The sequence below is a fragment of the Nocardia sp. JCM 34519.1 genome, from assembly GCF_020361265.1.
GTDB lineage: Bacteria > Actinomycetota > Actinomycetes > Mycobacteriales > Mycobacteriaceae > Nocardia > Nocardia arthritidis_A.
This window is the reverse complement of record NZ_JAIRBR010000011.1, coordinates 229422-284726: the sequence shown is the minus strand read 5'-3', so window position 1 is coordinate 284726 and position 55305 is coordinate 229422. Positions and strand designations below refer to the sequence as shown.

Genomic DNA, 55305 nt, shown 5'->3' with positions numbered 1-55305 from the left:
TCGAAGCGCGGATCCGAGAAGGACAACGACATGGAACCGGAGAAGTCCTCGATCGGCGAAAGCTCCTCGAGCACCTCTTCGAGTCCACCGACCAGGCCGACGTCACCACGAGCGGCCCGCCACTCCGGTGCGCCGATCAACCACGCGAACGATTCCGTCTGCACCGCAAGCAGATTCGGAATGGCCATGGGCTCGGCGATTTTCGCGAAGGAGACCCGCCTCGGGGCTCCGGGTACCCCGTCCCTGAATTCGGTTCGAGAGCTAGTTGCCACCATGCGTCCTTCCACCCCGTGCACCGGCATATGCCCGGCGCCCACCGACTATGCGTAGATCAAATCCGTGCCGCCCGCGGAACTCGATGACGACGACCCGATTCCGGGTCGAATTCAATGGGGTCGTGAATCGAGGTTCGGGCAGGCGGCGGCCAACGCTCAGCCGAAATTACACCCATATTCGGTGGATGTCGAGAGGTGGTGGGAAATAAAATTCCGGAATCCGAACCGGTTGCTATTGCAATAATGACATTCGAGTCCTCCTGTCGTCAAGTTTCCGGCTTCGAAGTTTCGGATATATCTCATTTCCGTGGGTCGGCGAGAAAAACTCTATTTTTCGGCGAGTCGGTGTGTTATGGTTATTTATGAGGGGGAATTCACGTGCAGTCCGAAACCTGAGCGGCCAGCGGGCTCCAGCCCTGCCTTCAAGTGCAGCGATGGGATCTCGTAGTCGCCGAAGTTCTGGCGGCGGAACGCGATCGGCTCGGTCGAGTCCAGGGTGAGCAGGCGCTGTTCCCAGGCTTTGGCGATCTCGGGAAATTCGTCATCGGTGGTTCGGTCCGTGCCGTACAGCACGAACGGCGGCAGCGCCTCGATGCCCGGGTAGAAGAGGATCCCGTGGTGGATCGGGAACAGCAGGTCGTCGATCGGGCCGTTGATTCCGCGCTCGGCATAGTGCGGTCGCGGGCCGCCGACCGTCACCGACAGCAGCGCCCGCCTGCCCGCGAGCGTCCCCTCACCGTAACGCTCCCCGTACTTCACATCGCTGTGCTCGCCGACGCCGTACGCGAAATGAGAGGTGAAAACCCGGTCGACCCAACCCTTGAGGATCGCGGGCATCGTGTACCACCACAGCGGGAACTGGAAGATGATCGTGTCCGCCCACAGCAGCTTCTCCTGTTCGGCGCGGATATCGGGGGTGAGGGTTCCGGTGTCGAAGGCCCGCCCCGAATCCGCGACAACCTTCAACGGGCTCGAAGCGGACGAGCCGAAATCCTCGGCGTCCGCGATCGCCTTCCAGCGCATCTCGTACAGATCGCTGACGCGCACCTCGTGCCCGGCCCGCTGCAACGTGGCCACCGCCAGATCCTTCAGCGAACCGTTGAGCGAGCGCGGCTCCGGATGTGCGTAGACGATCAGCGTTTTCATATGAACTCCTTCGAATCGGATGCCTTCGATCCTGCGCATCCGGGCGGACCTTGTTCAGGGACGCCGCTTCCGTCGGATTCGACTTCCTGGTAACGGCAGGGCCACCCTCGTCGCCGCGGCCCGCGCGATACTTGGTCGATGGATGATCTCGCGGGCTTCCTACGCACCCGCCGCGACCGGGTGGACCCGGCAGCGGCGGGCATTCCGGTCGACAGCCGCCGCCGGGTCGAAGGGCTGCGCCGCGAAGAGGTCGCGCACCTGTCCGGGGTGAGCGTCGACTATTACGTCCGCCTCGAACAAGGCCGTGCCACACAGCCTTCGGAGCAGGTACTCGACGCGCTCGCACGGGTCCTCGGGCTCGACGATACCGAGCGCGGGCACCTGTACCGGCTGGCCCGGCAGCGGCGCCGGAAGGCGAAATCACCCAGCGGGCGGCTGCGCCCGGAACTGGCTCGGGTCCTGGATCTGATCACCGACGCACCCGCGTTCATCGTCAACCACCGTCTCGACGTCCTCGCGGGCAACCGCCTCGGCGAACTGCTGTACGGCCGGCCGTTGCAGGGCTTCAACACGGCTCGGCACATCTTCCTGGAGGAAACCGAACGCGGCCTGTACGCCGACTGGGACCAGTGCACCCGCGACGGGGTCGGACATCTGCGGCTGGCGGCGGGCAAATATCCCGATGATCCGCGGCTGGCCTCCTTGATAGGGGAGCTGGCGATGGGCAGCGAACGCTTCCGTCGCCTGTGGGCACGCGCGGATGTCTGCGCGCGGACCTACGGCCGCAAGGCCTACCGGCACCCACTGGTCGGGAAACTCGAACTGCACCAAGAGAATTTCGCGCTGCCGGATGAATCGGGGATGGAGTTGCTTGTGCAGTCAGCGGCCCCCGGCAGCCCGTCCGCCGACGGCCTGCGACTCCTGGCCGGGCTGGACGCCGACGCGCGTCCCATGGCTGGGCGTGTGTCAGGGCAGATAGCCGGCTCTGCGCAGTAGTTCGTACATCGCGGGCGTCAGTTGTGCGCCGGATCGCAGTGCTCGAAGTGCCCAGGCGAGTTGGTATTGCAGTGTCGACAGTTGATTCAACTGGGTGATGTCGTAGGTGGCGGCCAGGAGTCGTTCGGCCTCTGCGAGATCGCCGATCAGTGAACCCCAGGTCAGACCGGCGGGTACCGCGGCGGGCAGCGCCGGGGCGGCGGCGGTGGCCGCGATGACGGGTGTTTCCTCGGCGAGGAAGTACCAGGCCGCGCCGGCGCCGATCACGATGACCAGAATGACGCCGATGCCGATCGGTATCCAGAGGTTCCGATGCGAATTCGACTGGGCGGCAGGCGGTGTCGCGGGTTGTCCGAGGTCCGGCGGAGGCGGTGGTTGCTGGGCACGCGGGGGAATCGCCTCGGATTGCCGCGGTGCCGTGGCGGATCGGGTAGGCGATGTGGCGGTGGTCAGCAGGCGGCAATCGAAGGTGTCGGTGCGGTTGTATGGCGTCCATTCCTGTTGCGGCAGACCGGCCGATGCGGCGGCGGCGCAGACGGCGCGCGGGGTGGTGAGCGGTCCGTAATGCCGGTCGGAGGAGTAGGTGACGGTTCCGCCGAATCCGTCGGCTTCACGGAAAACCCCTGTGGCATCGGGTGATTCGATGTAGAGGATGAACTGGTTGTCGGTCACCGGGCCGGACAGGGTGCCGTGGCCGGTGATGTGGATCAGATACTGCGGCCGGTCGAAGGGGCGATCGAAATCGGTTTGTGCCGACGCGACCGGTAGCAGGACCGCGATGAGCGGGAAAACCACTGCCGCCAGCGAAATCACCGCGAGGCGCGCCAACGCCGTCGGACCGAAATACATATCGGCACCTGATTCCTGAATCGTGGCGCGCGAGGATTTCGGGCGGCACAGCGGCAATTGTGTACCCGGCGCAGCCGTACCGGCAATGGATCCGGGCGTCCAACTTCGGATCCGGGTAGCGGACTGGTCGGTTGGCGGGACTGTGCTGAAATCTATTCGGCCACAGCATATTTCGAATCATCGGCCGACCGAGGTGTCGGCGCCGACCCGCCGGGTATTCGTGGCACGACCGTGGGTCGGTGCGGATGTGCGCCCCGCGGTGTCGACATGCCAGCGCAAACGGAGGAATCGGATATGACCGGCACGGTCGGGGACCGGGCGGTGCAGTCGCCGCCCGTATCGGAATTGGTCAGCACGGCGAGCGAGCAGTTGAGCAGGCTGATCCGCGAGGAGGTCGCGCTCGCCGCGCTGGAGACGCGGGGCAAGGCGCGGCAGGCCGGATTCGGCGCCGGATTGACCGGCGCCGCAGCGGTTTCGGCGCTCGGTGGAATCGGCGCACTGATCGCCGCGGCGATACTGGCGCTGGCATTGGCGCTGCCCGCATGGGCGGCGGCGCTGATCATCGCGGGCGCACTGCTATTCGTCGCCGCGCTGCTCGGGCTGGCCGGGTGGGCGGCTGTGCGCAAGGCGGCGCCACCGCTGCCGCAACAGGCGGTCGCCGATATCAGAACGGACGTCGCCGTCATCAAGGACAGGAGTCAGCGATGAGCATTCCGAACGATCCCGAGGAACTGCGCCGCGATCGCGACCGGACCCGGGAGGAACTGGGCCGCACCGTCGCGGCGCTCACCGAGAAATTCGACGTCACCGGCCGGGCGCGGGCCTCGCTGCGCCACGGTGTCGAATCCGCGCAGGACACCGCGGCGCTCGCGGTGGACCGCGTCACCGGTACCGCGGCCCGCCTCGGCCAGACGGTGCAGCAGCGCGGCGCCGAAGCGGCGGAGCAGACCCGGCAGGTGATGGACAAGGCGCCGATCCCGGAGGCCGTCGCCAGCCGGGGTCGCCGGATTTCGGCGGTGGTGCGCGGCCAGCCGCTGCCGATCGCGATCGCCCTGCTGGTGCTCGCGGCGCTGCTGTGGTTCATCGTGCGCAGACGAACTTCGTGAATTCGCGGATTGCGTTGCGGCGCGTGGTCTTTCCCGTCCGGTGCGGATGCTGATACCGTGCCTGCGATCGCCATTGCCGGGAGATCCTCGACGCGCGGTGGCCGAGCAGGGGAGGTGTGCGGGTGCACGAGGTGCCGAGGCAGATTCCACCGCGGAACCGCAATCACGTGAATCGGGAGCCGCAGCTCCAGTTGGTGGAGCGGTTGGTCCGCGACGCCAGCGGTAATAAGGTGATCGTGCTGTCCGGCGCTCATGGCGTCGGGAAGACGGCACTCGCCATCGAGTCCGTACATTACGTGAAACAGGTTATGCCCGACCGGTTTTCGGATGGTCAACTGTTTCTGCCGCTGTCGATCGACGGCGTGTCCGCGAGCGCGGCGGATCTGCTCGGCGTCGCGTTGACCGCACTCGGCGATCCGTACAACGAGCTCCCCGATCGACTCGATGCGCGCTACAACCGATATGTCACGAAAACGCAGGGCCGGCAGCTGTGCGTGGTGTTGGACGGCGCTCTCACCGCGGGACAGTTGAAGTGGCTCGAGCCGGGGGACGGCAATTCGGTGGTGCTGGTGACCGCGCGCACCGCCGCGACCGATCTGAGCCGGGGCGCGACGGCGATCGATGTCGAGGAGTTGCCCGCCGCGGCGGCCCGAGAACTGTTGGGCCGCATCGCCGGAGCCCACCGGATCGAGCGCGAGCCGGAGGCGGCGGACCGGCTGCTGACGCTGTGCGGCAATGTGCCCTCCGCGATCCTGGTGGTCGGTGGAACGCTCGCGGAGAATCCCGGCTGGTCGATTTCTCGCTTGGCCGACCTGATGTCGGACGACGGGCGTAGGGCGGAGGTGTTGGAGTTGTCCGAGATATACGATGCAGCGTATCGATCGCTGCCCGACACCGCCCAGCGGTGTTACCGTGCGCTGGGTGCGCGTTCGTACGCGGGGTGGATCAGGACACCGGTGCTCGCGGCGGCGCTCGAGCTGCCGGTCGACGAAATCGATTGGACCATGCTGAAATTGGTGCGCATGGACCTGGTCCGCGAATTCCATGGCGGTTACCGGGTCGGCGAGCTGGTGCGGGTGCATGCCCGCGGTGTCGACCGTGACCCGAATCGCGATGAATACCTGGCCATCGGGAATCGACTGGTCGAATACTACGACAGGGCAATCCGTTTCGCCGACGTACTGCTGGCGCCCGGCCGACCGTGGCGCGCTCTGCTGCTTCGAGCCGTTCAGTTCCCCGGTCCCGGCGTAGGCGAATTCGACGATGCCGCGTCGGCGCGGGAATGGTTGCGCCAGGAGATCTACAACATCGCCGCCGCGGCCGAATTCGCGAGCCGCGCGGGTAAGAGCCAGTTGGTCGCGCGGTGGTGCGTGCTGCTGTGGTCGTTCCACGAGAAGGACAAATACCTCGACACCATGCGGGCCATGCACCTGCTCGCACTCGAAGCGCCGCAGCGGAGCCAGGATCCCGCCGTGGAAAGCCTGCTGCACAGTCAGCTCGGATTCCTGTACTACTGGCGGCGCGAACTCCCGGAGGCCGTTTCGGCATTCGGGAGCGCCGTCGAGTTGGCGCGAGCACTGCCCAGGTCGATGGCGAGCAGGCAACTGGAGGCCTCCGGGTTGGAAGGCCGGGGCCTCGTATTGCTCGCGTGGGATCGGCTGGACGACGCGCTCGCGGACCTTCGACTTAATTACCGGCAGGCGGAGGAAATCGGCGACGTGCGCCGAATCGCCATCGCCGCAATGCATTTGGCGAAGATCGAGGAGCCGGCTCGGGCACTGGAACTGCTCTCGCAGGCCGAGCGGGTGTTCGCCGCATCGGCGGATGACGAGACCGAGAACCGCGCGAAGACCGAAGGGTGGCGCGGCCGTGCGTTGCTGCGATTGGGGCGGATCGCCGAGGCCGAGACCGCGCTGCGCTCCGCGCTCACGGTGCTGCGTGCGCGGCGGCGGCGCTTCGACGAGGCGGAATTCGTTGTCGCCCTTGGCGCCTGCCTGTTCGCCTCCGGGGATGTGGACGGTGCGCTGGAGCAGCATCGAATTGGCCTCGGCATATACGAGGAGCTGTGCTTCACCATCCCGGCGCAGGCGGTAGCGGAGCGAATCAGCGCGATGATGGACGGTCGAGTTCCGCCGCCACTTCGACCGTGACCGGGTAAGTCGTTGCGGCGCAGTGTATGCGCCATTCACCGAGCAGATCGTCGAATCTCGCGCCGTCCGCGCGGAGTTCACGGCTCAGCGAGGCGAACAGGCGGCAGCCGAGGTCGGCTCCGCGCACCGACAGCAGTCCGGTCGCATCGCCGACCAGCCACCGGCCGTGCTCGGCGGGAGCGCAGGCTATTGCGCAATTGCGCAGGCGGGCAAGGGTTTCCGTGATCCACGCGGCGGCTTCCCCGCCGTGGCCGCCGATCAGGACGTCGGCGGCTTCCAGCCAGCGGATCTGTGGTTCATCGATACCGACGGCGAGGTGGCTGCGGCGACCGTTGGTGTGCGCCGTCGACAGTCGCTCGGCCGGGTAGCGGGTGACTGTCGCCGTGCGGTCCGAATTCATGTGAACCACAACCATATGCGCATTCGGTGCGGGCAGTGGTTTCGCCGGGACCGGCAGTGTGGTGAGCGCGGGCGGGCGCGCGGGTTCCGGTAGCTCCATCGCGCGGTACATCGCGGTGCGCAGCAGGGCGGCGGCGGAACCGGGGACGGAGGTGGCGAGCGCGCCGATCGCCGCGTAACGGCCGGTGTCGTGTTCGCCGATCGCACGCCGCACCTGCGCGGCGATATCGCCGGAATCATCCAGTCGCGGTGCGGAATTCAGCAGTCGTGCGATCGGCGACGCCGGATCGACCGTATGTGCGGGGGCAGTAGCGAGCAGGATCGGGTTACCGAGCGCCGTCGAATAGAAGCCGACCGAGCCGTGATCGCTCACGGCGAGATCGGCGGCGATGATCGCGACCCGCCAATCGTCGACCGAATCCGGGACATGCACCCCGGCCCGTGCGGCGTCGGCGAGATATTCCGCGACCTGCCAGCGAGAATGATAGGCGGGGATATTCGGGTGCATGGCCAGCGTTATCCGGAATTCGTCGGACGGCAGCGCCGTCGCGAGCGCGAGCGGCAGGTCCGGATTGGTGGCGAGCAGCGAATCGGGACCCCAGGTGGAGGAGACGACGATCAGTTTCTGATCGGTGCCGAGGCCGAGCGCGCGGCGGTATGTCGGGCGCAATGCGGTACTTGCGCGAATGCGGTCGAAACAGATGTCACCGGCGACCAGGGCGCGGTCGACCGCAGGTGGGTAGGCTCGGGCGAGGCGTTCGCGCTGTTCGTGGTGGGAGAGAACGATTATCGATGGAATGAGTTGTTCGTTATGTAGCAACCATTCCGGAGATAGTCCGAAGACCGAAGTTCTTTGTTCTTTGTTCTTTGTTCTTTGTTCTTTGTTCTTTGTTCTTTGTTCTTTGGTGAGGTATTTATTGTATCCCATACCGTGTGGCACAACAATTAACGGTGCATCCACCGAATATAAATCCCCGCCATAACTGGCCGAAACGGCCAGATCGTATTCACCCTCGATCGCCCGCGTCCACGGAATCTCCAGCACGCCCCGCGCCGCGAGAAATTCCGCTGTATCGGTATCGAAGACCGACGACCCGGTTCGAGTGAATACGATCCGAACCCTCGGATCCGCCGCAAGCAATCCGACGACATCGAACAACCGGGTCGCCGCCGTCGTATTGTGCACGACGGCGAGTACGGTTCGCTCGTTCGAATAAGTCGACCAGCGCCCCGTACCGAACGCTGACTGCTGATCGACCGATGACATGATCACTCGATCGTAGTGCCGCCCCGGATACTCCGGTAATCGGTTATGGCCGACCGGGTTCGAGCAGGGCGTGGATATGCGGCCGCAGCAGCTCGATGATCCGGTCGGGCGGCGCCTGGCGTAATCCGTTGAGCCGCAACATATGCCGGGCGATGACGGTGCCGAGGGTGATGGCTCCGACGAGACCGGCCCTGATGGCGGCGTCATCGCCGCCGATCGTCACCGCCAGCTGTTGCTCCTGATGGGCGATGGCGGTGTTGGCGTGCTCCGCGGCTTCGGGGTGGGTGAGCAGGGAACGCAGGGAGGCGAGCGTCGCCGTCGGCTCGGTGGTCAGCTTGGCCGACAGTGCGGCCAGGATCGCCTCGGCGACCTCGTCGGGTGTGCCGCGGACGATGTCATCGACCGGCATGTCCGCAACCTGCTCGAACAGTTGTCGTTTGGTGCCGTAATAGCGCATGACGAGGCCGGGGTCGGTGCCCGCCGCCGCGGCGATGGCCCGGATGGTCGCGCGATCGTAGCCGACCTCGGCGAACAGCTGTCGAGCCGCGGCCAGGATTCGGCGCTGCGTGTCCTGTCGCTGTTTGGCTCGGATTCCGTCGCCGTGCTTGGCCGTCATGGGTTCAGTCTACAGTCGTTGACCGAATGGTGCGGTCACGTGTACCGTCAGTTCAGTCTACGATTGTTGACTGAATGGTATTTGACTATGGATACCTTCGGGCCGAAGTCCACACTCGAGGTCTTCGAAGAGGCGAAAAGACGTGCGCTGGCAAAGGATTTGGCGGGATTCGCCGATCTGTTCGCCGCCGACGGCGTGCACGAGCTGCCGTTCGCGCCGCCCGGAATTCCACGTCGCCTCCAGGGGCGCGCGAAGTTGCGCGAGTATTTCACCTCGATCAGCGAAACCCCGTTGCGGCACGACGAATTCCGCAATATGGCCGTCTATCGGACGACGGATCCGGAGGTGATCGTCGTCGAATACGATGCGCACGGGTACGTCACCGGAAGCGCGCGCGAATACGAATTGCGGTATCTGCACGTGGTTCGGGTGTGCGACGGGGAGATAGCGCTGTGGCGCGATTATTGGAATCCGTTGGCGAGCGCGGAATTACTGGGCCGTGTTCCGCAGTTGCTAGCGCACTACACCGGAGCGGATCGTGGGTGAGCCCGGGACGATTCTGGTCATCGGAGCTACCGGGACGACCGGGCGGCGGCTGGCCGTCCGGCTGCGTGAACACGGTGCCGATGTGCTGGTGGGGAGCAGGCAGCCGGGGCGCGTCGACCCGGCACTCGGCGATCCGGTGCTGTTCGACTGGGCCGATCCGAAGACGTTCGCGGCGGCGGTATCCGGTGTGGAGCGGCTTTATCTGTTGCGGCCCAGCGGATTCGGCACGGAGGGGATCGAGACTTTCCTCGACGTCGCCCACCGGTCCGGGGTGCGACGCGTGGTGCTGCTGCATTCCGCTGTCGCCGGATCGGCTGGGATGCCTGCGATTCCGGCGGCGGTCGAACGGATCATGCCCGAGTGGACGATCCTGTGCCCGTCGTGGTTCATGCAGAACTTCCTCGGCGACCACCCCACCGCGCGAACCATCCGGGACCGCGGCGAGATCGCCACGGCCACCGGTGAAGGGTGCGTCGGGTTCGTCGACGCCGACGATATCGCCGATGTCGCGGCGTGCGCCCTGCTCGCCGCCGAGCCGCTCAATCGCGGTTGCGTACTCACCGGCCCGGAGGCGCTGAGCTATCCGCGGATCGTGGAAATCATCGGTGCGGTGAGCGGCCGCCGGATTCGCTATATGGAGTTGACCGCCGAACAGCTCACCGAGAACTGGATGGCCGCCGGGCTACCCGAGCCAGCGGCACGTATCGGAACCGAACTCGATCTGGCCATCCGAGCGGGCGAATACGACTACACCACAACGACTGTCGAGGAGATCACCGGTCACCGGCCCCGGTCGTTCGACGAATTCGCCCGGGTCAACCGCGCCGCGTGGCAGGGCTGACGAATACCTTCATCGCGGCCCGGCCGACCGGTTCCGCAGCCAGCGGCGTCGGATCGGGCCCATGCCGACCAGGATGAGGAAAAGCAGGGCGGTGAAGGTGGCTATCGCGGCACCGGTGGCGGTGCAGATGGCCGAGCAGGCCGGGGCGGGTGGGTCCGTGGGGGCGCCGTCGGGGGTGAGCCAGATTTGCGTGTGAGCGCCGCGGGCGGCGAAGTTGCCGACGGGCGCCGTCGCGATATGCGGTTTGCCGTCCCGGACCCAGCGGACCTGCGCCTCGTAGCGGCGGGCCGCCTGATTGTAGTGTGGATCGTCGGTGATCGTCGCTGTGACAACGGTTTTCGCACCGTCCATCGCGCCGATCCGGTCGGCGGCGTCGCGGTAGGCGACCGCGCCGACGACGCTGGCGATCAGGACGCCCACCAGGCACAGCGCGGTGACGACGGGTACCGTGCGCGGCATCCGGAGTGATCCTTCGGCGGTGGGAATCCCGCCCGCTATCCCGCTACCATCCGCCGCCGGCATAGCGCCGCCTTCCGAAATCGGTTCCGGTGTAGAGCTCCGCCCAGGTGGCGGAGCTGGACAGGTCGGCGACGAGTGCGCTGCCGCGCGGCGTCAGGCGCACGACGGTGTCGACTGGACCGTCCCAACTGCCGCCGCTCGCACTGATCAGTCCGTGCGCGGCGATCGTGCGCAGCGCGCTCGCCAGCGGGCGGCGGCGGCACCCCACGATCTTCGCCAACTCTCTTGTGGTGCACGGGCATTCCGACAGCGCGTCGAGTACCTCGACCACGTGTCGGTTGCTCACCAAATCCCGCAGGTCTCGACTCACCTGGTTCACGCCTCGCGTCGTCGTAAGGAATCCGGTAATCGAACCTACGAGCGACGACCCGATGCCACCGGCACATTGACGTCTCGTTACCGGTGCGCGCCGTTTCCTTGACGGAACCCATACGGGCCGCGAATCCGCTTCGTTCAGGACCCATCTCAGTGGCCCACACCATAGAGAAACGATATCCATCCGCAGCGCTTTGCCGAAATCGTTAATGCTGGACCGTTTTCCGTCGATCCAGGGGTGGATGCGGTATGTCCGTTACTCGCCGGTACCTCGCTGTCCGTTCATCTGCCGGACGAACGAATCGAATTGGAGGCCCCTTGTTCATGTGTACCGTGAACCGCGGGAGCCGCACCGTCGTGTTCCGGAGACAATGCTCTGTTCGCGGTGGGCGACCCCGGTACGCGCGCGCCCGGGAGCGCGACCGGTACCGCCGCGGTGACCGACACAGATGTCGAGCGGCGGCACTAGGCCCAGGCGTTCCCTTGTGCCGCACTGTGATTCAGAAGTTGGACAACTGCACATGGGTAGACGAGAACGACCCATCGACACCTGTACCGGGCCGCTTGCCGCCTTCGCGGGCGAGCTCCGCGGGCTCCGCGCGGCAGCGGGCAATCCGTCCTACCGGCGGATGGCCGGTGTCGCCCTGTATTCACCGTCGGTGCTCTCCGAGGCCGCGAGCGGTCACCGGCTGCCGACGCTGCAGGTGACCCTGGCATTCGTCAAGGCGTGCGGCGGCAGCGCCGCCGAGTGGGAGTCGCGGTGGCGGGCGGTATGCGGCGCCGACGTGCCCGGCGATCAATCAGCCGACGATCGCCAGGCCGTCGCGGATCCCGGCCGTCCGCGCCCGGCCCAGCTACCGATCGGACCGCATGAATTCGTCGGGCGCACAGCGGAGTTCGACCGTGCGCGAGCCACGGCCGCACAGCCGGATTCCCGGGTGCCGCTGATCGTGCGCGGACCGGTCGGTATCGGTAAGACCACCTTCGCGCTGCGGTTCGCCCATCAGCTGGTCCGCGACTTCCCGGACGGGCAACTATATGCCGATATGGGTGCGACCAGACCGGACCGGGCCGTGCCGATGGAGGTGATGGCGGGATTCCTGCACGCGCTCGGCGTGCCACCGGATCAGGTGCCCGGCGACGAGATGCACCGCACCGGCCTCTATCGCTCCATGCTCGCCGAACGCCGGGTGATGGTGTTGCTGGACAACGTATTCGACGAGCGGCAGGTCCGGCCGCTGCTGGCCCGCTCACAGCACAGCCAGACCCTGGTGACCAGCCGCTCACGGCTGCTCGGGCTGGAAGGGGTGCGGCGCATCTCCCTCGGCCCGCTGTCTCGGGCCGAATCGATCGGGTTGCTGCGGGTGCTCGTCGGCGGCGACCGGGTCAACGCGGAATATGGTGCGGCACAGCAGATCACCGAGTTCTCCGGCCAGCTACCGCTGGCGCTCACCATTGCCGGGCGCAAGATCGCGGCCCAGCCGGGACGCCGGCTGATCGAGGTGGCCGATCGGCTCGCCGCCGGTGTGCACGTGGCGAATTGGCTGCGGATCGGCGATGTCGGGCTGTCCGACGCGGTATTGCCCGCATTCCTCGCGCTGCCACCGCTGGCCAAGCACGTTGTGCATATGCTCGGCGGGCGAGCGGATGAGCTGACCGTCGGCGGGCTGGCCGAAATGCTGCACATCTCCATCGACTCCGCCGAATACGCGATGGACCGGTTGATCGATGGCGGTCTGCTGCACCGTGTTTCGTCCCATGATCGATATTTCGTGCCACCGTTGATCGGACAGTTGATCGCGCAGGAGACCGATCGTTTCGCCATCCGGGCCGATCCGGACACCGAGCCGCTGCGTGCGGTCCTGCGGGTCGCGGGCGTCCCTTTCGCCGATTGACACCTCGTGCCCGATTGATCGCCGGCTTCCGGACAATTCCAGCCCCGTCGCGCGTCGCCGTCGAATTGTTGTTCTTTTGTTCGTGATTCGCGTTCGGCGGCGGAATACATCGATGTCGCGTAGGTAGCGTCTTGTCGCAAATCCGTTCCCCGGGTTGATATCCCAGACGTGCTTCGCTCCCGACGAGGACCCTCGATGACTGCTGTTCGTACCCGAGTTCGCGGCGGTGTGTTCACTGCGATCCGCGAAACTCCACCGCCGGTCCGCTATCTCCTCTTCGGCGTGCTGGTGAATCAAATGGGCGCGTTCGCCCAGACATTTCTGGTGCTGTACCTGACGCATCGCGAATTCACCGTCGGTCAGGCCGGTATCGCGCTCACCGCCTACAGCGCGGGCGCCGTATTCGGCACCGTGCTCGGCGGGGAGCTGACCCATCGGCTGGGTGCGCGCGGCACGATAGTCGCCGCGATGACGGGGTCGGCGGCCGTGCTCGCGGCGATCCCGCTGCTCGCCCGGCCCGGACTGTTCTTCGTACTGATCGGCGCGGTCGCGGCGGCAGGGCTGGTGACCCAGGCCTATCGACCCGCCGCCGCGGTGCTATTGAGCGACCTTATGCCGCAACAACATCGGGTGATGGCGTTTTCCATGATGCGGATCGCGCTGAACGTGGGCGCGGCGGTGAGCCCGTTGATCGCTGCCGCGGTGATCCTGGTCGACTGGAATCTGCTGCTGTGGATCGATGCGGCGACGGCGGCGGTCTACGCCGTTCTGGCATGCACGCTGCTGCCCAGCCCCGCGGTCAGTGGTTCGATAGATACTGCGGCGCAACAGTATTCGAAGCTTACGGTAATTCTGCGCGACCGGCGCTACCACCTGTTCCTGGCCTCGGTGCTGCTCGGCTCGGTGATCTACACGCAGTACATCGTCGCGCTGCCGTTGAACATCACCGCCGATGGTTATCCGACAACGCTTTACAGCGCGGTGCTGGTGACGGCGTCCGCGGTGCTGATCGGGTGCGAGTTGAAGATCACCTCGTACGTGCGGCATTGGCCGGGCGCGGCGGCCGGTGCGGTCGGCACCATGGTGATGGGGTTCGGCGCCGCGGGCTTCGTCTTCGCCGGATACTCGGCCGCGGCGATCGTGGCGTGCACCGCGGTCTTCGTTCTAGGCGTAATGATCAGTGGTCCAACGATGTTCGCGTATCCGAGCGGCTTCCCCGCCGAGGTCAAGGCCCGCTACGTCGCCGCCCATCAGGCGACCTTCGGGCTCGGATCCGCGCTCGGGCCGACGCTCGGCGTGCTGGCGTGGGAGCGGCTCGGGTCCGGTGTCTGGCCACTGTGCGGCGCACTGGGTCTCGTCGCGGCGTGGTGCGCGTACGCCGGGATGCGCCGGGCGGCCTGAGCCCGCATCGATCGCCGCCGGAGGAAATATGTCCATCGATATCGCCAAGGCGCGCAACGGCGTTCGGGCGCATGGGCGGGAACTGACGGCGCCGGTCGCCGTCGCGGTCGCCGCACCTGCCGCGTTCGGGGTCGCGATCTGGGCCTCGACCCGGATACATGCCGGGCCGCTGCTGTATCACGCCGCGCTGTTCACCCATCTGTCCTCGCTCGTGCTCGGATTCGGTGCGGTCCTGGTCGCCGATTACCTCGCCGTGCTGTGGCTGGCGGGGCGCTGCACCCTCGCCGAGGCGGTGGCGGGCGCGCAACGGCTGCACCTGCCGATCTGGCTCGGCCTGTCCGGCCTCGTGACCAGCGGCATGTTCCTGCGGCCCGAACTCGATGCGACGGCGACGCGAATCAAGCTGGCGCTGGTGCTCATCCTGATCGTCAACGGCGCGCAGGCGCTGGCGCTCGGCAGGCGGATGACGGCCGCCGACCCGATCGGCACCCGGCTGCTGGTTCGCGGCGTCGCGACAACCGTTGTCTCCCAGCTGTGTTGGTGGGGATCGCTGTGGATCGGCTTCTGGACCGCGCAGTCGTGACCTACCCAGGGCTTTCGCTGTGTTCGGAGTTGATGTCCGGAGCCGGCGAACGCTGTCGATCAATGTGCGCCCCGCATTCACTGATTCCAGCGAATCGAACCCATCGAGAATCAGGCGGAAGATGTGACCGAATACGACCTCGACGTCCTGGCGGTCGGCGCCGGGCCCGCGAACCTGGCCCTCGCCGTCGCCTTGGAGGAATCCGGGCACCGGCGCCTCGCCGAGAACACCCTGCTGCTCGAACAGCACCCCGACGTGAAATGGCAGCGCAACCTGCTGCTGCCATGGGCGCGCAGTCAGGTCTCATTCCTGAAAGACCTCGTGACGCTGCGCAATCCGCGCAGCAAATTCTCCTTCCTCAACTACCAGTACGAGCGCGGGCGGCTCGACGAATTCGTCAACCTGGCGACGTTCAACCCCTATCGCTGGGAGCTGTCGGATTATCAACAGTGGGTGGCGCATTCGCTGGACCACGTCCGGGTGCGCTACAACGCGCGGGCCGAACGCATCGAGCCCCGCGGCGCCGGTGACGGCCGGATCACCGGGTGGATCGTGTATTTGGCCGACGGTGACCGGATCAGCTGCCGCGATCTGGTTTTCGGCGCCGGACGTGATCCGCACATCCCCGAGGTCTTCGCGAATCTACCGGCGGACAAGGTGATTCACAGCAGCCAGTACTGCACCAGGATCGCGCAGGTCGCCGCGGCGGCGGAATCGGTTCGCCCGGTGGTGGTCGGCGGCGCGCAGAGCGCCGCCGAGATGTTCATGGCGGTGCACGCCGACCTGCCGCGCAGTGAACCGACCATGGTGCTGCGCTCGATCGGGTTGCAGAACTATCAGACAAGCAAATTCGTCAACGAGCTTTTCTATCCGTCGTTCGTCGACGAGTTCTACGGCTGTGCCGGCGAGGTACGTGGCCGGATTCTCGACGAGGTGCATCTGACCAACTACGCGGGTCTGGCGCCACCGTTCCTCGATGAGCTGTATTCGATGCTGTACCGGCAGAAGATGTTGGGGGAGCGGCGATCCAGTATCCGCTCGATGACCGAGGTGGTCGCGGCCCGGATGGACGGCGCCGAGATCGTGCTCGACCTGCGCGACCGCAAGTGCGGCAAGGTGGAACCGCTGCGCTGCGACATCGTATTGCTCGGCACCGGCTACGACCAGCGAATGCCCGCGATGGTGCGGGAACTGGTGGCCCGGATCGGGCTTGCCGAGCCGACGGTGAGCCGGCGATACCGGGTCGAGCTCGGCGGGTCGAATTGGGGCGCACTGTATTTGCAGGGCGTCAATGAGCGGACGCACGGTATCTCCGACAGCTTGATCAGCGTGCTGGCGCATCGCTCGCAGGACATCGTCGACGATCTGCTCGATCGCCGCGCGGTCTCCGGCATGGCGCAGGTGCGGTCGGCATGATCGAGATCCGCGGTCTCGACCGCACCGAACTGGTCCGGGCATACGGCGTCGAATCCGCGCGCATGCTGCCGTGGCCCGCGCTCAACGCGCCGTTCGAGGGCGCGTGGTGTGTGCTGCGCCCTGGCGGGGTGTCCGCCGCGCACGCGCATCACGAATACGAGTTGTTCATCGGCATTGCGGGCCGGGCCATCGTCGAGGTGGACGGCGAGCGGCACGCGTTCGCCGCGGGCGATCTGGTGCACCTGACGCCGGGGGCGACCCATCACGTCCGCAACGACGGCGACACCGACTTCGAGTGGTACGCGATCTGGTGGGACACCGCCATGACGGCGAAATTCGCGGCGCGGCACGGGGAGTCGACGCGATGAATGGGCCCACTATCGTGATCTCCCCGGCGCCGACGGCCAACGGCGATCTGCACCTCGGCCATATCGCCGGACCGTTCCTCGCCGCCGATGTCTACACCCGGTACGCGCGCGCGGTCGGCCGGGAGGTGTTGTTCGGCAGCGGCGTTCAGGACACCTCCACCTTCGTGACGACGACCGCGCATCGGCTCGGCACCACCCCGGAGGCGCTGATCCGGCGTTCGGCGAAGGAGGTCGAGGCGACGCTCGGCGCGCTCGGTATCGCCGTCGACGGATTCACCGGTTGGGAGCCGCGTTTCACGACGTTCGTCGCCCGTTTCGTGCGTGAGCTGTACGACCTGCGCCGACTGGAGCCGCGACCGATGACCTTCCCGTATTTGCCGCACACCGGAGAGTTCCTGGTGGACGGTCATGTGGCCGGAGCCTGCCCGGTGTGCCTGGAGCAGTCGTGCGCGGGATTGTGTGAGGGCTGCGGACATCCCGTGGCCGCCGCCGAACTGCTCGACCCGCGTTCGACCCGGTATCCGGACGAGCCGCTCGAATTCCGCACGGCGGTGGTGCTTGTGCTGCCGCTGGAGCGCTATCGGGTTCAGCTGCGCGCGCATTTCGCCGGGTCGGCCGCGACGCTGCGGCCGCACGCGGCCCGTCTGCTCGCCGAGCTGCTCGGTAGCCGATTGCCGGATTTCCCTGTGACATACCCGATTTCGTGGGGCATACCGGTGCAGGGCGGTGAGTTCGGTGGTCAGGTGATCAATCCGAACGCCGAAACCGCCGCCTGGACGATGTACTGCGCGACGGTCGCGGCGGAGCGGCGCGGCGGCAACCCCGACGCCGAGGATGCGCTGTGCCGCAGGCGATCCGGGGCGCGAATCGCATATTTTCTCGGTGCCGACAATATCTACCCGTTCGCCGTCGTCGCGCCGGCGCTGCTGCTCGCGCACGGCGACCGCTACGCACTGCCGAAGATGTTCCTCACCAACGAGTTCTACGAGCTGGATCACGAGAAGTTCTCGACCAGCCGGGGACATGTGGTGTGGGGCCGCGAGCTCGCGGCGCGGGTGCCGCGGGATCTGATCCGGTTCCATCTGGCCGATGACAGCCCGGAGTTCCAGCGCACCAGCTTCAACGAGCGCGCGCTGGCCGAACGCACCGGCGCTCGGCTGGTGGACCCGTGGAATCGGGTGGCGGACAAGGTCGATGCCTGGGCCGGGCGCGGCCCGCTCGCGGTGTCGGCCCGGGCTCGGGAACTGTCCGCCCGGATCGTCGAGCGCTTCACCGCCGCATACGAATTGCCCGGATTCAGCCTGAATCGCGTTGCGCGGACGGTGACCCGGCAACTGATCCGGCTGGCCGCCACCACCGAGGAAGGCGGTGATTTCTGTCAGCAGGTCGATGTGGTATTGCGCTGTGCCGCACCGATTCTCATCGACCTGGCAAATGTGCTGCCGGATACCGCGATCACCGGCGCGGCCGACCGGACCCATATCGAACCGCTGCGTCTTCCGCGCCTGAGCCGGGTGGGCGGCTGAATGGGCACCGTCGTCATCGTGGGGGCCGGAATCACCGGTCTGCTCACCGCCGTTCAGTGCGCGGGGCAGGGGCATCGGGTGATCGTCATCGATCGCGGCCCCATCCCGAACCCCTCGTCCAGCTCCTTCGATCAACACCGGGTGCTGCGGGCGCCGACCGACGCCGATGCGGGCCTGCACCGCCGATGGCTGGGGCTGCAACTGCTGCTCGGCGGCCACTTCTACCGGCGGGTCGGCGTTGTCACCGGCTGGCCGAGCGAACGTGTGGACGGCGCGGTGGCCGCGGCGCGCAGGGCGGGCATCCCGATCAGCTTCGTCACGCCGAACAGGCTGCCGCACATCGTATTTCCCGCCGGATACCTCGGCATCCGGGAGGCCGACGCGGGGGTGCTGCTCGCCGCGCGGGTATTGCACGCGGCCGTCCGGTGGCTGCGTGCGCGGCAGGCGGTGACGCTGCGGCCGTGGACCGAGGTGGTGGCCGTCGACGCCGCCGCGGGCCGCGTCGAGCTGGCCGACGGCACCGCGCTGACCGGGGATCTCGTGCTGATCGCTGCGGGCGTGCGGACGCGCGAACTGGTGTCCGTCCGGGTCGTCGTGCACCGCCAGACCGTCGTATACGTGCGGCCGCCGGAGGAATTGCTGCCGTGGTGGGAGCGGGCGCCGAGCGCGGGCGGTGTCGGCGTGGACGGTACGGGCTGGCTGCTGCCGCCCGGCGACGGCGCGCTGCTGAAGCTCAGCTCGACCGGAATGTGCCGTGCGGTATCGACATTCACCGAGCCCGCCGACACGGATGTGGCGGCCGCCCTGCGCTGTCGGGAACTGCTGTTGCCGCAGGCGGATCGGTACGGGGTGGTCGCGATCAAACACTGCCACTACACCGTCGACGCCGAATCCGGTCGCGCGGCACTGGAACAGGTCGGTCCCGCGGTGTGGGCCAGGGCGGCCGTCGGCGGCGACGGATTCCGCACCGCGCCACTGGTCGCCGAGCGCATCGCCGAACTGGCCGCGGCCGGTCTGGCCGCCTGACGAAAACACAAGGGAGACAAGAAGCATGAACACCTCCGACGACGCGCTGCTGGTGATCGGCAGCGGGCTGCGGGTATATCGCGAATACCTGGTCCGGTCCGCGCACGCTCGGGCCAGGACATACGGGCTGGAATTCATCCTGCTCAACAACCTCGAACCCACCTGGCAGCGAGACTATTTCGACGAGATCGTGGTCGCCAACCTCTTCGATCACGACATCCTCGCGGCGAGAGGCCGCGAAATCGCCCGCAGGCGAAACATTGTCGGCCTGCTGTGCTGGGACGAACCGCTGGTGCAGCCCGCCGCGGACCTGGCCGATGAACTGGGCGTACCCGGACTGAGCCCCGCCGGTGTGCGCGGCTGCCGGGACAAGAACCGGACCAGGACGGTGCTCACCGCGGCCGGACTTGTGCAGCCGCGTTTCGCGCTCACCGACACCGTGGAGCAGGCGCGGGCCGCCGCCGCGCGCATCGGCTACCCCGTGGTGGTGAAGCCGCAGGCGCTCGGCGCGAGCATGGGTGTCGTACTCGCCCGCGACGAGCGCGAATTGACGGTGGCATTCGGTGTCGCGGCCGGCGCGAGCACTATCGGCGACGCGCCATTCCGTGACACCGCGCTGGTCGAGGAGTTCGCGGTGGGTCCGGAGATCAGCGTCGACGCCGCGGTCTACAAGGGTGAGTACCTGCCGATGTTCCTGGCGCGCAAGCGAACCGGAATGGAGCCGTATTTCGAGGAGGTCGGGCATATCGTCGACGCCGACGATCCGCTGCTGCGCGACGAGGCGCTGCTGCGCACACTGTCCGACGCACACCGGGAACTCGGTGTCGAGAACGGCATCACGCACAGCGAGGTGCGGTTCACCGCGCGCGGTCCGCTGATCATCGAGATCAACGGGCGGCTCGGTGGCGATCTGATTCCGTTCCTCGGCAAGATCGCCACCGGGATCGATCCGGGCGAGGTGCTCGTCGATATCGCGACCGGGCGGCGGCCGACCCTGGCCCGGACGCGAAATGCCGTGGCGGGTATCCGTTTCGGCTATCCGGAGCAGGACTGCGTCGTCCGCTCGGTGCGAGTGCCCGAATGGGGGCCCGGCCTGGTGACGGCTGCGGCAATGGTCGAGCCCGGCGCCGAATTGCGGCTGCCGCCGGGCGGATACATCGCGCGACACTCGTTCGTGGTGTGCGCGGCGGCGGATCCGGTCCGATGCGCCGAATTCCTGGACGCCGCGGCAGATTCCGTGCAGTTGGACGGCGAGCCGCTGGAACCGCTCACCGCCGGTGCGGCTTTCACGCTGCCCGCCGGACTGCTGGACGCCGACAAATGATCAATTACGACGGCCGCCGCTTCCGCAACCCCGCCGATGACGACGGTGTCATCGCGCGCTACCACCAGCGCGGCGACCTGGTGTGGGCGTATTTCGCCGGCGGTCCGGTGCGCCGCGGCACCGCGACCGGGGTCTGCGAGCGGGACGGTGTGCTGCGACTGGCCTACACGATGGTGCTCGCCGACGGCGCGGTCATCGCCGGACACACCCGAACGACCCCGGAACACACCGAGCACGGCGTGCTGCGCCTGCGCGAGGAATGGGAGCGCTACGGAAGCGATTCGGCCGCCGGCGTCTCATACCTGGAGGAGGTGCGATGAACGGGCTCGCCGAGCTGTGCGCCGGGCGGGTTCGCTATCCGGGCGAACCCGGATTCGCCGCCGCGACAGCGCCTTTCAACAAGCGCTACGCCGATGTGCGGCCCGCCGCCGCGCTATCGGTGCGCGGCGCGGCCGATGTCGCGCGCGCGATCGACTGGGCCCGCACCGAGGGGGTGCGGGTGGCGGTGCGCGGCGGCGGGCACAGTTATGCCGGTTACTCGGCGGGCGCGGAGCTGGTGCTCGATCTGCGCGCGCTCGACGATATCCGGGTCGACGCGGGATCAGGACTGGTCACGGTCGGCGGCGGAACACGGTGCGGCACACTGCATTCGGTGTTGCAACGGCACGATCTGGCGTTCCCGCTCGGCAATTCGGACGATGTCGGCATCGGCGGGCTGGTGCTCGGCGGCGGTGTCGCCGCCGTATCCCGCGCCTTCGGGCTGACCGCCGACGCGCTGGTGCGGACCGAGATCGTGTTGGCCGACGGCACCATTCGCACCTGCGACGCCACCGAGCATGCCGACCTGTTCTGGGCCTGCCGCGGTGGCGGTGGCGGAAACTTCGGTGTGAACACGTCTTTCACCTTCCAGGCGCGGGCGCCGCGGCCCAGTGCCACCTGCCTCGTGCTCTGGGAATGGGCGCATGCCCGTGAGGTGCTGGCGATATTGCAGAAGATCATGGCGGCCGCGCCCGACGAATTCGCGGCCAGGATCGGAGTGAGCCGTTCGGGCCGGGCGGCCGGGACGGTGTCCATCGTCGGCCAACATCTCGGCACCGCGGCCGAATTGCGTGAACTCCTCGCACCCGCGCTGGCGGCGCACCAGCCGCGACATTGCGATATTGGAGATCGATCATATTGGGCGGCAAAGGATTTCCTGCGCCACGAGACCTCGGGCGATCCATTCGCCGCGCGTACCCGCTGCATCCCGGAACCGCTCCCGGAGGCGGGTGTCGAGACGATCGTCGCCGCCCTCGATCGCTGGCCGGGCAGCGGCAATCCGGACGGCGCCGGTGTCGCGCTGTTCACCTGGGGCGGGGCCATAAGCCGGATCCCGGTGGCGGACACCGCGTTCCCGCATCGCGACACCCTCTTCCTGATCTCGATGGACACCTCGTGGAGCCGACTGGATCGGGCACGGACGGTTTGGTGCAACCTCGAATGGCTCGACGGCCTGTACGCGGAGATGGGCGCGTACGCGGGCGATGGCGCCTACGTCAACTTCACCGATCCGAGCCTGCCGCGATGGCGTTCGTCCTATTACGGTCCGAACCGGCTTCGGCTGGCCGAGATCAAGCGGCGCTACGACCCGGATCGCTTCTTCGACTTTCCGCAGGCGTTATGAACATGGGCACAGCGGATCTCGGCGGACAGCTGATGGAGCCGCCGGGCCCGGTACCGGAATTCGATGCGCCGGACGCCTCGATATCGGTGCGGCCCAGCGGAATTACCGCCGATGCCCTGCGTGACACCATGCGCGACTTCGCGACCGGGGTCGCCATCGTGGCGACATATGTCGAGCACGCCGGTATCCGGGTGCACGACGCCGTCACTGTCAACTCGCTGACCTCGCTGTCGCTGTCGCCGCCGCTGGTGTCCATCAGCCTGCGCCGCGACTCCCGGTTCCGCGCGGATCTGGAGACGTCGGGGGTCTGGTCGATATCCATACTCGATGGCGAATCACAGTGGCTGGCAGCTTATTTCGCACGCGAGAGGATCGAGCGCGTCGCCGCGCTCGGTTCGATGCGCACCCAGCCCGGCCCGCATACCGGCGCACTGCTGTTCGATGCGGCGGGCTGGCTGGAATGCGTGCTCGAGCGCGGTTACGAGGTCGGTGACCACACGCTGTTCGTCGGCGCGGTCGTCGGGTCCGGCACTCACCGCAAGAGCAGCCGCCTGGTGTTCCTGCGCGGCGGCTACCACGTACTACCTTCCGGCTAGGAGAGCCAGATGACCATCCTTTCCGAACAACCGATCGCGGCCGAGCGCGGCGATGCCGCCGAAATCCTCGCCCGCGCACAGGCCGTCGCGCCGCGGCTGCGCGAGCGGTCCGCGGAGATCGAGCGGCTGCGGCGACTGCCGGACGATATCGTCGAAATGCTGCGCGACACCGGCGTTTTCCGGATGGGCTTCGCCCGGCGCTGGGGCGGACCGGAACTCACCTCGGTGGAGCAGACCGAGGTGATCGAGGCCATCGCCTACGGTGACACCTCGGCGGGCTGGTGCGCGATGATCGGCTCGGATACCGGGCTCTACGCCTCGTTCCTGGCCGAACATGTTGTGCGGGAAATGTTTTCGAGCCTGGACATGGTGACGGCCGGACTGCTGTTCCCGGTGGGCCGGGCCGAGATCGTATCCGGCGGCTACCGGCTGACCGGCCGCTGGCAGTTCGGCAGTGGTATCACGCACGCGGATTGGGTGGTCTCGGGCGCATTCCTGTACCGGGACGGGCGGCCCGAGCCCGGACCCGAGGGCATCGCGCACGCGTCGCGGCTGCTGATGGTGCCACGGGAACAGGTCGAGGTGCTCGACACCTGGCACACCACGGGTCTGGCGGGCAGCGGCAGCTGCGACTACACCATTACCGACGTGTTCGTGCCCGAGGGACGAACCCTGCTGCTGAACGCCGCCCATGCACCGGGACCGCTGGCCCAGCCGGAGGTGCATATGCGGAATATGCCGGGCGTCGCGCTCGGCGCCGCCCGTGCCGCACTCGACTACGTGCGGTCCGAATCCGCCTCGCGGGCCGACGATTACCGTTTGCAGGTCACCGTCGCGGAATGCGAGGCGGATCTGCTGGCGGCCCGCTGCGCGGTGTACGGCAGCCTGCGGCGGCAGTGGGAGGTGCTCGCGGCGGGCGGCACGCTCGACGAGCTCACGCCGGAGGAACGCGCGGCGCTGCCGCTCGCGCGCCTTTTCGCCTTCCGCACCGCGCGTTCGATCGTCGCCCGGCTCTACGACCTGCGTCAGACGGCGTCGATCTACCGCCCGTCGCCGCTGGACCGCTGGCTGCGCGACACCACGACGATGTGTCAGCACGTCGTCGCGCAGGACCGCATCCTGCAGTCGGCGGGTGCGTATCTGCTCGGCGGCACACCGAGTTTCGGACTGTGTCTCGGTCTGGCGCCCGGAAACCCAACGGCCCGAGCTCAGCTCGGACAAGTCAACCGATAACAGAGCTCGCCGGATAGCCGGGCCTGCTCGATCGAACGGAGAAACAATGCGACCCAAGAGAATTGCGGCCTATTCGATGCTCGCCGCGCTCACGCTCACGGCCGGCGCGTGCGGCGGTGCGCCCGCCCGCGCCCCGGTCACCGCCACCCCGCCCGGGGAGGACGCGGTGATCAGCTACAACGGCACCGAACCGGAAAGCCCACTGGTGCCGGGCGATACGGTGGAGGTCGGCGGCATCAAGGTGCTCGGCGCACTGTTCAAGGGTCTGGTGGAATACGATCCGAAGACCGCGGTGCCGCGCAATGCGATCGCCGAATCCATCAAGACCACCGATTCGAAGGTGTACACCATCACGCTGAAGCCGGGATGGACCTTCCAGGACGGCACGCCGGTCACCGCGAAAAGCTTTGTCGACGCGTGGAATTTCACGGCGTACGGACCCAACCACCAGAAGGGGGCCAGCCTCCTCTCCCATATCCAGGGCTTCGGTCAGGTCAACTCGAGTGCGGACGTATCACCGGCCGCCGCCGGACCGGCACCCGTCAAAGAGATGTCCGGTCTGCGGGTGGTGGACGACCGGACCTTCGTCGTGACGCTGAACGCTCCGTTCGCGGTCTTCCCGAGTCAGCTCGGCAGCGTGCAGTTCTTCCCGCTGCCCGCGTCGTTCTACCGGGATCCCGCGGCGTTCAAGGCCCATCCGATCGGCGACGGCCCCTTCGAATTCGTCTCGTACAAACCGGGTTCGAATATCGTCGTGCGCCGCTACGACAAGTACGCGGGCGAGAAACCACATATCGGTGGCATCGAATACCGGTTCTATCGGAATCTGGACGACGCGTACGCGGATGTGGTGGCGAACAAGCTCGACTACCTGGACTTCGCCCCATGGACGGCACTCGTCAACGACCGCTACAAGTCCGAGGTGGGCGATCGCAGTGTCTCCCAGCCCTATATCGGAATGCAGGGGATCTCCTTCCCCGTCTATGACCGGCGCTACGCCGATCCGCGGGTGCGCCAGGCCATTTCGATGGCCATCGACCGAGTGGGGTTGATCCAGAAGGTATTCCTCGGCCATCGCGTGCCCGCCGACGGCATCGTGCCGCCGGATATGCCGGGCGCTGCCTCCCATCAGTGCGGTGACCTGTGCACCTATCAGCCGCAGCGGGCCAAGGAGCTGTTCGACTCGACCGGGTTCACCGGCCCGGTGGAGCTGGCGTCCAATGTCGATTCCGCGAATGAGGCGTGGATGCGGGTGGCCTGCGACTACATCGCCCAATCACTGGCCAGGCCATGTAATTTCGTCTCCGTGCCGTCGCTCGGCGAATTCCGCAGGCAGATCGATTCGCACACCATGACGATGCCGTTCCGTTCGGCGCTGGTCGCCGAATACCCGTCGATCGAGAACTTCCTGAACCAGGCGTACCGGACCGGCGGTTCGGTGAACGCGGGGCTCTACTCCAACCCCGCCGTGGACGCGCTACTCACCCGCGCCGACGCGGCGCCGACGGAGCAGGACGGCTGGAAGCTCTACCAGGAGGCCGAACGCATTGTCCTGCAAGATATGCCGTCGACCCCGATCTGGTTCCAGAGTGCGCTGTCGATCTGGTCGAGCCGGATGCACAATGTGCAGCCGACACAATTCCGCGAACTGGACCTGTACAGCGTCACCGTGTCATAACCATCCGCGCAGGGGCGGGGTGCGCCGCCCCTGCGCGAATCACGAAAGTCCGGACAGATGACGGAGTTACACGGGATCGAAGCGCGATCCTTCCTGCGGCCAGCCGAATACGACCAACTGCGCGAATTGGCCCGAGCCGTAGACGAATTCGACGGCATCGAGGTGCGGCTGATCTGGTCGCGCCTGACCGCGGACGAGCATCGCCCGGGTAGGCACTACCTGCTCTATTACCACCGCGGCAGGCTCGTCGGCTTTCTCGGCACCTTCACCTCACCCGGCCCGGAGCTCAGCGGCATGGTCCATCCGGAATATCGTGGCCGCGGCATCTTCCGGCGATTGTGGGCCGCGGCCATGACCGAGGGCGCCCGGCTCGGCTACGAGTCCTATCTGCTGATCGTCGATGCGGCGTCGGTGCCGGGCAGCCGCTTCGCCGACGCACTGCGCGCGACACCGGACCATGTCGAACACAAACTGATGTATCCGGCCGACCGTGCGGTTGTGCCGGTGCGGCGCAACGGATTCGATCTCCGCCGCGCCACCGTCGACGATCTGCCGATCCTGCGGGCGCTGACCGCCGATGGTTTCGGTATGCCGTTGGCGGAGGTCACCTGGTTCGACGCCCGAAATATCGCCGAGGACAAGGTTCGCGGTGTGCTGGCACTGCACGAGGGACGGCCGATCGGGAAGGCCGACTATTTCGAAACCGGTGACAGCGTCTGCATCATGGGGCTGACGGTCGATGCCGCATACCGCGGCCGCGGTGTCGGCCGCCTGATCCTCACCGGCGTCGTGAAAGATATCCGTGACCGCGGCCCGCGCGATATCTGGCTGGAGGTGGACGCCGTCACCGACGACGCCCTGCATCTCTATCAATCCTGCGGCTTCGAGCGCGTGCGCAGCTACAACTACTACGCCTACCGGCAGCTCTGACGGATTCCGTTGCGGCTCAGAGCAATTGCCACGCGCCGGTGAGCGCATGCCGCAGCGCCCGCTCCATCTCGTCGAACTGTTGCTGGTCGCAGATCAGCGGCGGCGCGAGCTGGATGACGGGTTCGGCCCGGTCATCGGCACGGCAGTGCAATCCCGCCTCGAACAGTGCGTGCGAGACGTGGCCCTTGAGGATGCGGGTGGCGTCCTCGTCGGTGAATTTCTCTTTGGTCGCTTTATCTTTCACCAGTTCGACCGCGTAGAAGTAGCCGGTGCCGCGGACATCGCCGACGATCGGCAGGTCGTACAGCTTTTCCAGCGTGCCGCGGAAGGCCGCCTCCTTGGCGCGGACGTGCCCGTAGAGATCCTCGCGCTCCATCAGGTCGAGATTGGCCAGCGCGACCGCGCAGGACACCGGATGCCCGCCGTAGGTGGAGCCGTGCAGGAAGGTGGACCCGTGCTGGAACGGCTCCATGATGCGGTCGCTGATGAGCACCGCGCCGAGCGGCGCGTAGCCGGAGGTGAGGCCCTTCGCGGTGGTGACGATATCCGGCTGATAGCCGAAACGCTTTGCGCCGAAGTCGTATCCGAGCCTGCCGAAGGCGCAGATCACCTCGTCGGAGACGAGCAGTACATCGTGGCGGTCGCAGATCTCGCGGACCCGCTGGAAGTAGCCGGGCGGCGGGACGAAGCAGCCGCCGGTGTTCTGCACCGGTTCCAGGAATACCGCGGCGACCGTGTCGGGGCCTTCGAAGAGGATGGCCTCCTCGATTCGGTCGGCGGCCCAGCGCCCGTACGCCTCGTAGTCGTCGGCGTGCTCGGTGGCGCGGTAGAAGTTGGTGTGCGGAACGCGCTGGGTGCTCGGCACCAGCGGCTCGAAATCGGCCTTGGCTCCGGGGATTCCGGTGATCGACAGCGCGCCCATCGAGGTGCCGTGATAGGCCATCGACCGGCTGATCAGCTTGTGCTTGGTGGGTTTTCCGGTGGCCTTGAAGTACTGCCGGATCAATTTCCATGCGGTTTCCACGGATTCGCCGCCGCTGACGGTGAAGAAGACGCGGTTCAGATCGCCGGGCGCGGCATTCGCCAGGCGCTCGGCGAGTTCGATGGCGGTCGGGTGGGCGTAGCCCCACAGCGGGAAGTAGGCCAGTTCGCGGGTCTGCCGGGCGGCCGCCTCGGCGAGTTCTTCGCGGCCGTGCCCGACCTGTACCGCGAACAGTCCGGCGAGGCCGTCCAGGTAGCGCCGTCCTGTCGAATCCCAGATGTAGGCGCCGTCGCCGCGGACGATCACCGGCACCTCGGCACCGGTGAGCCCGGTGTGCGGGGTGAAGTGCAGCCACATGTTGTCCCGGATGATGCGCACCGCATCCGGGCTGGTCGTGGGATGCGGATCGGTGACGGTCATATGCGGACTCCTAGCGAGCGGGCCGGATGGGGGAGGCTTCCGTTTATGCCACAACTATTTACGGGTCCGCAACAGAATCGGTTGCTATTGGGCGATCGAATCGCAGGAAACAGTTGTCATATGGCAGTCAAGCTACGGATTTCGTAGCTCAACGCGCACCCCACCGATAGGTCTGTTTACGCAGTTCCAGATAGACCATGATCTCGGCGTGCCGCACCTGCGCCAGCCTGCGCAGCCGGTCCGAGACCAGCTCGAGCAGCGCCGCGTCGTCGGCGCACACCGCCTCGCAGAGGATGTCGTAGCGTCCGGCGCATTCCACCACATAGGTGATCTCGTCCATCGCGGCGAGCGCGTCGGCCACCGGCCGCAGCGGGCCGTCCACCGTGATCGCGATCATCGCCTGCCGAAATAGCCCGACCTGCAAGGGATCCGAGACCGCGACGATCTGGATGACGCCCGCGTCGGACAGCCGCTGCACCCGCTGCCGCACGGCCGCCTCGGACAGGCCGACGGCCTTGCCGATGGTGGCGTACGGCCGTCGGCCGTCCTCCTGTAGCTGGGCGATGATCCGCTTGGAGATCTCGTCGAGCATCGGGCGGGCCTGGCGGTTGTTTTCCTGGTCGGTCACGGTGGCATCCTGCCGAAGAACGGCGTCGCGGACAATCCGCACCGTGGTGCTTCGAGATCGAATACGTGTCTCGGTGGGCTGAGAGACAACGAATTCCGTTGATTTTTCGATCTGTGCCGTGGAATCCGTAGCTCAGTCTCCGTGGGCGAGCAGCGCGAGCAGCAGTTCCGCGCGGACCCGCGCGCTGTCCAGATCGCAGTCGAGCAGATCGCGCACCGTGCCGATGCGCTTGCGCAGCGTGTGGCGGTGCACGCCGGATGCCGCGGCCGCCGCGTCCCAGTGTCCGTTGGCCTCCAGGAAGGTTCGCAGTGCGACGACGAGTTCGGTGCCGTGCGCCCGGTCGTAGTCGAGTACCGGGCGCAATACGGTGACGGCCATCGACGCGAGGACATCTCGGGTGGCGGCATGCGACAACAGGGTGAGCGAGCCGGATTCCGCGACCGGGCCGCCGCGTTCGGCCGTAGCGGCGGCCGTCCTGGCGCCCGACACCGCCGTGGCCAGCTCGCGGACCGGATGCGCGGCGCCGAGTCCGGCTCGGATGAACCGCCTTGTGCCGCCGATGATTTGGGCGTTCACCCGATGTGCGACGGAAACGGCTCGCGCCGCGGGCAGCACCACGAGCACGAGATGTCCTGTGCGATGCAGGAATAGTGGGAGCCCGGCCCGGATCACGGTGTCCTCGGCCGCGTCTCGCATCGCGTCGGCCGCTTCCTCGGTATCGCATTCGGCGGCGAGCACCCGGATCAGCCCCTGTGGGTCGACGGCCTGTGTCAACTGCGCCCACGCCGGTTCCGGATCGGTGTCGGCGCCGAGTAGCAGCGCCAGCGCCTGGGCATTGAGCAGGTGCTGGGTGGCCTGAAGCCGGGCCGGTTTGGCGAAGTCCAGTGCCAGTAGCGAATTCGCGTGACCGAGCAGGAGCTGGTCGATATGGCCGAGCGGCGCCGCGCTCGCCACCACCAGATCGCCGTGCCTGCGGCCGCCGACGCCGATCCGCTGGTGGGTGATCGACGCGCCGGACGGATCGGTGCGCACGCCGCTGGCGGGTCCGCTGGCGGCGGCCTCGCGCGCCGCGCGCACCAGGCCGGGATCCGTTCTGCCGGGCTGGTATTCGACGACCGCACCATCCGGATCCAACACGATCACCGTGGCGGACAGCGATTTCGCCAGCTCCGCGACGATGGCGTCGGCGCCGGATCTGATGAGCGCCCGCGTCATCCTGGGCTGTGCGTTCGACGCGCGCAGCACCGCGTCGTACTGCTGTTCGGCGATCCGCGCGGTGACCCGTTTGACGATGGCCGCGAACGGAATCGGCAGCGGCACCTCGAAAACCGGCAGGCCGATCGCGTCCGCCGCCTCGATCAGATCCGCGGGCACCTCGGCATGGGTGAGGCCGGTGCCGAAGCCGAGCCCGGCCACCCCGCACTCGGCGAGTCCGCGCAGATAGGCGGTGCGCCGATCGACGCCGTTCGGCAGCCGCATCCCCGTGGTGAGCACCAGCTCGCCGCCGGACAGCCAGCGGAACGGATGTTCCAGCTCGGTGGTGACGACGAGCTGGATATCGTGGCGCACCCCGGCCGCGCCGCCGCACAGCCGCACGGCCAAATCGGGTTGTCGCAACACCCATTCCACGGAGACGGTCATCGCCCGGAGTGTACAAAACGGCGAAAATTCCGACCACACTTATCCATTTCGTCATGGGTGGGATGAATGTGTCGTGGCGCACACTGGTGCCCAGGCGAACGACACAGCACGCTCAGATGGATGGACGGTGAATACATGTCGAGTCCCGTGCTCGAGAATTACATCGACGGCAAGTTCGTGGCATCGTCGGCCATCGAAACCCTCGACCTGGTGGATCCGGTGGACGAGACCGTCGTCGGACGGGCGCCGATCTCGAATCGCGCCGACGTCGACGCCGCGGTGGCCGCGGCGGCCAGGGCCTTCGAATCCTGGGGCAGGACAACGCCGGGCGCGCGCCAGACGGCGCTGCTGAAGCTGGCCGACGCGATCGACGCGCACAGCGAGGAACTGGTCGAGGCCCAGTGCCGCAACACCGGACAGCCCAAGGCGGTGATCGCGGCGGAGGAGATCGCCGTCGGCGCCGATCAGATCCGATTCTTCGCGGGTGCCGCCCGCCTGCTGGAGGGGCGCGCGGCGGGTGAGTACATGGCGGGGTTCACCTCGTATGTGCGGCGCGAGCCGATCGGCGTTGTCGCGCAGGTGACTCCGTGGAACTACCCCTTCATGATGGCGGTCTGGAAGATCGGGCCCGCCCTGGCCGCGGGCAATACGATCGTGCTCAAACCGAGCGACACCACGCCGGAGAGCACGCTCGTGCTGGCCCGGCTCAGCCGCGGCATTCTGCCCGACGGTGTGCTGAATGTCGTTCTCGGCGATGCGAATACGGGCGCCGAACTGGTGCGTCATCCGACACCGGGGCTGGTGTCGATCACCGGATCGGTGCGCGCCGGTATCGCGGTGGCCGGGTCGGCGGCCCAGCAGCTGAAACGCGCACATCTGGAACTCGGCGGCAATGCGCCGGTGGTGGTGTTCCCCGATACCGATCTGGCCAAGGCGGCCAACGGTATCGCGCAGGCGGCCTACTTCAACGCGGGCCAGGACTGTACGGCGGCCACCCGGGTGCTGGTGCACGAGTCGGTCCACGACGAGCTGGTCGCCGCGCTGGTGAAGAGCGCGCAGAGCCTGCGGCCCGGCCCGCCCGACGACCCGGACACCTTCTACGGACCGCTCAACAACCGCAATCATTTCGAGGCGGTCATGGGCAAGCTGGCCGCGCTGCCCGCACACGCCACGGTGGTGACCGGCGGAAAACGATTGGGCGACAAGGGATTCTTCGTCGAGCCGACGGTCATAACCGGGGTCCGCCAAGACGACCCCATCGTCCAGGAGGAGACCTTCGGCCCGGTGCTCACCGTGCAGCCGTTCACCGATGCCGACCATGCCGTCGGCCTCGCCAACGACGTGCGCTACGGCTTGGCCGCCAGCGTCTGGACCCGCGATCACGGCACCGTCGAACGGTTCACCCGCGCACTGGATTTCGGTGCGGTGTGGGTGAACTGCCACATTCCGATCGTCGCGGAGATGCCGCACGGCGGATTCAAATACTCCGGCTACGGCAAGGACCTCTCGGTCTACAGCGTCGAGGAATACACCCGGATCAAGCATGTCATGAGCGCGCACGACTGAGCGCGTTCTCGCGTCGGCCTCGGGATCCGGGGCCGATCGTCGTCGTCCCGTGCCTTCTTCGGAAGTCGTTGCCGGGCAAGGAGAATACTAGTGACAGCATCGCGCAGCGATTCCGTGAGGGGTGGCGGTCGGGTGACGGGTGGGCAACTCAGTGCACCCCGCAACGGCGCGGGGCGCCGGCCCGTCGACAAAGGACTGGCGCCCGGTAGCGTCGGCACGATTTCCGGTGCCGTGCTCGGCATTTCGACGGTCGCGCCCGGTTACACACTTACCGCGAGCATCGGATTGATCGTGGCCGCGGTCGGATTGCAGATGCCCGCGATCGTGCTCGCCGGATTCGTCCCGATGTTCCTGACCGCGTACGCCTATCGCGAGCTGAACGCGCGGATGCCCGACTGCGGGGCGTCGTTCACCTGGTCCACCAAGGCATTCGGGCCTTACGTCGGCTGGATGTGCGGGTGGGGCATGGTGATGGCGACCGTGATCGTCCTGTCGAATCTGGCCGCCATCGCGGTGAAATTCGGTTATCTGTTCGTGGCCCGGATATCCGGCCGTCCCGGCATCGCCGAACTCGCCGACAACCGCGCGGTGAATATCCTGACCACGCTGGCGCTGGTCGCGGCGGCCACGCTGATCTCCAGCCGCGGCATCACCACCAGCGAGCGGTTGCAGCAGGTGCTGGTCGGCTTCCAGATGGTCGTGCTCGTGGTCTTCGCGATCACCGCGCTGGTGCGCGCCGGCTCCGGTGACGCGCCCGCGCGACTCGACTTCCGGCTGGACTGGTTCAACCCGTTCACCGGAATCACCATGAGCGCCTTCATGATCGGCGTCACCGGATCGATCTTCGCCTTCTGGGGCTGGGACACCTGCCTGACGCTGGGGGAGGAGTCCAAGGATCCGAAGCGGGTGCCCGGCCGCGCCGGAATGCTGTGCGTCCTTTCGATTCTCGCGACCTATCTGCTGGTGACGGTCGCGGTGATGATGTACGCGGGGGTCGGCGAATCCGGACTCGGCCTCGGCAACGCGCACAACGCCGACAATGTCTTCGGCGCGCTGGCCGATCCGGTGCTCGGCTGGGCCGGGCCGCTGCTCCTGCTCGCCGTGCTGGCCTCCGCGGTCGCCAGCCTGCAGACCACCTTCCTGCCCGCCGCCCGCACCGTGCTGGCGATGGGCGTGTACGGCGCCTTCCCGCGGCGATTCGCCGCGGTGAGCCCGCGATCCAGGGTTCCGGTGTTCGGCACCGTCGTCGCGGGGGTGGTCACCGGAGCCTTCTACACCGCCGCTTCACTGCTTTCGACCAGGGTGCTGGTGGATACCGTTGCGGCACTTGGCATCATGATCTGCTGGTACTACGGCATCACCGCCTTCGCCTGTGTATGGTATTTCCGCGGTGAGCTTTTCGCCTCCGCGCGCAATATCGCGTTCAAATTCCTCTTCCCGTCGATCGGCGGGATCATGCTGGCCGTGGTGTTCGTGGTGTCGGTGCGCGAGAGCATGGATCCGGACAACGGCAGCGGCGCCTCGATCGGCGGCATCGGCCTGGTGTTCTTCATGGGCTTCGGCATCCTGCTGCTCGGCGGGCTGCTGATGCTGGTGGCGCGCTGGCGCAATCCCGGCTTCTTCCGCGGCGGCCCGCTCGACCGGGAATTCGCCGAACCCGCGCCTCTGGTGTCCGAAGCGGCCTGATCCGGTTGCGGCCGAATCTGTTTCGAAAACTTACCCATCTGTTCGACTGGAGAGTCTGCCGAATGATCGAACTTGCCCATCGCCTGCCGCAGCGCCGTAAACTCGTCACGGCATTGCCCGGCCCACGCTCCACGGCGCTCACCGCCCGCCGCAAGGCCGCCGTCGCCGCCGGAGTCGGTTCCACCGCACCGGTTTTCGCCGCCGACGCGGACGGCGGCGTACTCGTCGACGTCGACGGCAATTCGCTCATCGACCTCGGTTCCGGTATCGCGGTGACCTCGGTGGGCGCGTCCCACCCCGCGGTGGCGGCGGCGATCGCCGAGCAGGCCGCGCGCTTCACCCACACCTGCTTCATGGTGACGCCCTACGAGGAATACGTCCGGGTGGCCGAGGAATTGGCCGCGCTGACCCCCGGCGACCACGACAAGCGCAGCGTGCTGTTCAATTCCGGCGCCGAGGCGGTGGAGAATGCGGTGAAGGTGGCGCGGCTGGCCACCGGCCGCACCGCCGTCGTCGCCTTCGACCACGCCTACCACGGCCGCACCAATCTCACGATGGCGCTGACCGCGAAGAATATGCCGTACAAGGAGCGGTTCGGGCCGTTCGCGCCGGAGATCTACCGGATGCCGATGTCCTATCCGTATCGTGACGAGCCCGGGTTGACCGGCGCGATGGCGGCGCGGCGGGCCATATCCCGGATCGAAACACAGCTCGGCCTCGACGCCGTTGCCGCCGTCATCGTCGAACCCATACAGGGCGAGGGCGGTTTCATCGTTCCGGCGCCGGGTTTTCTTGCGGCGCTGGCGGATTGGGCACGCGAGCACGGGATCGTCTTCATCGCCGACGAGGTGCAGACCGGATTCGCCCGCACCGGAGCGTGGTTCGCCTGCGAGCACGAGGGTGTGGTGCCCGATTTGATCACCATGGCCAAGGGCATCGCCGGTGGTATGCCGCTCGCGGCGGTCACCGGACGGGCCGAACTGCTGGACGCGGTGCACTCGGGCGGGCTCGGCGGCACCTACGGCGGTAATCCGGTGGCCTGCGCGGCTGCCTCGGCTACGCTCGGGGTGATGCGCGAGCTGGACCTGCCCGCGCGGGCCCGGGAGATCGAGACGGTGGTGCTGCCCCGATTGCGCGAATTGGCCGCCGAGACAGGCGTTGTCGGCGATGTGCGCGGGCGCGGCGGCATGCTCGCACTGGAGCTGGTCCGTCCCGGCACCGCCGAACCCGCCCCGGAACTCGCGAAAGCCGTTGCCGCCAAAGCGCTCTCGCGGGGTGTGCTGACGCTGACCTGCGGCACCTACGGCAACGTCATCCGGCTGCTGCCGCCGCTGGTGATCGGGCCGGACCTGCTCGCCGACGGCATCGGCGTACTCGCCGACGCGCTACGGGCCGAAGTCTGAATGTTTCACCGACAGAGGAGAATTCGTCATGCGTGAGGTGGCCGACCTGCTCGCCGTCGTGCCGACCGGACTGTGGATCGGCGGCGAACAGCTGCCCGCAACAGGTGGCGGCACCTTCCCGGTATTCGATCCGGCGACGGGGGAGGTGCTGACGACGGTCGCCGACGCCACCGCCGCCGACGGTGCGCGTGCGATGGACGCCGCCGCGGCCGCACAACCGGGCTGGGCGGCGACTCCGACCCGGGCGCGATCCGAAATCCTGCGCCGCGCTTGGGAATTGGTCAACGAGCGGCGCGACGACTTCGCCATGCTGATGACACTGGAAATGGGTAAGCCGCTGGCGGAGAGCTACGGCGAGGTGACCTACGGCGGGGAATTCCTGCGCTGGTTCGCCGAAGAGGGCGTGCGGATCAACGGCCGCTATACCCGTTCGCCCGCGGGCGGTGGCCGCATTCTGGTCACCAAGCAGCCGGTGGGCCCCGCACTGGCGATCACGCCGTGGAACTTCCCGCTCGCCATGGGCACCCGAAAGATCGCGCCCGCCTTCGCCGCTGGCTGCACGATGGTGGTGAAACCGGCGGCCGAGACGCCGCTGACCATGCTGCTGCTCGGACAGATCTTCGCCGAGGCCGGGCTGCCGCCGGGCGTGCTATCCATCCTGCCGACCGCGCGGGCGGCCCGGTTGACCGATCCGCTGTTCGACGATGCGCGACTGCGCAAGGTGACCTTCACCGGATCCACCGCGGTCGGTAAAACCCTACTGGCGCAATCGGCTTCGCGGGTGCTGCGGACCTCGATGGAGCTCGGCGGCAACGCGCCGTTCGTGGTATTCGACGACGCCGACCTGGATTGCGCGATCGATGGCGCGCTGGCGGCGAAGATGCGCAATATCGGTGAGGCCTGCACCGCGGCCAATCGCTTCCACGTCGACAATGCGGTGCGCGCGGAATTCACCGCCCGGCTGACCGATCGGATGCGGGCGCTGAAGATCGGTAACGGACTGCTCGACGGCGCGCAGGTCGGGCCGCTCATCAGCGCGAAACAGCGCGATTCGGTCGCCGAACTGGTGGCCGACGCGGTGCGCAAGGGCGCGCGGATCACCACCGGCGGCGCGAGTCTGCCCGGGCCGGGCTACTTCTACGAACCCACCGTGCTCGCCGACGTGGCGCCGGATGCGCGCATCCTGCGCGAGGAGGTGTTCGGCCCGGTGGCCGCGATCACCGGCTTCGATGGTGAACAGGGCGGTGTCGCCGCCGCCAACGACACCGAATTCGGTTTGGCCGCATATATTTACACGAAAGACCTGGACCGTGCGTTGCGCGTCGCCGATGCGATCGAGTCGGGCATGGTCGGTGTGAATCGGGGCGTCATCTCCGATGTCGCGGCGCCGTTCGGCGGTGTCAAGGAGTCGGGACTGGGCCGGGAGGCGGGCACGGAGGGTATCGAGGAGTACTTGGAAACCAAATACATCGCGCTGCCGTAGTCGATCGAATCAGGAGATATCCCATGACCGAACCGGCATACGTGGTCGAAACCGCGCTCACGCCACCGCCTTCGTTCGCCCGCGTCGGCGCGCCGCACCGGCCGCCGCTGCGGGTGGGGCTGGTGCAGCATCGCTGGCTGGCAGATCCGGACGAGTTGGCCGCCCGGCTCGCCGATGGCATCCGGATCGCCGCCGAATACGGCGCGCGGGCGGTATTCCTGCCGGAGTTGACGCTCTCGCGCTATCCGGCCGACACCAGGGCGGGCGCGAATCCCGGTGCCGGCGCGGAAGATTTGCTGTCCGGGCCGACCTTCACCTTCGCGGCCCGGGCCGCGAAGGAATACGGGGTGCTGGTACACGCCTCGCTGTACGAGCGCGCCGATGCCGCGGACGGGCTCGGCTTCAATACCGCGATCCTGGTTTCGCCCGAGGGCGAATTACTCGGGCGCACCCGCAAATTGCACATCCCGGTCACCGACGGCTATTACGAGGACACCTATTTCCGTCCTGGCCCCGCTGCCGACGCTTACCCGGTGTACCGGCCCGCCGCGCTGGACGGCGCCGCGCTCGGCCTGCCGACCTGCTGGGACGAGTGGTTTCCCGAAGTGTCGCGGATGTATTCGCTCGGCGGCGCGGAAATCCTGGTGTACCCCACCGCGATCGGCTCGGAGCCGTCCTTTCCGGGCTTCGACACCGAACCGCTGTGGCGGCACGTCATCGTCGGAAACGGCATCACCGCAGGCACTTTCATGATCGTGCCGAACCGTTGCGGGGACGAGGGCGGTGTGTGCTTCTACGGATCGTCGTTCATTTCCGACCCGTACGGACGGATTCTGGTGCGTGCGCCGCGCGATGCCGCCGCGGTACTGGTCGCCGATCTGGATCTGGCGCAGCGGCGTGACTGGCTCGATCTGTTCCCCTTCCTCACCACCCGCAGGCCCGACACCTACGGAAGACTCACCGCCGCTGTGGATCCCGCCGCCCCGTACGGATCGGAGACGCCGTGACCTGGATGATGCCGCCGGAAACCGCCCGGCAGGAACGGATCTGGATGGCATTCCCGCCGCTGGGCGCGAGCGTCTTCGATACGGCCGAATCCGCGCACGCCGCCAGAACGGCTTGGGCTGCCGTCGCACACGCCGTCCTGGACTTCGAACCGGTCACCGTCGTCGTCGACCCGGCCGACCGGGCGCAGGCGCGGCGCTACCTGTCCGCTGAGGTCGAACTCGTCGAGGCGCCGCTCGACGACGCCTGGATGCGGGATATCGGGCCGACTTTCGTCCTGGACGAGCAGGGCAGGCTCGGCGCGGTCGACTGGGTGTTCAACGGTTGGGGCGGCCAGGATTGGGCGCGCTGGGAACACGACCGGCACATCGGTGCGCTCGTCGGCGGGCTGGCCGGGGCCGAGCTCATCGGTTCGACGCTCGTCAACGAGGGCGGCGGCATCCAGGTCGACGGGCGGGGCACGGTGCTGGTCACCGAGACCGTCCAGCTCGATCCGGGCCGCAATCCGGGCATCGAGAAGTCCGCCGTCGCAGCCGAACTCGCCCGCACCATCGGCGCGCGGCACCTGGTCTGGCTGCCGCGCGGACTCACCAGGGACAGCGAACGTTTCGGTACCCGTGGGCATGTCGACATCGTCGCGGCCGTCCCGGCCCCCGGCCGGCTGCTGGTGCACGCGCAACGCGATCGCGCCCACCCGGACGCCCGGGTCACCGCCGAATTGGTCGCCGCACTGCGGGAGACCCACGATGTCGATGAAAAGCCTTGGGAGATAGTCGAAGTGCCCGCGCCACGAGTGTTGCGCGATGCCGAGGGGTGGGTGGACTACAGCTATATCAACCATCTCGTGGTGAACGACGGGGTGATCGGCTGCGGCTTCGGCGATCCGAACGACGCGGTGGCGCGCGACCTTCTGGCCGAGGCGTATCCGGGACGCCGGGTGGTGACGGTGGACGCCAGGGAGATCTTCGCCCGCGGCGGCGGTATCCACTGCATCACCCAACAGCAGCCCGCGGCCCGCTGACGATGCCAAACTGAAGCATAATGCAACTGTTGCAGTGTGCTTGAATTTGTTAAAGTTCGGGTATGCGGCACCTTCGCCACCGGGCTCGGCGCGGACGCTCGGCAGACATGGCCGGTTCGTGCGCGCACACTGGTGTTCGGTCGTGACTTTTCGAGGAGCTGTGCCCCCATGGTGCTTGATGTTGTGGCCTTCGCTTCGGCCTCCTTACTGATGACCGTTGTCATCGCCATGTTGGCGATAGGTCTGGCCGATCTCCCGAACCCGCCGACACCCGCGGCCTGCCGCCGGTGCGCCCGCGGGATCATCGACGCGCACCACGGCGCCGAGCCGGTGTGCCTGCGGTGCCGGGTGATCGTCGCATTCGACGGCATCGTCCGGCGCCTCGCGCATCCCGGTCACCAGTAGTTCGCGAATCGCCTGCGCCGCAGCGTGCTTACACGAGCGCGTGGACCAGGGCGTCCGGTTCGGTCGGTGCTCGGTCTTCGGGCCGGTCGGCGGGCGGCGTACCCGGTTCGCCGCGTCGCGTGCGGCGGTAGCGCCACTGCAGCAGCCCCAGGCCGACCAGTCCGGCGATGGCGGTGGCGATGCCGATCTTCCAGCCGGGCGGCCGCCAGGCCAGGACCAGCTCGGCGTCGTCGGTGCCGGGCGGTATGTCCACCGCGACGAAAGTGCGTGCGATGGTGCGGAATCCGATGTCATGCCCGTTGAGGGTGGCCCGGTAGCCGGGCCACGCCAGGCGGGCGAAGACCACACTGCCGCCGGTCCGCGAGCTGACGCGGATACGGCTGGTCATACCGTCTTTGGAGATCGGGGCGGCGGTGGCGTCACGGGTGTCGGCGATGAAACCGTTCTGCGTGGAGACCGGGCCGTTCGCGCGTTCGAGGACCCAGATGTAGCGGTCGTGATCCGGGTAGTCGACCCACTTCCAGCCCGGCGGCGCAGGGTGATTGCGCGCGTCCGGATACTGGGCGCGTTGCAGCACAACGCGATCCACCTTCATCAAGTCCACTATCGTTCGGCCGGTTGCCGGTTCGGTGGCGAATGCGCGGCGGAAGGCATCGGGACAGGTGCTGCCGTCCCAGCCCATGCAGAGGATCGCGCTGAACGCCGAGTAGCCGATGGGGGTGTAGGCGTTGACGTAGTTCAGCGGAATGTTCTTGGCGTAGTTGCCGAATGCCAGCGAACCCCAGGCGCCGGCCAGGCTCTGATCCTTGGGTCCGACCAGGCCGCGGTCGGCGAGTTGCAGCGTCACGCCGTCGAAATGCGGGAAGGCCGCGGCGATCTCGGAGCGACGCTCCGGGAAGTGGTACGACATCGGGGTCGGCGACTGGGCCCGCACCTGGTCGTATGCGATCGGGAACATGGCCAGGATGGCGAGCGCACTCGCGACTGCCCCGCCCCGGGTGTGCGCCAGCCATACCAGCGCGGCGGTGAGCGCGCCGACGACGCAGACGGCGATCAGATGCCGGACGATCAAATGCGGTGCCGCGCAATACGTTCGAATGAACAGCAGGCCGAGTAACACCGCGGCAGCGATGCCGCGCCGCCGCCAGTCCGCGAAACGCCCGTAACGGCTGAGGAATACGCACACCAGTACCAGCAGCGCCACCGCGAGCATCGGCAGCACCCTGGCCGGCCAGCGCAGCGGGCCGATCCGGCCCGGCCCGGCGGTCCACATCAGGAAGATGACGGCGAACAGGATCGGCCCGGTGAATTCCCGTGCCGCGCGCCGGATCTCGCGCCAGTCCAGGAACGCGAGCATCGGGATCAGGAACCATGCGATGTACACCATCGGCATCGGTTGTACGTAGCCCCACCATCCGGTGAACGCGGGTACGGTGCTCGGCAGGCTGGCGTTCAGCGATTCCGACCATGGCACGGTGAGGAATTGGTCGTTGATGACCCGCTCGTTGCCGCGCCAGGTCACCGCCGAGGAGAGTATGCCCGGCAGATAGGTTTCCAATCCCGCGAGCCCGGCGCAGGCGGTGACCATCAGCAATCGGGCCGATGGTCGCCAGGTCCGCTGGTACACCAGCTCGCCCGCCGCGACGGCGGCGATCATGAGCGCGGATTCGACTGCGGGAAAGACGTATTGGACCGAGATGGCCAGATAGAGGTAGACGAATACCGGTATCGGCCCGCCGCGACCGCGCGTGTAGCGCACGGCCGAGGCCCAGGCGTGCAGCATCCAGGCGGTGCCGGTGAGCGAGGTGGCCCAGCTGGCCTCGTCGAAGAAGAGGAACCAGCCCGAGAGCGGGAAGGCGACGGCCGCGACGGCCGCCCAGGAGGCGCGGGCGCCGTAGGCCAGGCAGATCCGGAATACGCCGAGCGCGGCGATGATCGAGAAGATCAGCTTGACGACGGTGACGTAGGCCGCGAGGTTGTCCACCGACGGCGCGATCAGATCGACGAGCATCTGCGGCGGGTTGTACAGCCCCGCCTCTTCCATCGAATAGTTGCCCGACATCCACTCCCACGGCACCAGGCCAGGAAAGCGCGCCTCGCGCAGGTGCCGCCCGAGCATGACCCACATCGGACCGTATTGGGATTCGGTGTCGTCGGTGTAGAAGTGGCGCGGGTTGGCGAGCAGCACCGCGGCGTAGCCCGCGACCACGCCGAATACGGTGACCAACCCCCATCCGTACACGTCCTTGCGCGGCCGGGGAACTGCACGAACACCCACGAGCCGGAGACATTACATGATCAAAGCAGTGTGCAACAGTTTCCTTATGCACCGGTTCTGCGAGTGCGACACGATTGCCGAGATTGTCCACATGCCGAGATGAGACGGCAGGATAGGGGTAACCGGCGAATATGGTGATGGAGGTAGTCGTGGTGGGCAAGGATGCGGTGGCCGGAGAATCGGTCGATGAGATCACCGATGCTCTGATGACCGCGTCGCGGTTGTTGGTCGCGCTGTCCGCCCGCTCGATCGCCTACGTCGACGAGTCGATCACCATCCCGCAATTCCGCACGCTGGTGATCCTGTCGACCCGCGGTCCGTCGAAGATCGCGACGCTGGCCGGGCTGCTGAATGTGCAGCCCTCCACGGCAACTCGGATGGTCGACCGGCTGGTGGCGGCGGATCTGCTGGATCGCAAACCGAATCCGGAATCGCGCCGCGAACTGATCATCGAATTGACAACGCGGGGACGCGAAGTCGTCGACGCGGTCACCGCGCGTCGCCGCGCGGAAATCGCCGACGTGGTGCAGCGGATGCCCGCCGCCGACCGGTCCGGCCTGGTGCGTGCGCTCAACGCCTTCAGCGCAGCAGGTGGTGAACCGCTCGCGGCGACGGTCATCGAGGGCTACCACTTCTGAAGCGGCGCAGCGGTTTTCGCGTGCCCGGAAAAGAATGCAGTAAGCAACTGTTGCACACTGCCAAACTTTGGTAGGGTTGGGCATATGCCCAAGGTGAATGCCCAATAAACGGCTTGCTGGTGAGGGGGCGCGATGGTGACATCCGCCGAACAGGGCCGGGAAACCCGCGACCGGCTGATGGATGCGGCGGTCGAATTGATCGCCGAACGCGGGTGGGGTGCGGTGACCACCCGGATGCTCGCCGAGCGCGCCGGGCTGCGGCCCGGACTGGTGCACTACCACTTCAACTCGGTGAACGACCTGCTGATCGATGCGGCACTGCGGATGGCTCGGCGGCTGGGCGCGAGCGTGCTCGACGGTGCGCTCACCCAGTCGGGTGCGGCCGGGGTGCGCTACCTGCTCGATGCCATCGAGTTGTACACCGCCGCCGATGTGGACACCCGTGTGTTCAGCGAAATGCTTTTGGCGGCAACGCGATACGAGCGCCTGCAACACGGCCTCGGCGAGGTGCTCCGCGAGTTCCGCGCCGCGGTCGCGACCTGGCTCGACGGCGCGGTGCCGGATCCGGCGGCCACCGCGGTGGTGCTCACCGCGGCGCTCGACGGGCTGATCCTGCATCGCCTGATCGATCCGCGACTGGGCGAATCCGGTGTCGACGGCCCGCTGCGCCGATTGACCGGTTTATCCGACGACGGCGGGACCGGAGGGGTAAGGCAATGAATCATTCGGCTTCGGCGGGCCCGCGCGGCGGGATCCGGCTGCACGCGGTGGACAAGACCTACGGCAGCGGCGATATCGCGGTGCACGCGCTGCGCGATATCGATATCGACGTCGCACCAGGGGAATTGGTGGCGGTGCTCGGCCCGAGCGGATCGGGCAAGACCACCATGCTCAATGTCGTCGGCGGGATCGAACCGGTCGATCATGGCTCGGTTACTGTTGCCGGACAGGATATTTCGGGCCTGCACCCGCGTGATCTCGGTGAGTTCCGGCGTAGCCACATCGGTTTCGTATTCCAGTTCTTCAACCTCATACCGAGCCTGACCGCACGGGAGAACGTCGAGGTGATCATCGAACTCACCGGTCGCGGCGACCGCCGCGCCGTGCGGGAGTTGCTCGACGCGGTCGGGCTGGCCGAGCGGGCCGACCACTTTCCCGCGCAACTGTCGGGCGGTCAGCAGCAGCGCGTTTCGATCGCGCGCGCCCTGGCCACCGACCCGGACCTGCTGCTCGCCGACGAGCCGACCGGCGCGCTCGACGTCGCGACCGGCCGTGGGGTGCTCGAATTGCTCCAGCGCACCGCGCGCGACGGGCGCGGGGTGGTGATGGTGACGCACAACGAGGCCGTCGCCGAGATCGCCGACCGGGTCATCAGGATGCGGGACGGGCGGGTGGTGGCCGACGACCGCAACGCCGTCCCGGCCGACGCGGCATCGGTGCGGTGGTGAGTGCGATGTGGTCGTCGCGGAATCGGTTGCTAGGCCGCAAGATACGGCGAGACCTGCGGCGCAGACCGGCGCAGGCGGTGGCGATCGCGGTCACCGTGATGCTGGGCGTCCTGCTGTTCATCGCCAGCTATGACTCGTTCCGTAACCTGTCGGCATCCTATGAACAGACCTACGCGCGAACGCATTTCGCGGATTTCGTGGCCACCGGCAACGATCCGGGCGCGCTCGCGGCCGCAGTGCGCGATGCGCCGGGGGTGGCGCGCACGGCGGTGCGGGTCCAGGCGGACGTGCCGATGGAGATCGGCGGTACCAAACTGCTCGGCAGAGTGAGTGGTGTTGCGGCTCAACCAGATTCGGACGTAGATGCGCTGACGCTCACCGCGGGGCGGTTACCGGACCCGGCGTGGCCCGACGACGTCGTGATCGAACACCACGCCGCCGACACCTTCGGATTGCGGGTCGGTGACCGGCTCCGGATTTTCGACGGCGGCGCCTGGCATGCGGTGACGGTCGGCGGCATCGCGCGCTCGCCGGAATATCTGTGGCCCGCGCGCAGCAGGCAGGACGTGATCACCGATCCGCATTCGTTCGCCGTCGTTTTCGCGCCGCAGGCCCAGGCGCTGCGCCTGACCGGCCGCCCGGGGCCGGACCAGGCGCTGATCGAAATGTCTTCCGCCGCAAGCGCGGCCGAGCGTGACCGGGTGACCGCGCTGCTGCGGAAAGCCGGAGCCACCGATGTCGCGACCCGTGCGCAGCAGCCGTCGGACGCGGCGCTGCACGAGGATCTCAACGGGTTCTCCGAAATCGCGGTCGGCTTTCCGCTGCTGTTCCTCGTCGCGGCGGGCATCGCCGAATACGTGCTCATCGCCCGGCTCGTTCGCGCCGAGCGGCCGATTATCGGAACCCTGCTCGCGATGGGTGCCCGTCCGGGCGCGCTGGTGCGCCACTACGTCGGCTACGGCGCGGTGGTCGCGGCCGTCGGCGCGGCGGCCGGTGTGCTGCTCGGCGCCGTCGCGACCTCGGCGGTCACCGCGGCATACACCGGGGCCGTCGGCATTCCGGACACCGTGGTGGAGCACCGGATCGTCACCGCCGCAATAGGTTTCGCGCTCGGACTGGCCGCGGGCTGCGCGGCCGGGCTGGCCCCGGCGCTGACCGCTGCGCGCACCGCGCCCGCGCGGGCCATGCGCGGCGACGGCGCTGGCCCGGCGCGCCCCGGCCCGCTGGCCCGGCTCTCGGCCCGCTGGACCGCGCTGCCGGTGGTGGCCAGGATGGCCGTGCGGTCGCTCACCCGGGACCGCCGCCGCACGCTGGCGACCATGTTCGGCACCGTGCTCGCGCTGGTGCTGATCCTGGCCTCGGTCGGCATGGTGACCAGCATGCGCCGGATCCTCGATATCCAGTTCGGCCAGGTGGATCGCGAGGACGCCACCGTATTGGTCACTCCCGGAACGGATCTCGACGCCCGATTGCGCGCCGTACCCGGTGTGGCGGGCGCCGAACCCGAATCGTCCGCCCCGATCACGGTGCGCGCCGACGGCGGAACGTATTCGACAGTGCTGACCGGGCTGCGACCCGATACCGATATGCACGGCTTCCGCACCACCGAGGGTGCGAGCGGACTGCCCGCCGACGGAGTCGTCGCCGGCTCCGGACTCACCGACCGGATCGGCGCGCACGTCGGCGATATGCTCACGGTGACAGCGGCTTTCGGCGCATCGCGGCAGGTGCGGCTGGTCGCGCTCGTCGACGAGCCGTTCGGCACCGCGCTGTATGCCACCGGCGATACCGTGCGCCGGATCGCGCCCGCCGCCTTGCCCGGCTACCTGCTGCGATTCGCGCCGGGAGCCGACCGGGGCGCGATCCGCGCCGCGATAACCGGGATCGACGGTGTGGTCGCCTACAGCGATACCCACGCCATCGTGGACGAGGTGAACAGTTTCCTATCACTGTTCTGGGTGTTCGTCGGGGTCATGCTCGGCCTCGGCGCGGTGCTGGCGTTCACCGTCATCTACGTGACGATGACCGTCAACCTCGCCGAGCGTACAACCGAGCTGGCGACGCTGCGCGCCGCCGGGGTGCCCAACGGTCGCCTCACCACCGCGCTGGCTATCGAAAACCTCACCGCCACAGCGATTTCCGTGCCGGCCGGCGTGGTCGCCGGACTCGTCGCGGCCTGGGCGTTCCTGCGCTCGTTCAACAGCGACATGTTCACCATGCACCTCTCGGTGGGCGTTGTCGCGCCCGCGCTCGCGGTCGCCGCGGTGCTGGCGGCCGCCGCCCTCTCCCAACTGCCCGCCTTGCGCTTCGTGCGCCGGATCGACGTCGCCCGCGTCGTCCGCGAACGTGCGCTGTGATCGAACGGAGGACATCATGACCATGGCCGATACGGTCGCCAGGTTCGGCGCCCATGCGCTGAGTACCCGCTGGATGGTGCGCGCACCGATCGGAATCTACCGTGCCGGAATGGGTTTCGTATTCGGTCGCCGAATGCTCATGCTCGAGCACCTCGGTCGGCGCAGCGGGAAGCGCCGCTACGTGGTGCTCGAGGTGGTGGACCGTCCCGCACCCGGCGAGTACATCATCGTGTCCGGATTCGGCGCCGGAGCCCAGTGGTATCGAAATATCCTGGCCCATCCGGGTGTTCGGGTCTGGGTCGGGTTCCGGCGCGCGGCGTCGGCGACGGCGACTCCGATGTCCGAGCCGGATTCGATTGCGGCGCTGGAGTATTACAGTCAGCGGCATCCGCGAATGTGGAAACATCTGCGCGCCGCCATCGAACGCGCCACGGGCAGACCGGTCGGGGTGCTGCCCATGGTGCGGTTGCGTATCGACTACTGAGATGCGGCTCGAGCGGTGCAATTCTTTTGGGAATCGAGGCGAACCTTGTGGCCGGTGAACTCCTCCAGTATCGCGATATTCTCGGGGGAGTAGTTCTTCTCGGTGATCTTGTCGGCGTTCGGGCTGCCGAGCTTACCCGTGTACGGCGCGGATTTATCCAGCCAGTAGGCGGTGCGCAGGAATTCGATCAAGACGAAATCGCGCAGCGCCGGTTCGTTCTTGATCTGCTCCCAGTAGTCGGGGTGGTTGCTCTTGGCGACACGCAGATACAGCAGCAGATAGCGGAGATTGGTCGCCGCGATATCCCTGGCGTTGCTGGCGCCGATGCCCTGGATGAATTCCTGTAGCACCGTCACCGCGGGCAGCCCCATCAGGCCCGCGTTCAACTCCGCGGTCACGCCTTGCAGGTGATAGTCGCCCTGTTGCTGATCGCGCAGGTAGATGCCGTCCATATCGTTGCTGTAATCGTCATCGATCAGCGGCAGGATTTCCTTGCGCGGGAAACCGTCGTGCAGCGGCACATTCGTGAGCTGCTGGTCGGCGTTGATCCAGGCCGCGGTGTACTGGTCCCAGTTGGTTCTGGACGAATCGAGATCCCACATGTGGGTTTCCTCGTGGATCGCCACCATCATCGATTCGGCGAACGCGTTGAAACTGCTGGTATCGACGAATTGGTTCCAGTTGGGGTCGGCGGCCTGGGCGATCGCCAGCTTTTCCCCACTCGGCCAACGGCGGTGATATACGCCCTGGAGGGTTTCCATCCAGTTCGAGCTGGAGAAGGCCGCCGCCAGATCGCTCACATCGGCCTGCGGTGACGAGGGCTCGTCATAGCAGAACGGGTCGGTGACCGCGGGGGCAGTCACCGGTTGGGTATTTTGCGCCGCGACGGCCACCGAACCCGGCCCCAATGAGAGGGCCAGGCATACGGTTAATACGGGCAGCAGATATTTGCGATACACAGGGGACCTCGCTTCGGGGAGATGTATCGACCTCGCCGGAGATATCCCGCTTGCTCGCCGCGCGGCTGACGGAGGGCGAGAACCGTTGCGCGAGAAGATGCCCCAGCCGACGGCCGCCGAAATTCCGGATTGCTGTCCGAATCATGACACGAAAGATCCGGGTGCGGACCTCCCCAGTTGGCCCCCATTCGCGCGCACGATCACCTGTGCTTCCATGTGCAAGTGTGAATCTCATGCGCAGCACGGCGACCCGTTACGCCGTGACATTTGTAATCGGTTTCTTGGCAACAGGTTTCGCCGTATTACCGGGTGCCTGTGCGACGTCCGAAGCCGCGCCTGTCGGTCCGAGTACGCAGCCGGAGCCGCTGCAGCCGGATCAGCAGTCGCGGGTGTACTTCAAGATACCGCTGGCCAACGAAATCATCCGCCTCCAAACACATTTCACGGTTCCGGCACAACCCGCCGAGATCGGGACGCTGTTCCTGTGGCCCGGTCTGGAGCCGCGGGCCGGCGGCCGGAACTACGATCCGATCGGCCTCGGCGTCCTGCAACCCGTGCTCACCTGGGGTGATGCCTGCGCCCCGACCCCGCAGCCGCCGACCTACTCGACCTGGTGGATTTCGGCACAATACGTCAATGTCGGCAACGACCCCGACTACTCCGGCTGTAAATCGGGCCAGGCGATGTCGGTGAACGTCGGTGACCCGCTCGATATCGATATGACGCTGAACCAGGCGACCGGTGTGTGGACCCAAACCGTCACCGGGCCGGCGGGTTCGGTGGACTACTCGATCGATATGAGCGGTCAGGCGCAGAATCAGGCGCTGTTCGCGATCGAGCCGTGGGACGGCGCGCGCAGCGCCACCGACACGCTCACCTTCTCCGACACCACCATCACCTTCCGCGATCCGGACGAGAACAGTTGCCGCAACCCGGAATTGAGTTACACCGGCACCGGCGGCCGGATCACGCAACCGCAACCCGGCGCCGGCGGCAGCTGCCATATCGACACCGTCACCGTGAACAGTCCCAGCCTGGACCGCGATGTCGCGGCTCATGGTGTGACGCGGTAGCTTCCGCTCAGTGCGGTGCGGAGGGTGTCGCGCAGCCAGCGTTGCGCCGGGTCGGCATCGAGCCGGGCATGCCAGAGCAGGCGCACCTCCACCTCCGGCAGCTCGGCGGGGATGGGGAACCAGCGTATGCCGAGGGTTTGCCCATACTGTTCGGCGAGGCGCTGCGGCACCAGCCCGACGTAGTGACTCGAGGCGACGAGAAATGCGGCGACCGCGGGGCTCGGCACCACGGCGGCCACGTGCCGCCGCAGGCCCGCGGCCTCCAGCGCATCGTCGAGCGGGCCGCGCGTGCGTCCCCGGCGCGAGGCGGAGACGTGTGGGTGCTGGCACAGCTGCGCGAGCGTCGGGCGGCGGCGCCTGCCCAGCGGACTGTCCGAGCGGACGATGCCCACTATTCGCTCCCGATACAGCACGGCCGCACGGATATCGGGGGACGTGGCATCGCTCGCGCCGATATCCAGGTCGATCGAACCGTCGCGCAGGGCCTCGATGCTCTCGCTGCCCTCCGCGACGAAACGCAGTGTCACGCCGGGCGCGGCCGCGGCCGTCGCATCCACGGCCGCGGTCGCCAGGGTCGCGGCGATGCCGTCGTTGATGCGAATCGTGAAGGTGCGCTTCAGTTCCGCGATGGTCACCGTGCGGTCGGCGCTGATCAAGGCCGCCGCCTCGTCGAGTAGCGACCGCACCCGCGGCGCGGTGCGCAGCGCGAATGGAGTCGGCGCCATGCCGCGGCCGGCCCGCACCAGGATCGGGTCGCCCATCGCCCGGCGCAGCCTGCCGAGCGCGCGGCTGGTCGCCGGGATGGACAGGTGCAGGCGTTCGGACGCCGCGGTGACGCTGCCGTCCTGCAGCAACGCGTCGAATACGCGCAGCAGGTTCAGGTCGAGCTGTTCGGGCATGGTTGCATCTTACGCAAGGATTTGTTGTCGAAGTTGCGTCGCGCGTAGGTTTCCCGGGTCCATAGCGTGATGGCCATGCCTTTGAAAGTATTGATCCGCGACAGTCCACCGGAGTCGCGGGAACGGTCCGGCGGCCTGCTCGCGGTCATGTGCGCCTGCGTCATGCTCGTCGTCGGCATGGTCGCCGCGATCAACCTCGCCGTCCCGATGCTCGCCGCCGACCCGCTGCGTCCATCCGCATCGGCGCTGGTCTGGATCGTCGACACCTATGTGATTTGCTTTGCCTGCCTGGTGATTCCGGGTGGAGCGGCCGGTGATCGCTTCGGGCGCAAGGGAGTTCTGCTCACCGGGCTCGGATTGTTCGCCGCCGGTGCGCTGCTTTCCGCGTTCGCGCCGAATGTGGTTGTGCTGCTTGCTGGCCGCGCGATCACCGGCGCTGGTGCGGCCGCAGTGCTACCCAACACGCTCGGTGTGCTGCTGCACGCCGTTCCCGCCGAACGGAAAAGCGCGACGATAGCCACCTGGGCGTCGATGACCGGTCTCGGCGGCGTCATCGGCAATGTCGGTGGCGGGGCGATTCTTTCGGCCGGGTCGTGGCGGTGGTTGTTCGCCGCCGCGGTACCGATCGCACTGGCGCTCGCCGCGCTCGTCGGGATGATCGCGCCGGTTTCGCGGCGGCACGGCCGCAGGCTGGACCCGCTCGGCGCGGTGCTGCTGGTCGGCGCGTCGGTCGCGCTGCTGCTCGGTATCGTGCAGGGTCCGGAGGCGGGCTGGGGGAGTCGGCTCGTTGTCGTCGGATTCGTTTGTGCTGCCGTCCTTTTCACTGCATGGACGGTGGTGGAACTGCGGGCCGAGCACCCGCTGCTCGATCCCCGGCTGTTCCGGCTTCCCGGTCTGCGCAGCGCCTGCCTCGGCATGACGACGGTGTTCTTCGGAATGTTCGCGCTGTTCTATGTCAACGCGTCATTTCTGCAGTACGCCAAGGGGTTCGGCGTGCTGTGGACCGGTCTCGGCGTCATCCCGCTGACCGTGCCGGTCATCCTCGGTGCGCGGCATGTCGGACGCCTGACGGAGCGGGTCGGCCTCGACGCCACCATCGCCCTGGCCTTCGGCTGCGTCGGCGGCGGACTGCTCGGGCTGTCCGTGAGCGACGCGCGGACACCGTACGCGGAATACGCCGTATGGCTTGTCGTCATGGGAATCGGTGTGACGCTTGCCCTTCCGACATTATCCGGTGCGATCGCGGGCTCGCTGCCGCCCGCACAGGCCGGGGTCGGCGCCGGATTACAGGCGACAACCCGGGAGTTCGGCAGCGCGCTCGGCGTCGCTGTCATCGGCACGGTGCTCACCGCGCGATTCGCCGCCGCGCTGCCGCCGGACGTTCGCGCCGAACACGATCCGCACACGGTCGCGCAGGCGCTCGCCGTCGCACCCGGTCGTGCGGGGGAGATCGTCACCGCGTTCGCCTCGGGCGCCGACCTCGGCTTGCGAGTGATCGGCATTGCCGTGCTCGTCCTCGGCGCGCTCGTCGTGCTGGAATCGCGGCTGTCCCAACGGTCGCGGTAGACGAATTGCCTTGGGCTACAGTAGTTGTCGTTGTCGGATAGGAATCGGGTCCGCGGCGGGGCGTCGCGGACCCGATTCATGGATTTTGCTCAGCGGCCGAACTTTTCGATCAGCCCGCACAATGTGTCGAAGGCGGGTTTCGGGGTGTAGTCGTCGGTCATGATGCCGAACTGATGAAACAGATCGGGATTGGCGCTGTCCGCGTCGCGGAGTGCGAAATGGGTGTAGCCGGTGATATTCAGCTCATCGGCGAGCGCGGCCACCTGTTCGACGACGGTCGAGACGACCTCGGCCTGCCGCTGTGGTGTGCGATCAGGTCCTGTCGGCCAACCGTTTTCGGCGATGTGCAGCGGGATCCCGCCGAAGCCCGCCTCGTTCAGCAGCGAACGATGGTGGCGGAGTAGACCTTCCACGGCGCGCGGCATATCCTCGGCCGCGACCGGGTGGAAGACGTCCGGGAAGAAGTCCAGTCCGGCGTAATCGAGCTGTTCGATGAATGCCGCGCCACCCAGCTCGGCCATCTCCGATAGAAACGATGCGGCGGGCCCGTACAGCGGGGTGAAGTTGAAACCCACACGCAGGTGGGCGAATCCGAGTTCGTGCGCTCGCTGCTTCGCGGCGGCGACGCCACGGACGATGGCCTCGCGCACCCCGGGGAAATATCCGTCGAGGATCGGCATATCCGTCATGGTCGGTTCCTCGGCGATCTGCAGCAGATCGGTGGTCTCGCCGTACTGCTCGACGAGTTCCCGTACGAATCCGCAATAGCCGTCGATATTTCCGGTGGCGGATTGGTACTGGGCGACCAGTTCCAGCCGCCGTCCATCCACCGCGTACCGGCGCGCGTCGGCCGGTGTCGCGGTGGCATGGGCGCCGGATGCGGTGTCGTCGTTGAACGGTAGATAGGCGCGCACCCGGAACGGGCGTCCCGGCCTGCCCTGCAACCGATTCAGCGCCGCGGTGATCCGCGCCGGATCGTCGTCCGGCCCGGTGGCCAGATACCCCTGACCGTCGGGGTACTCTTCGCGCGCATCCGTGCCCGTGATCCCGCCGGGATATATTCCGAAGGTCAATTCGGTCATATTCGATTTCTTTCTATTTTGTTGACCTCGACTTATTTCTGTGGTTGCGCCGCAGGCCAGGTGAGCGTGCCCGAGCGGATCTCCGCCACCACCGACTCGACCCACGCGATCTCCGAATGCGCCTGTGCCAGTGCGTATTCGGCTTCGATGACGAACAGTCGCGGCACCCCGTCCGCATGACATTCGCGCAGCCGCTGTGCATCGGTGTCGACGCGTTCACGCAATTTGGCCGCTCGCTCGGTCAGCGCCGCGACGGCCCCTTCCGGACCCAGCGCACCGAGGTAGCTCACCGCGCCGAGGAATGCGGAGAATTCCCGCCCCGGATTGCGGATTTCGGTGTCCAGCCGCCGCACCAGCTCCGCGGTCCCCTCGGGGGTCAGCGCGTAAACGGTGTGCTCGGGCCGATTTCCATTGCGCTGCTGCCCTTCCGGCGCCGCCCACCCCGCGTCGGCAATCGCGGAGACCACATTGTAGAGCGTGCCGCGATTCACCACGGCGGCGTAATGCTCACTGCGCGAACGCAATTCGGCAAATATCTGATAGGGATGCGCCGGTCGCTCCAGGAGCAGACCGAGCACCGCGACAACGATCGGATTATCGAGTACACGCGCTGGCATAGTCCAACTCTAACAGTCTAAATAAACCATATGCAAGACCGCAGCCGAAAACCCCTCGACCCCTGCGGATCTCGGATGATTCAGCTTCCTCGCAGCCACCGCTCGATGGCCACGTAGTCCTCGTCGGTAAGCCCCACAGATGGTTCGATATGCCGGAGAAATGCCCGGCCGGAATGATGGGTGGCGACCCAGTCGCGATCGGCATCGCTGATCTCGTCGTCGACCCACGCGAACGGTCGCCCAGCCGCCCAGGCCACGAGAGTCCGGGTCTTCCAGCAGAGCCCGAACCAGCGATCCTCATGCACCTGCCCAGCGGACGGCTCCGGCCAATGCACAACCGGCAGCCGCGGCAGCCCGATCCGTGGCGCGATTTCGGCATTGGCCCGGTCCTCCCACGTTGTGGCCCAAACCAATTCGCACGGCAGCGCGGCCAGCCGCTTCCCCACCTCATCATCGAGGCGGCGAACACCCGCGCCGCCCCGCCGCGAGCGTTCGCCGAACGGCAGCAGCGGCCCATCGACATCGAGAAACAGGATCGGACGTTGCCCACCGAGCATGTAATGCACTCTGCCACCTGCATCGACGACCCGAACCTTATCGAAGCCGTTGATACTCCGATCATCTGGAGCAGACCAGTGCCGCGATTCAAAAGTCCGCGATCAAACCGGCGTCCAAAGCTACCGGTGGCAGCCGGCGAGGAGTAGGCGGATGGTCAGGCGGACGTCGTAGTTCGGGTCGGTCATTTCCGCGCCCGCGCAGATATCGCCGATGGCGCGCATCAGCTGGTAGGCGGTGAGGTCGGCGGTGATCTCGCCTGCGGCGCGGGCGGCGGTGAGCAGGTCGTCGAGGATCGGTACGAGGCGGTCGAGGAACAGTGTGTGCAGGGCGGCGTATCCGTCGGGGTCGTTGCGCATCGCCGCGGCGAGGCCGTGTTTGGTGATCAGGAAGTCCGCGAAGCGATCCACCCACCGGCACAGCGCGGCGGATGGGGAGGTTTCCTCGGCGAGCAGGGTAGGCCCGGCCTCGGCGCATGCATCGATCTGGTGGCGGTAGACGGCCGCGACGAGGTCTGCCCGGGTGGGGAAGTGCCGGTAGATCGTGCCCATGCCGACGCCGGCGGCGGTGGCGATCCGGCGCACCGGCGCGTCGACCCCGTGCGTGACGAACACCGACGCCGCGGCATCGAGCAGTGCCCGCTCGTTGCGCCGTGCGTCGGCGCGCTTGGTCGAGCTCACGACCTCGTCGTCTGCGTCCACGCGGCATTCCCTTCTCGCAGCCCTTGTTAAGCGGAGCATTGCTCCGTATATTCGGAGCAGCGCTCCGCTTAATAGTGTATCCGCGGCCGAAGCGGATGGAGCGCGCACCGCAATCGAAGGGAAATCCCATGACCACACCCAGCCCGAGCGCCGTACCCGCCATGTCCACCGCGATCATCAGCGTCAAACCGGTCGTCCTTCCCGCGCCGGAACGCGGCGACGACCTGCAGGTTCGCGTGTCCGCGCCCGTCACCGGCTCGGGCCTGCCGGTCCTCGTATTCGCCCACGGCTTCGGCCAGTCGATGTCCGCTTACGACCCGCTCGTCGACTTCTGGGCGAGCAACGGTTTCGTCGTCGTCCAACCGACATTCCTCGATTCACGGACCCTCGGCCTCGGCCCCGCCGACCCGCGCTACCCGGATATCTGGCGCATCCGGGTCCGGGACGTCACGCGGGTGCTCGATGAACTCGATCGTGTCGTCGCCGCGATTCCGGGGCTCGGCGACCGAATCGACCGCGACCGCATCGCCGTCGCGGGACACTCCTGGGGCGGTCAGACCGTCGGCATGCTGCTCGGGGCGCGCGTACTCGGCGCGGAGGAGGATATGTCCGATCCCCGGGTGAAAGCCGGTGTGCTCCTCGCGACGGCCGGCCGCGGCGGCGATGACCTGACACCGTTCGCGACGCAGAATTTCCCGTTCATGAACCCCGACTTCGACGGACTGACCACGCCGACCCTCGTGGTCGCCGGCGACAACGACCAATCCCACCTCTCCACCCGCGGCCCCGACTGGTTCACCGACGCCTATGTCTACAGCCCCGGCGCCCGCGGCCTGCTCACGGTATTCGGGGGCGAGCATTCGCTGGGCGGAATCCACGGCTACAACGCCGCCGACACCACCGACGAGAGCCCCGAACGCGTCGCCCTCATCCGGGAGGCCACCTGGGCGTATCTGCGCAGCGAACTCGGGATCGACGAGACGGCGTGGAAGGACCTCACGCGGGCCGCCCACCCGATCGGCCGCATCGACACCAGGTAGCCGCGCAAATCCCTTGGGCCGCCGGATATTCGGTCGACCGCGGCGGTCCGGTCCGGTAACGATGGGTGGGTGACGAGTCTGGGTGTTGTCTTCGAACCGCAGAATCCGCCGGAGCAACTGCGAGAGGTGGTGCGCATAGCCGATTCGGCCGGGCTGCAACAGCTTTGGTTGTGCGAGGACTGCTTCGCCGAGGGCGGCATCGCCACTGCCGCGGCCGCGCTGGCCTGGTCCGAGCGGGTGCGCATCGGTGTCGGGGTGCTTCCGGCGCCGCTGCGGAATGTCGCGGTGACGGCGATGGAAATCGCCACGCTGGAGCGAATGTTTCCCGGCCGGACGATCTGGGGTGTCGGCCACGGTAATCAGCAGTGGATGAGTCAGGCCGGCGCCCGGGTCGCCTCGCCGCTCACCCTGCTGCGCGAATACCTCGATGCCCTGCGGGGTTTGCTCGCGGGAGAGCGAATCACCGTGCGGGGCCGCTACATTCGACTCGACGATGTCGCGCTCGACTGGCCGCCCGCGGCAGCGCCCACCGTGATCGTCGGCGGATTCGGGCCGCGCACGCTGCGGTTGGCCGGTGCGGCCGCCGATGGTGTCGTCACCGGCACGTCGCTCGGCGGCATGCGCCAGGCTATCGAGCTCACGCAGGAAGACCGGCCGCACGGCAGGGACTTCTCGTTCATGGTCCAACTGGTGGCCGCCACCGG

53 protein-coding genes (1 of these 53 cut by a window edge) are annotated in these 55305 nt (G+C 67.3%); 36 read left to right on the top strand and 17 right to left on the bottom strand.

Translation table 11 applies throughout. The features are described 5' to 3' along the window. Together LGY53_RS26225 and LGY53_RS26220 are read right to left on the bottom strand one after the other, a co-directional pair. A partial coding sequence (locus LGY53_RS26225) for a hypothetical protein (RefSeq protein ID WP_225729385.1) occupies positions 1-302 on the bottom strand: 302 nt, incomplete at its 3' end. A 333-nt stretch (positions 303-635) separates the two neighbouring features. Next, entirely contained in the window at positions 636-1421 is a 786-nt protein-coding gene (locus LGY53_RS26220; RefSeq protein WP_225729375.1) for an NAD(P)H-dependent oxidoreductase, read from the bottom strand. A gap of 138 nt (positions 1422-1559) precedes the next feature. On the opposite strand from LGY53_RS26220, the gene LGY53_RS26215 reads away from it, so the two are divergent. Continuing rightward, entirely contained in the window at positions 1560-2417 is an 858-nt protein-coding gene (locus tag LGY53_RS26215) for a helix-turn-helix transcriptional regulator (RefSeq protein ID WP_225729374.1), read from the top strand. Here LGY53_RS26215 and LGY53_RS26210 read toward each other — a convergent pair. Next, entirely contained in the window at positions 2388-3266 is an 879-nt protein-coding gene (locus tag LGY53_RS26210) for a hypothetical protein (RefSeq protein ID WP_225729373.1), read from the bottom strand. The genes LGY53_RS26215 and LGY53_RS26210 overlap by 30 nt on opposite strands. A gap of 267 nt (positions 3267-3533) precedes the next feature. Between LGY53_RS26210 and LGY53_RS26205 the strand changes: the two genes are divergently transcribed. From LGY53_RS26205 to LGY53_RS26195, 3 genes are all read left to right on the top strand, one after another. Then, positions 3534-3974, top strand: a complete 441-nt coding sequence (locus LGY53_RS26205; RefSeq protein WP_225729372.1) for a phage holin family protein — start codon at positions 3534-3536, stop codon at positions 3972-3974. Beyond that, a complete protein-coding gene (locus LGY53_RS26200) occupies positions 3971-4372 on the top strand; it encodes a DUF3618 domain-containing protein (protein WP_167474214.1) in 402 nt (133 codons plus the stop codon). Before LGY53_RS26205 ends, LGY53_RS26200 begins: the two co-directional genes overlap by 4 nt. Before the next feature lie 122 nt (positions 4373-4494). Continuing rightward, complete coding sequence (locus LGY53_RS26195; protein WP_225729371.1) at positions 4495-6522, top strand: tetratricopeptide repeat protein; 2028 nt, start codon at positions 4495-4497, stop codon at positions 6520-6522. On the opposite strand, the gene LGY53_RS26190 is transcribed toward LGY53_RS26195, so the two are convergent. Together LGY53_RS26190 and LGY53_RS26185 are read right to left on the bottom strand one after the other, a co-directional pair. Then, on the bottom strand, positions 6476-7591 hold the full coding sequence (locus LGY53_RS26190) for a hypothetical protein (protein ID WP_225729370.1): 1116 nt from the start codon (positions 7589-7591) through the stop codon (positions 6476-6478). The two genes, LGY53_RS26195 and LGY53_RS26190, sit on opposite strands and share 47 nt — an antisense overlap. A gap of 640 nt (positions 7592-8231) precedes the next feature. Continuing rightward, positions 8232-8804, bottom strand: coding sequence for a TetR/AcrR family transcriptional regulator (locus LGY53_RS26185; protein ID WP_225729369.1), 573 nt, complete (start codon positions 8802-8804; stop codon positions 8232-8234). An 87-nt stretch (positions 8805-8891) separates the two neighbouring features. On the opposite strand from LGY53_RS26185, the gene LGY53_RS26180 reads away from it, so the two are divergent. Together LGY53_RS26180 and LGY53_RS26175 are read left to right on the top strand one after the other, a co-directional pair. Further along, positions 8892-9350 carry a nuclear transport factor 2 family protein gene (locus tag LGY53_RS26180; RefSeq protein ID WP_225729368.1) on the top strand — a complete coding sequence of 153 codons (459 nt, stop codon included), beginning with the start codon at positions 8892-8894 and terminating at the stop codon, positions 9348-9350. Beyond that, the gene (locus tag LGY53_RS26175; RefSeq protein WP_225729367.1) at positions 9343-10191 is read left to right on the top strand and encodes an NAD(P)H-binding protein; all 849 of its coding nucleotides are present in this window, start codon (positions 9343-9345) and stop codon (positions 10189-10191) included. The genes LGY53_RS26180 and LGY53_RS26175 overlap by 8 nt, the downstream gene beginning before the upstream one ends. A 9-nt stretch (positions 10192-10200) precedes the next feature. Here the strand turns inward: LGY53_RS26175 and LGY53_RS26170 are convergent, their stop codons facing one another. Beyond that, a complete protein-coding gene (locus tag LGY53_RS26170; RefSeq protein WP_225729366.1) occupies positions 10201-10650 on the bottom strand; it encodes a hypothetical protein in 450 nt (149 codons plus the stop codon). A 43-nt stretch (positions 10651-10693) separates the two neighbouring features. Continuing rightward, positions 10694-10996 carry a hypothetical protein gene (locus LGY53_RS26165; protein ID WP_225729365.1) on the bottom strand — a complete coding sequence of 101 codons (303 nt, stop codon included), beginning with the start codon at positions 10994-10996 and terminating at the stop codon, positions 10694-10696. Between the two features lie 550 nt (positions 10997-11546). Here LGY53_RS26165 and LGY53_RS26160 point away from each other — a divergent pair. The 14 genes from LGY53_RS26160 to LGY53_RS26095 all read left to right on the top strand — a co-directional run bounded on the left by LGY53_RS26160 (position 11547) and on the right by LGY53_RS26095 (position 26664). Further along, entirely contained in the window at positions 11547-12920 is a 1374-nt protein-coding gene (locus LGY53_RS26160) for an NB-ARC domain-containing protein (protein ID WP_225729364.1), read from the top strand. Between the two features lie 195 nt (positions 12921-13115). Further along, entirely contained in the window at positions 13116-14321 is a 1206-nt protein-coding gene (locus tag LGY53_RS26155) for an MFS transporter (protein ID WP_225729363.1), read from the top strand. A 28-nt stretch (positions 14322-14349) separates the two neighbouring features. Beyond that, positions 14350-14904 (top strand): hypothetical protein, encoded by a 555-nt coding sequence (locus tag LGY53_RS26150; RefSeq protein WP_225729362.1) that lies wholly within the window; start codon positions 14350-14352, stop codon positions 14902-14904. 123 nt (positions 14905-15027) lie between these two features. Beyond that, entirely contained in the window at positions 15028-16320 is a 1293-nt protein-coding gene (locus LGY53_RS26145) for a SidA/IucD/PvdA family monooxygenase (RefSeq protein WP_225729361.1), read from the top strand. Continuing rightward, positions 16317-16688, top strand: a complete 372-nt coding sequence (locus LGY53_RS26140; RefSeq protein ID WP_225729360.1) for a cupin domain-containing protein — start codon at positions 16317-16319, stop codon at positions 16686-16688. The genes LGY53_RS26145 and LGY53_RS26140 overlap by 4 nt, the downstream gene beginning before the upstream one ends. Next, entirely contained in the window at positions 16685-18214 is a 1530-nt protein-coding gene (locus LGY53_RS26135; protein ID WP_225729359.1) for a class I tRNA ligase family protein, read from the top strand. Before LGY53_RS26140 ends, LGY53_RS26135 begins: the two co-directional genes overlap by 4 nt. After that, positions 18215-19240: an FAD-binding oxidoreductase gene (locus tag LGY53_RS26130; protein ID WP_225729358.1), complete on the top strand. Its 1026-nt coding sequence runs from the start codon at positions 18215-18217 to the stop codon at positions 19238-19240. 25 nt (positions 19241-19265) lie between these two features. Next, entirely contained in the window at positions 19266-20564 is a 1299-nt protein-coding gene (locus LGY53_RS26125) for an acetyl-CoA carboxylase biotin carboxylase subunit family protein (RefSeq protein WP_225729357.1), read from the top strand. Beyond that, positions 20561-20884, top strand: coding sequence for a hypothetical protein (locus LGY53_RS26120; RefSeq protein WP_225729356.1), 324 nt, complete (start codon positions 20561-20563; stop codon positions 20882-20884). The genes LGY53_RS26125 and LGY53_RS26120 overlap by 4 nt, the downstream gene beginning before the upstream one ends. Then, the gene (locus tag LGY53_RS26115) at positions 20881-22227 is read left to right on the top strand and encodes an FAD-binding oxidoreductase (protein ID WP_225729355.1); all 1347 of its coding nucleotides are present in this window, start codon (positions 20881-20883) and stop codon (positions 22225-22227) included. Before LGY53_RS26120 ends, LGY53_RS26115 begins: the two co-directional genes overlap by 4 nt. Before the next feature lie 2 nt (positions 22228-22229). Beyond that, positions 22230-22823 carry a flavin reductase family protein gene (locus LGY53_RS26110; RefSeq protein WP_225729354.1) on the top strand — a complete coding sequence of 198 codons (594 nt, stop codon included), beginning with the start codon at positions 22230-22232 and terminating at the stop codon, positions 22821-22823. A 9-nt stretch (positions 22824-22832) separates the two neighbouring features. Further along, positions 22833-24056: an acyl-CoA dehydrogenase family protein gene (locus LGY53_RS26105; protein ID WP_225729353.1), complete on the top strand. Its 1224-nt coding sequence runs from the start codon at positions 22833-22835 to the stop codon at positions 24054-24056. A gap of 46 nt (positions 24057-24102) precedes the next feature. Then, a complete protein-coding gene (locus LGY53_RS26100; RefSeq protein ID WP_225729352.1) occupies positions 24103-25734 on the top strand; it encodes an ABC transporter substrate-binding protein in 1632 nt (543 codons plus the stop codon). Between the two features lie 57 nt (positions 25735-25791). Next, positions 25792-26664, top strand: a complete 873-nt coding sequence (locus tag LGY53_RS26095) for a GNAT family N-acetyltransferase (protein WP_225729351.1) — start codon at positions 25792-25794, stop codon at positions 26662-26664. 16 nt (positions 26665-26680) lie between these two features. Here the strand turns inward: LGY53_RS26095 and LGY53_RS26090 are convergent, their stop codons facing one another. From LGY53_RS26090 to LGY53_RS26080, 3 genes are all read right to left on the bottom strand, one after another. Beyond that, positions 26681-28066, bottom strand: coding sequence for an aspartate aminotransferase family protein (locus LGY53_RS26090; protein WP_225729350.1), 1386 nt, complete (start codon positions 28064-28066; stop codon positions 26681-26683). A 148-nt stretch (positions 28067-28214) separates the two neighbouring features. Continuing rightward, entirely contained in the window at positions 28215-28658 is a 444-nt protein-coding gene (locus tag LGY53_RS26085) for an Lrp/AsnC family transcriptional regulator (protein WP_255665095.1), read from the bottom strand. Positions 28659-28826: 168 nt separating this feature from the next. Further along, positions 28827-30335: a PucR family transcriptional regulator gene (locus LGY53_RS26080; RefSeq protein WP_225729348.1), complete on the bottom strand. Its 1509-nt coding sequence runs from the start codon at positions 30333-30335 to the stop codon at positions 28827-28829. Positions 30336-30470: 135 nt separating this feature from the next. On the opposite strand from LGY53_RS26080, the gene LGY53_RS26075 reads away from it, so the two are divergent. The 7 genes from LGY53_RS26075 to LGY53_RS26045 all read left to right on the top strand — a co-directional run bounded on the left by LGY53_RS26075 (position 30471) and on the right by LGY53_RS26045 (position 38904). Beyond that, positions 30471-31901: a gamma-aminobutyraldehyde dehydrogenase gene (locus tag LGY53_RS26075; protein WP_225729384.1), complete on the top strand. Its 1431-nt coding sequence runs from the start codon at positions 30471-30473 to the stop codon at positions 31899-31901. Positions 31902-32033: 132 nt separating this feature from the next. Beyond that, positions 32034-33587, top strand: coding sequence for an APC family permease (locus LGY53_RS26070; protein ID WP_225729347.1), 1554 nt, complete (start codon positions 32034-32036; stop codon positions 33585-33587). A 62-nt stretch (positions 33588-33649) separates the two neighbouring features. Next, positions 33650-34990 carry a 4-aminobutyrate--2-oxoglutarate transaminase gene (gene gabT, locus LGY53_RS26065; protein ID WP_225729346.1) on the top strand — a complete coding sequence of 447 codons (1341 nt, stop codon included), beginning with the start codon at positions 33650-33652 and terminating at the stop codon, positions 34988-34990. Between the two features lie 28 nt (positions 34991-35018). Further along, positions 35019-36473, top strand: a complete 1455-nt coding sequence (locus LGY53_RS26060; RefSeq protein ID WP_225729345.1) for an NAD-dependent succinate-semialdehyde dehydrogenase — start codon at positions 35019-35021, stop codon at positions 36471-36473. A 23-nt stretch (positions 36474-36496) separates the two neighbouring features. After that, the gene (locus LGY53_RS26055; RefSeq protein WP_225729344.1) at positions 36497-37480 is read left to right on the top strand and encodes a nitrilase-related carbon-nitrogen hydrolase; all 984 of its coding nucleotides are present in this window, start codon (positions 36497-36499) and stop codon (positions 37478-37480) included. Next, positions 37477-38499: an agmatine/peptidylarginine deiminase gene (locus LGY53_RS26050; RefSeq protein ID WP_225729343.1), complete on the top strand. Its 1023-nt coding sequence runs from the start codon at positions 37477-37479 to the stop codon at positions 38497-38499. The genes LGY53_RS26055 and LGY53_RS26050 overlap by 4 nt, the downstream gene beginning before the upstream one ends. A gap of 168 nt (positions 38500-38667) precedes the next feature. Further along, the gene (locus LGY53_RS26045) at positions 38668-38904 is read left to right on the top strand and encodes a hypothetical protein (RefSeq protein WP_225729342.1); all 237 of its coding nucleotides are present in this window, start codon (positions 38668-38670) and stop codon (positions 38902-38904) included. A 28-nt stretch (positions 38905-38932) separates the two neighbouring features. On the opposite strand, the gene LGY53_RS26040 is transcribed toward LGY53_RS26045, so the two are convergent. After that, on the bottom strand, positions 38933-41182 hold the full coding sequence (locus LGY53_RS26040; RefSeq protein ID WP_225729341.1) for a YfhO family protein: 2250 nt from the start codon (positions 41180-41182) through the stop codon (positions 38933-38935). Positions 41183-41388: 206 nt separating this feature from the next. On the opposite strand from LGY53_RS26040, the gene LGY53_RS26035 reads away from it, so the two are divergent. From LGY53_RS26035 to LGY53_RS26015, 5 genes are all read left to right on the top strand, one after another. Then, positions 41389-41820 carry a MarR family transcriptional regulator gene (locus LGY53_RS26035; RefSeq protein ID WP_225729383.1) on the top strand — a complete coding sequence of 144 codons (432 nt, stop codon included), beginning with the start codon at positions 41389-41391 and terminating at the stop codon, positions 41818-41820. A gap of 132 nt (positions 41821-41952) precedes the next feature. Next, on the top strand, positions 41953-42540 hold the full coding sequence (locus LGY53_RS26030; RefSeq protein WP_225729340.1) for a TetR/AcrR family transcriptional regulator: 588 nt from the start codon (positions 41953-41955) through the stop codon (positions 42538-42540). After that, positions 42537-43268, top strand: a complete 732-nt coding sequence (locus tag LGY53_RS26025; protein ID WP_225729339.1) for an ABC transporter ATP-binding protein — start codon at positions 42537-42539, stop codon at positions 43266-43268. Before LGY53_RS26030 ends, LGY53_RS26025 begins: the two co-directional genes overlap by 4 nt. Positions 43269-43273: 5 nt before the next feature. After that, on the top strand, positions 43274-45625 hold the full coding sequence (locus LGY53_RS26020) for an FtsX-like permease family protein (RefSeq protein ID WP_225729382.1): 2352 nt from the start codon (positions 43274-43276) through the stop codon (positions 45623-45625). Positions 45626-45641: 16 nt separating this feature from the next. Continuing rightward, a complete protein-coding gene (locus LGY53_RS26015; RefSeq protein ID WP_225729338.1) occupies positions 45642-46109 on the top strand; it encodes a nitroreductase family deazaflavin-dependent oxidoreductase in 468 nt (155 codons plus the stop codon). On the opposite strand, the gene LGY53_RS26010 is transcribed toward LGY53_RS26015, so the two are convergent. Beyond that, positions 46103-47068: a hypothetical protein gene (locus LGY53_RS26010; RefSeq protein WP_225729337.1), complete on the bottom strand. Its 966-nt coding sequence runs from the start codon at positions 47066-47068 to the stop codon at positions 46103-46105. The two genes, LGY53_RS26015 and LGY53_RS26010, sit on opposite strands and share 7 nt — an antisense overlap. 281 nt (positions 47069-47349) lie before the next feature. Here LGY53_RS26010 and LGY53_RS26005 point away from each other — a divergent pair, with 281 nt between their 5' ends. Further along, positions 47350-48141 (top strand): hypothetical protein, encoded by a 792-nt coding sequence (locus tag LGY53_RS26005; protein WP_225729336.1) that lies wholly within the window; start codon positions 47350-47352, stop codon positions 48139-48141. Here the strand turns inward: LGY53_RS26005 and LGY53_RS26000 are convergent. Further along, positions 48123-49040 (bottom strand): LysR family transcriptional regulator, encoded by a 918-nt coding sequence (locus tag LGY53_RS26000; protein ID WP_225729335.1) that lies wholly within the window; start codon positions 49038-49040, stop codon positions 48123-48125. The genes LGY53_RS26005 and LGY53_RS26000 overlap by 19 nt on opposite strands. A gap of 75 nt (positions 49041-49115) precedes the next feature. Between LGY53_RS26000 and LGY53_RS25995 the strand changes: the two genes are divergently transcribed. Further along, entirely contained in the window at positions 49116-50606 is a 1491-nt protein-coding gene (locus LGY53_RS25995; RefSeq protein ID WP_225729334.1) for an MFS transporter, read from the top strand. Between the two features lie 89 nt (positions 50607-50695). Here LGY53_RS25995 and LGY53_RS25990 read toward each other — a convergent pair whose 3' ends face one another. From LGY53_RS25990 to LGY53_RS25975, 4 genes are all read right to left on the bottom strand, one after another. Next, the gene (locus tag LGY53_RS25990) at positions 50696-51688 is read right to left on the bottom strand and encodes a hypothetical protein (protein WP_225729333.1); all 993 of its coding nucleotides are present in this window, start codon (positions 51686-51688) and stop codon (positions 50696-50698) included. A 32-nt stretch (positions 51689-51720) separates the two neighbouring features. Beyond that, positions 51721-52305, bottom strand: a complete 585-nt coding sequence (locus tag LGY53_RS25985; protein WP_225729332.1) for a PadR family transcriptional regulator — start codon at positions 52303-52305, stop codon at positions 51721-51723. A gap of 80 nt (positions 52306-52385) precedes the next feature. Continuing rightward, on the bottom strand, positions 52386-52862 hold the full coding sequence (locus tag LGY53_RS25980; RefSeq protein ID WP_225729381.1) for an HAD domain-containing protein: 477 nt from the start codon (positions 52860-52862) through the stop codon (positions 52386-52388). A gap of 120 nt (positions 52863-52982) precedes the next feature. After that, complete coding sequence (locus LGY53_RS25975) at positions 52983-53561, bottom strand: TetR/AcrR family transcriptional regulator (RefSeq protein ID WP_225729331.1); 579 nt, start codon at positions 53559-53561, stop codon at positions 52983-52985. A gap of 128 nt (positions 53562-53689) precedes the next feature. On the opposite strand from LGY53_RS25975, the gene LGY53_RS25970 reads away from it, so the two are divergent. Beyond that, positions 53690-54601 (top strand): alpha/beta fold hydrolase, encoded by a 912-nt coding sequence (locus tag LGY53_RS25970; protein WP_225729330.1) that lies wholly within the window; start codon positions 53690-53692, stop codon positions 54599-54601. Between the two features lie 69 nt (positions 54602-54670). Continuing rightward, on the top strand, positions 54671-55305 hold the 5' portion of the coding sequence (locus tag LGY53_RS25965) for an LLM class flavin-dependent oxidoreductase (RefSeq protein ID WP_225729329.1). Its footprint extends 223 nt past the window's final position; 635 of the gene's 858 nt are visible here — the first part of the coding sequence; its start codon is at positions 54671-54673; its stop codon lies off the right edge, out of view.

What these genes read in the sequence shown, in the direction of transcription:
- LGY53_RS26210 (WP_225729373.1), bottom strand. Translation starts at nt 3,266, where the DNA reads ATGTATTTCGGTCCGACGGCGTTGGCGCGCCTCGCGGTGATTTCGCTG.
- LGY53_RS26000 (WP_225729335.1), bottom strand. Translation starts at nt 49,040, where the DNA reads ATGCCCGAACAGCTCGACCTGAACCTGCTGCGCGTATTCGACGCGTTG.
- LGY53_RS26030 (WP_225729340.1), top strand. Translation starts at nt 41,953, where the DNA reads ATGGTGACATCCGCCGAACAGGGCCGGGAAACCCGCGACCGGCTGATG.
- LGY53_RS26155 (WP_225729363.1), top strand. Translation starts at nt 13,116, where the DNA reads ATGACTGCTGTTCGTACCCGAGTTCGCGGCGGTGTGTTCACTGCGATC.
- LGY53_RS25980 (WP_225729381.1), bottom strand. Translation starts at nt 52,862, where the DNA reads ATGCTCGGTGGGCAACGTCCGATCCTGTTTCTCGATGTCGATGGGCCG.
- LGY53_RS26105 (WP_225729353.1), top strand. Translation starts at nt 22,833, where the DNA reads ATGACCATCCTTTCCGAACAACCGATCGCGGCCGAGCGCGGCGATGCC.
- LGY53_RS26205 (WP_225729372.1), top strand. Translation starts at nt 3,534, where the DNA reads ATGCCAGCGCAAACGGAGGAATCGGATATGACCGGCACGGTCGGGGAC.
- gabT (WP_225729346.1), top strand. Translation starts at nt 33,650, where the DNA reads ATGATCGAACTTGCCCATCGCCTGCCGCAGCGCCGTAAACTCGTCACG.
- LGY53_RS26085 (WP_255665095.1), bottom strand. Translation starts at nt 28,658, where the DNA reads ATGCTCGACGAGATCTCCAAGCGGATCATCGCCCAGCTACAGGAGGAC.
- LGY53_RS26020 (WP_225729382.1), top strand. Translation starts at nt 43,274, where the DNA reads ATGTGGTCGTCGCGGAATCGGTTGCTAGGCCGCAAGATACGGCGAGAC.
- LGY53_RS26150 (WP_225729362.1), top strand. Translation starts at nt 14,350, where the DNA reads ATGTCCATCGATATCGCCAAGGCGCGCAACGGCGTTCGGGCGCATGGG.
- LGY53_RS26110 (WP_225729354.1), top strand. Translation starts at nt 22,230, where the DNA reads ATGGGCACAGCGGATCTCGGCGGACAGCTGATGGAGCCGCCGGGCCCG.
- LGY53_RS26015 (WP_225729338.1), top strand. Translation starts at nt 45,642, where the DNA reads ATGACCATGGCCGATACGGTCGCCAGGTTCGGCGCCCATGCGCTGAGT.
- LGY53_RS25990 (WP_225729333.1), bottom strand. Translation starts at nt 51,688, where the DNA reads ATGACCGAATTGACCTTCGGAATATATCCCGGCGGGATCACGGGCACG.
- LGY53_RS26025 (WP_225729339.1), top strand. Translation starts at nt 42,537, where the DNA reads ATGAATCATTCGGCTTCGGCGGGCCCGCGCGGCGGGATCCGGCTGCAC.
- LGY53_RS26125 (WP_225729357.1), top strand. Translation starts at nt 19,266, where the DNA reads ATGAACACCTCCGACGACGCGCTGCTGGTGATCGGCAGCGGGCTGCGG.
- LGY53_RS26080 (WP_225729348.1), bottom strand. Translation starts at nt 30,335, where the DNA reads ATGACCGTCTCCGTGGAATGGGTGTTGCGACAACCCGATTTGGCCGTG.
- LGY53_RS26075 (WP_225729384.1), top strand. Translation starts at nt 30,471, where the DNA reads ATGTCGAGTCCCGTGCTCGAGAATTACATCGACGGCAAGTTCGTGGCA.
- LGY53_RS26100 (WP_225729352.1), top strand. Translation starts at nt 24,103, where the DNA reads ATGCGACCCAAGAGAATTGCGGCCTATTCGATGCTCGCCGCGCTCACG.
- LGY53_RS26135 (WP_225729359.1), top strand. Translation starts at nt 16,685, where the DNA reads ATGAATGGGCCCACTATCGTGATCTCCCCGGCGCCGACGGCCAACGGC.
- LGY53_RS26115 (WP_225729355.1), top strand. Translation starts at nt 20,881, where the DNA reads ATGAACGGGCTCGCCGAGCTGTGCGCCGGGCGGGTTCGCTATCCGGGC.
- LGY53_RS26215 (WP_225729374.1), top strand. Translation starts at nt 1,560, where the DNA reads ATGGATGATCTCGCGGGCTTCCTACGCACCCGCCGCGACCGGGTGGAC.
- LGY53_RS26055 (WP_225729344.1), top strand. Translation starts at nt 36,497, where the DNA reads ATGACCGAACCGGCATACGTGGTCGAAACCGCGCTCACGCCACCGCCT.
- LGY53_RS25970 (WP_225729330.1), top strand. Translation starts at nt 53,690, where the DNA reads ATGACCACACCCAGCCCGAGCGCCGTACCCGCCATGTCCACCGCGATC.
- LGY53_RS26095 (WP_225729351.1), top strand. Translation starts at nt 25,792, where the DNA reads ATGACGGAGTTACACGGGATCGAAGCGCGATCCTTCCTGCGGCCAGCC.
- LGY53_RS26045 (WP_225729342.1), top strand. Translation starts at nt 38,668, where the DNA reads ATGGTGCTTGATGTTGTGGCCTTCGCTTCGGCCTCCTTACTGATGACC.
- LGY53_RS26185 (WP_225729369.1), bottom strand. Translation starts at nt 8,804, where the DNA reads ATGACGGCCAAGCACGGCGACGGAATCCGAGCCAAACAGCGACAGGAC.
- LGY53_RS25995 (WP_225729334.1), top strand. Translation starts at nt 49,116, where the DNA reads ATGCCTTTGAAAGTATTGATCCGCGACAGTCCACCGGAGTCGCGGGAA.
- LGY53_RS26130 (WP_225729358.1), top strand. Translation starts at nt 18,215, where the DNA reads ATGGGCACCGTCGTCATCGTGGGGGCCGGAATCACCGGTCTGCTCACC.
- LGY53_RS26180 (WP_225729368.1), top strand. Translation starts at nt 8,892, where the DNA reads ATGGATACCTTCGGGCCGAAGTCCACACTCGAGGTCTTCGAAGAGGCG.
- LGY53_RS26035 (WP_225729383.1), top strand. Translation starts at nt 41,389, where the DNA reads ATGACCGCGTCGCGGTTGTTGGTCGCGCTGTCCGCCCGCTCGATCGCC.
- LGY53_RS26090 (WP_225729350.1), bottom strand. Translation starts at nt 28,066, where the DNA reads ATGACCGTCACCGATCCGCATCCCACGACCAGCCCGGATGCGGTGCGC.
- LGY53_RS26220 (WP_225729375.1), bottom strand. Translation starts at nt 1,421, where the DNA reads ATGAAAACGCTGATCGTCTACGCACATCCGGAGCCGCGCTCGCTCAAC.
- LGY53_RS26160 (WP_225729364.1), top strand. Translation starts at nt 11,547, where the DNA reads ATGGGTAGACGAGAACGACCCATCGACACCTGTACCGGGCCGCTTGCC.
- LGY53_RS26170 (WP_225729366.1), bottom strand. Translation starts at nt 10,650, where the DNA reads ATGCCGCGCACGGTACCCGTCGTCACCGCGCTGTGCCTGGTGGGCGTC.
- LGY53_RS26120 (WP_225729356.1), top strand. Translation starts at nt 20,561, where the DNA reads ATGATCAATTACGACGGCCGCCGCTTCCGCAACCCCGCCGATGACGAC.
- LGY53_RS25985 (WP_225729332.1), bottom strand. Translation starts at nt 52,305, where the DNA reads ATGCCAGCGCGTGTACTCGATAATCCGATCGTTGTCGCGGTGCTCGGT.
- LGY53_RS26060 (WP_225729345.1), top strand. Translation starts at nt 35,019, where the DNA reads ATGCGTGAGGTGGCCGACCTGCTCGCCGTCGTGCCGACCGGACTGTGG.
- LGY53_RS26140 (WP_225729360.1), top strand. Translation starts at nt 16,317, where the DNA reads ATGATCGAGATCCGCGGTCTCGACCGCACCGAACTGGTCCGGGCATAC.
- LGY53_RS26200 (WP_167474214.1), top strand. Translation starts at nt 3,971, where the DNA reads ATGAGCATTCCGAACGATCCCGAGGAACTGCGCCGCGATCGCGACCGG.